The following is a 57,671-nucleotide window of genomic DNA, read 5'->3' as shown; positions in this document are numbered from 1 at the left end:
CGTCGATGGAGCGGAGGGCGTCCACCGGAGCGACCTCGCCGGTGATCAGCATCCCGACGGCCCCGAGGAGCATGATCTGCCAGATGGCGATACGAAGCCCTGCGGTCTGCCGGAAGGCGATGAGAAGGACGACCGCCAGGAGGATGAGGAGCGAGATGTGCGTGAAGGGAGGTGGCCCCCGGTCCTATTTCTCTGTTCCGGAAAAATCGGGTCAGGGGTTGAGGGTCCAGATCGCCCAGGTGAGGTATGTGGCGAAACTCACCCAGACCAGATAGGGGACCAGAAGATATGCGGCCGGCCGAGAGACCCGGTATGCAAGGATGATCGTCGCAACGATGGCAAGCCAGAGGACGAGGATCTCGATCAGGCCGAGGAGCGGGGACTGAAGCCCGAAGAAGAGCGCCGACCAGAGGAGGTTGAGCACGAGTTGCAGCCCGAAGACTGCAAGCGCCGCCCTGACCGGCGGTCTGTCCGTCCCCTCCCGCCACAGGAGAAACAGAGAGACACCCATCAGCACAAAGAGCGCGGTCCAGACCGGGGCAAAGACCCACGAAGGAGGGGTGAGCGGGGGTTTGACGAGCCCCGCATACCAGCCCGGGATATTCGGGGCGGTGAAGAGCGACCCGATGATGCCGGCCATATTGGTGAGGATGATCGCCGCAACCAGCCGCACGGCGTTCTGATATCTGCTCGAGTCCATAGGGGGAAATAAACCTGGAAGCATATAACCTCTTGTCTCAGAAGGGGAGACCCGGAAGAGAGAAGATCCCGAGCATCCTGATGCCGATATAGCCGGTGAGCAGCACGAACGCCGCCCTGAGGGCTGCCGGCGGCAGGCGGTGGGCCGTAGCAACGCCGAAGCGAGCGGCCGGGATAGAGACCGCAACAATCACCGCAGCCTGCACAAGGCCCACATAGCCGACAGTGCCGGGAGGCAGTCCCGAAACCCCGATGCCGGCGATCATATACGAGAGGGTTCCCGCGGTGGCGGCGAAGATCATCACCACCGTCGAGGTGGCAACGGCGCGGAGCATCCCGAAGCGCAGGACCGCCGTAAGGATCGGGATCAGGATGACACCGCCGCCGATGCCGGCCATCCCGGAGACGACGCCGACCGGAAGGCCCCAGAGCAGGTACCGGCTGCCTTCAATCTCAGGGACATCCTCTCCTGCGTCCGTCTGCGGGAGAAGGACGCGGAGGCCTGCAGCGAGCACGACAAGACCGAAGAAGATCTTGACCATTTCCGCGGGGAGATAGACGGCGAGAACGGCACCGGCGACGCCACCGGCCGCAGCCGAGATCCCGAGGAGATAGCCGGCCCGCCAGACGAGAGAGCCGCGCTGGCGATGGGCAAGAGCGCCGGAGAGCGCCGTCGGGATGATCGCAACAAGGCTTGTCCCGAGGGCGAGGCGCAGGGCGATCTCTTCGGGCAGGCCCATTGCCACAAAGAGCCACAGCAGGATCGGGACCATAATAAATCCGCCGCCGACGCCAAGAAGGCCGGAGAGTAACCCCACAAGCAGCCCGGTGAAGATCAGCGTGAGAAGAAGGGCAGTCCAGATCATAGAATCACAGGATCATCTGATCCTTTCATACGATAGAGGTTTTCTGATGGGTATGTCTGAGAACCGCACCGGAAGAGAGGATCGTGCGCGGAGATCAAAAAAGATGTCCGATGTCTGGAAACGCCTTCAGAGCGTGAACACCGCGTTAAGCCCCGGAGAAAAAATCAGCCAGACCGGAGATCTTCAGCCATCAGGATAGAGGATTCACCGATATTTCAGGGACAAAAAGAAGTTTCACAGAAATTAATCAGGAATTGAAAGAATACATGGAATTGTCGCCCCCGAAAAGATCCATTATCCTAAATTGGCTATTATAGCCGCCACTATATTTAAAGATTTCTTTGTCACTCCAACGACCACACCGGACCAGGAAACAGAATAACCAGTTCCATCGGAGAAAAAATGGATTCAACTGCATGGGATGTCCCGGAAACCGTGGAAAGGGCTAAAAAGAATCAGTAAGATTTTAGGATTCAGAACCCATATACCCCACAGAATATACAATACATTTATATATTAAATCTGTAATAGAGAGCATTGCCCCTGAGGGGAGATGAATTGTGAACATGGGGGGACACAATTCAACAGCTATGACGGGGCACTTAACAGGTACGAAGAGAAGTACAGGCCACCGTTCCTGCCATGCCATCCCATGAACGGGACGGAGCGCGTATGGTTGAACACTCGCGCCCCTACGGCTTGGCGAACGGTCAAACATGCTGGTTGCCGGAGTTCATCACAGCGCCGCCCGTCACGGCGACGCACGATCTCAGCAGGAAGAGGATCTTTTCAGGCACCCTCTGCCCTGCTGGCAGGAAAAGGATACGGTCCGTTCTGGGGGGGCATGGACCGCAACCCATTCCTGCCTCTGCCCAACCTCACCTGACTTCATTTTTTGATGCCAGCTGCCTTTCAGCCCGTGCAATCAACACGTTCTTTCCATCTTCAGGCCAGATTCATCTGCTCTGTGAGCGCCCGCTCAGGTCCTGACAGTCACCTTCATTTCTTCTGCGACCTCAACCTCAACACCTCGTCCTTTCCCTCAACCTTTAACACAAAAGTACCGTGGCAGGGCTTGGTGTACGGGAAGATCACAGAGTCCCCATCGACGCCGATGGGGATGGGCGGCACCCCGATCAGTGCGAGATCGAAGATCCTGTAGCCGGGCATCACATCGTAAAACTCGCGGTAATTTTTTCGGATATAATCCCTGTACTCCCTGAAACTGCAGTTTCGCAGGAGCACCTCATACTTCAGCGCCTCTACGCACCCCATCCTGTCACCTCCGCAATCGCGGCCTTCAGCGGACCGGCCTTATGGGCGGTCCTGACCGTCACCTTCTCGCACGGGAAGTCGATCAGCGCGGAGAGACTCTCCGCATCTTTCCCGAAGACCACGGCGATCACCTTCCCGCTGGAGATGGCGCTGATCGTCCCGGCAAAACTGACGCCGCTCTCTACATGGACCAGCACGAACGAGACAGCAAAGTCCCGCTCATTTGCAGCCATCGCCTCAATGCAGCGGTCCAGATCGATCATCTCGCCCACATACCGCCTTTCGGGGTCGGCCATCGCCACAAGCGCCCGTGCAGACGGGTTTCCCGTGATAACCGGCTTTTTACCCGCCGTTTTAAGAGCGTGCGCAAGGTGGATCGCAAGACTCACCTGTGCCGGCGCCTCAGGACACCCGAGGACGATCAGCCCTTCATCTTCCTTCCCTGACATATCCCGAATCACCGCATATTTTTCCTTCACCAAAGGGAGCGATCCCCTCCACCCGTTCAGGGCAGGTATAAACCGTGAACCGATCGCCGCGCGAGAAACAGATCAGGGTGATCCCGGCTTCTTCGGCCGTTTTGATCCCCTGATCGGTCGAGGCCGCCCTGGAGATGATCACCGGGATGCCGGCACTCGCGGCCTTGGCCACCATGCCGGCCGGCTGCCGCCCGGTACAGCCGATCACACAGCGGGAGCGGTCGAGCCCTGCAAGCACGGCATGCCCGATCACCTTGTCAACGGTATTGTGTCTGCCGATATCACAGGCCTTTGCCTCAAGAAACCCATCATAGAAGAGGACAGAGCAATGCAGACCCCCGGTCTTTCTCCAGTCCTCAGACTCGATGGCAGCGGTCATCCGGTAGACATCGTCGATGGTGATCCGCGGTCCGGCCCCGAGACGCGGAACCTGCCGCAGATAGGCCGTCCCACCCGAGGTCTCAAGCACCCGTTCACCGCCGGGTTTCACCCCGGCACTGACGCGAATTTCGTTGCCTTCAGCCTCGACACTCTCTACTCTGTCTGCAAGACCCTCAGAGACGATAAACCCTGCCCCGAGTTCCCTGAGCTGCTCGGCCGATGCCACCATCGCCGTGATCTCCTCGCCGTTGACCACAAGATGGAACCTGCTCTCGATACAGACCTCGTCCACAATTTCGCGCGGCACGCCCCCCTTTACCTGAATACCTCTGTATGTATAGAGATCCATGGTGTCCCCCTCCTCATCGGCGCCACAATGGCGGCTTTGGCACATTCCGAACTCTTATATTATTTCGCATTAACAATTGTTAATCAGCACTCTCTCAATTTATGGATTGTGATACCATGAAACTCCCCTGCGAAACCGGCGTCTGGATCATTCTGCCCTGCATCCGTGCGTGCCTTGTTCAGGAACTGACGGCAAAGGGTCTCTCCCAGAAAAAAGTATCGGTGATGCTCGGGATTACACCGGCGTCAGTCTCCCAGTATACCTCAAAAAAACGGGGATGTACGATCGAACTGGGCACCGAGGTGATCACCTCCATCCAGCACCTCGCAGACGATCTCATCGCCGATAATGTCGAGCACATGGGACTACGAATGTGCGATATCTGCATGCAGGTCCGATCTCTGGGAGTTCTCAACGAGGGAGAAGACGACCCCTGCATCAGAGATCTGGTCTGCAACCTCTCCCCGCCAGAGAGCAGGCACCACGCCACCTGACGGCGATGACCCGGGGCCCTCCGGCCCTGCAAATACAGGAAATATCCCTCTTTTCCGGCAGGGTGCGAACGTAATTTATTCTTGTCCTGCAATACCTAGAGCGATGTACTCGCAGAGACTGGAGAATCTGCCACCCTACCTTTTTGCCAGAATAGACGCATTGAAAGGCCAGAAAAGGAGGGAGGGCGTCGACGTTATCGATCTCGGTGTCGGGGACCCGGACCTGCCGACACCCGACCACATCGTCGAGGCAATGATCAGGGCCGTAAAAGACCCGAAAAACCACCACTATCCGGCCTACGAGGGGATAGCCGCCTACCGCGACGCCGTGGCGGCGTGGTACGACAACCGTTTCTCGGTCCCCCTCGACCCGGCATCAGAGGTCGTCGCCCTGATGGGCTCGAAGGACGGCATCGCACATATCCCGGAGGCGTTTGTAAACCCGGGCGACTATGTCCTCGTCCCCGATCCCGGATACCCGGTCTATAAAACCTCAACGCTCTTTGCCGAAGGAAAAGTTCACCTGATGCCCCTTCTTGAGGAGAACAACTTCCTCCCGGTGCTCGAGGATATCCCGGCAGAGGTGCTCGAACGGGCGAAACTCCTCTTCTTCAACTACCCGAACAACCCGACGGCGGCGATTGCGCCCGAACGCTTCTTCGACGAGGTTGTGGAGTTTGCACGCGAGCACGACCTCGTCGTCGTGCACGACAACGCCTACTCCGAGATCACCTTCGACGGATACCGGGCTCCCTCGTTCCTCCAGGCAGACGGGGCAAAGGAGGTCGGCGTGGAGATGCACTCGCTCTCGAAGACCTACAACATGACCGGATGGCGGATCGGGATGGCCGTCGGCAATCCCGAGATCCTCTCCGGCCTTGGCCGCGTAAAGTCCAACGTGGACTCGGGCGTCTTCGACGCAGTTCAGGAGGCGGGGATCGCTGCCCTCACCGGCCCGCAGCAGTGTGTCGCCGACGCCTGCGCCATCTACCAGGAGCGGCGCGACGTCCTGGTGAAAGGGCTTTCCGAACTCGGCTACGATGTCAGGGCGCCGAAGGCAACCTTCTACGTCTGGATGCCGGTCGAAGACTGCATGACCACGGCGACGCAGTTCCTGAACGAGGCCGGGATCGTCGTGACGCCAGGCGTCGGGTTCGGCGAGAGCGGCGACGGCTACGTCAGGTTTGCGGTCACCCGATCGGTGGAGCGGATCGAAGAGGCGATCGAGCGGATCGGGAGGCTTCGCCGATGAAACTCCCATCTCACCTGAGCATCGAAAACAGCCGCCTCCACATCGGCGGCCACGACTGCACCGCCCTTGCAGAGACCTACGGCACGCCGCTGTACGTCACCGACCTCGACCGGATCGCCGGGAACTTCAGGCGGTTCCGTGCCGCCCTCACCGCGTATTACCCCGAGACACAGGTGCTCTTTGCGGCGAAAGCAAACGGGAACCTGACCGTGATCAGGACGCTTGCGGCTGAAGGGGCTGGAGCAGACGTCTTCTCCTCAGGAGAACTCGAACTCGCCCTGCGCGCCGGCATGAAGCCCGAACGCCTGCTCTTTAACGGGAGCTCGAAGAGCCCGGCAGACCTTGCCCTCGCCGTGGAAACCGGGGTGCGTGTCTCGGTCGACTCCATCGAAGAACTCAGGCAGCTCAATGCCGTAGCGGCAGAGGCAGGCAGGACGGCCGCGATCGCCTTCCGGGTGAACCCGGCCCTCGAGGTGCCGACCCATCCGAAGATCGCCACCGGCCTGAAGACGAGCAAGTTCGGCATCCCTGCAGAGGAGATCGTCGCCGCCTACGCCGAGGCCCTTGCCGCCGAGCATATCGAACCGGTCGGCATCCACTGCCACATCGGCTCGCAGATCCTGGAAGTCGATCCCTTTGCCCGCGCCGCCGGGGTGATGGTCAGAGTAGCCCGCGAGATCACCGACATCGGCGTCAACCTCGAGTTCATCGATATTGGCGGCGGCCTCGGGATCCCGTACCACCACGACACCGATCCGGCCCCGACGCCCGAGGAGTATGCGACCGCCGTCATGCCGGTCTTCCTGCAGGGGATCAGGGAGTGCGGGATCGATCCGGCACTCTGGGTGGAGCCCGGCCGCTGGCTTGTCGGGGACTCGTCTGTCCTGCTCGTCGGCGTGAACTCGGTGAAGCGCGCCCACCGAACCTTTGTCAACGTCGACGCCGGCTTCAACCTCCTGGTGAGACCGGCGATGTACGACTCCTACCATGAGGTGGTCGTCGCAGACCGGGCCGATGCAGCCGCCGACGGTACCTACACGGTGGCCGGCCCGATCTGCGAGACCGGCGACCTGCTGGCGCAGGACCGGGAACTCCCGGCCCCGCATGCAGGCGACACCATCGCTGTCCTCGATGCCGGGGCGTACGGTTTTGCGATGTCCTCGCAGTACAACAGCCGCCCGCGCTGTGCCGAAGTGGCGGTGAGCGGCGGGAAACATGCCATTATGCGCCGCGCTGAGCGCCTCGACGACGTCACCGCCACGATGGAGACGCCGGACTGGACCGCGTGATCTGCCGTGCAGTTTCACTATGCCCTCGTCGACGATCTCATCAGCCGCGATGAGTTCGAGCGGCGCGTCCAGGAACGGATAGACGGATCCGGGGGGCTGCTCGACGAAGATGCCGCCGCCCTCCTGGTCGTCGGCGACTGCGGGAGGCAGCACCTCCAGGTCAGGGATCTCGGGCCCGGCCCGACACTGCTCTCGTTTTTCGGCAGGGTGCTCTCAGTCGGCGAACCGACCACCTTTGCTCGACAGGACGGCGAGGAGGGGCGGCGGGCCTCCCTTCTCCTCGGCGATGCCACCGGAAGGGTCGAAGTCGTGCTCTGGGACGATCAGGCCGAAGCCGTGGCCGAGATCGAGGTCGGCGAGGTGCTCGAAGTGATCGGGAGGCGCTCGCAGCGTGGAGGCCCGAGCCTCTCGGCCCTTGCCCTGCGCAAATCCAGGGTGAGCATCGAGTGCCCGATGGAGACGGAGCGGCGATGCGCCGATCCGGTTGGCACCGGCGATCTGACAGTACGGATCCTTGCCATCGATGAGCCGAAGGGCTTCACCCGCAGGGACGGGAGCGAAGGAATGCGGACCTCCGCCCTTGTCGGCGACGCCACCGGGACAGCGCGGCTCGTCTGCTGGGAGCCCGCACTGCTCCAGGGATATTGTGCAGGGGCAAGCGTGCGGATCGGCGGCGCCCGCACCACCTCGCGCGGCAGGGGCGTCGAGTTCTCCCTGGACGAGAAGGGGACGGTGGCGCCGGCGGATGAGGCGGTGGAGGTCAGGTTCGCCGCAGCCGCCGGGGTGAAGGCTGGAGATACCGTATCGCTCAGAGGCAGAATCGTCGATCCCGGACGGCCACGGGGTTTTACGACACGGGACGGCGGGCGGTCATGGGTCAGAAACCTCGACATGGCCGACGATTCAGGGACAATCAGACTTGTGCTGTGGGGGGAGCACGCCCTCGCCGCGCTTGCGGCAGACGAAGAGATCACCGTGTACCATGCCCTGGCAAAGGAGGGGCGTTCGGGGGCGATCGAGGTTTCGGTCGGGGCGGGAAGCCATCTTGTCCTCCCACAGCCTGACTGCAGCGACATATCCTTCGAAGGGACAATTGTCCCCTCCGCCCTCGGTCCGACGATCGACAACGGCACCGAGGCTTTTATCCTCGCCCGCGATCTCCTCCCGGGATCCGAAGTGCGGTTAGAAGGGAGGCGTTCAGGCACGCAGATCACTCCCTACACCATTGAAACCGTTGAGATCAGCAGGGAGTTCCTTGAGTGGAGGCTGGAGGCGCTCCTCCAGCGCCTTGAACACGCTGAAAACAGTTTCTAAACGCAGCAGGGGAGAGGAACGCGCGGAATTACACTTTCACCCCGCGCACGGAAAGAATGGATATGTCCATGGCGAAAATGCTATCTGTGCCCGGTGCCCACAATCGCGTGTCGCATTTCTGGGCCCCGCACCTCTTTCCACCGGGGTGTGACCACAGATTCATGGAGTGAGGTAAAAATATGCCATCAGGTTCACTAGATCTCGAAGATCTCCCAGGCGTTGGGCCGACCACTGCCGAAAAACTCAGGGAAGCCGGATATGCCACCGTCGAGAGCATCGCCACGGCCTCTCCAGCCGATCTTGCCGAAGCAGCCGAGATCGGAGAATCAAGTGCCAAGAAGATCATCAAGGCGGCACGGGAGATCGCCGACATTGGCGGGTTCAAAACGGGCATTGCCGTTCTTGAGGACAGAAAAGAAGTAAAAAAACTCCATACTCTCGTTCCAGAGTTCGACGCACTTCTGGGAGGCGGCATAGAGACGAAATCCATCACTGAGGTCTACGGCGAGTTCGGTTCGGGTAAAAGCCAGATCTCGCACCAGATGGCGGTCAACTGCCAGATCCCCGAAGAATTCGGCGGTCTCAACGGGTCGTGTATCTATATTGACACCGAAAACACCTTCCGCCCCGAACGTATCGAACAGATGGTGGAAGGGCTCGACATCCCCGGCTACGAGGCCCCGCCGTTCACCGAATTCCTGGAAAGGATCCATGTGGCGAAAGGCTACACCTCAGACCACCAGATGCTCCTCCTCGAAAGCGCCCGTGACCTTGCAACAGAAATGAAGGAGAGCGAACACCCGGTCAGACTGATCATCGTCGACTCGCTCACCGCCCACTTCAGGGCCGAATATGCGGGTCGGGGCACGCTCTCGGTGCGCCAGCAAAAGTTGAACCGGCACATGTACGACCTGGCAAAGATCGCAGAAGAGTTCAATGCCGTGGCCCTCGTCACAAACCAGGTCCAGTCAAACCCCGGCGTCTTCTTCGGCGACCCGACAAAGCCTATCGGCGGCAATATCGTCGGGCATGCGGCGAAGTTCAGGCTGTACCTCCGCAAGAGCAAGGGCGGACGCCGGATCGCAAAACTCGTCGACAGTCCGAACCTGCCCGACGGCGAGGCAGCGTTCGTGGTTGAGATGAGCGGGCTCAAGCCCTGAGGGAGATGGTCAGGTGCTCAAGGCGATCGTAACAGATCTGGACGGGACATTGACCGACGAGAGGCGGCGGATCTCCACCGCCGCCATCGAGGCGATACGGGACCTCGTGGACGCCGGCGTCCCCGTCGTGATCGCCAGCGGCAACACCGTCTGCTCCCTCGACATCCTCTGCAAGATGATCGGTACCGACGGCACCGTTATCTGTGAGAACGGCGGAGTTTACCGATTCAGGTTTGACGGTCAGATCCAGATCACCGGCCGCCAGCCGATCTGCTGGGACGCCTATCACCGGATCGAGGAGCATTTTGCCGCGAAGGGGGAGCGCCTCACCCTCTACTCCCCTGAGAACCGCTTCGCCGATGTGGCCTTTGCACGGAGCGTCGACCCCGCCGAAACGGCAGAGGTGATCGCGGATATGCCGGTCAGGGTCATCGATACCGGGTTCGCCATCCATCTGCAATATGAGGGAGTCTCGAAAGGGACGGCCCTTTCCGATCTCGCTGCGCTGATGGGCATCTCGACCGACGAGATGCTTGCCGTCGGCGACTCAGGAAACGACACCGAGATGATCAGGCGCGCCGGGATCGGGGCGGCGGTGGGCAATGCCACAGAAGAGATGCGCGATGCGGCAGACTATGTATCGAAAAATAAGTATGGGAACGGATTTGTTGAAATTATCCAGAAATATCGGCCTTATTTTTTTGAGCGGTAACGATCGACCACGATATAGTCGCGCGCATCCTTGACCGCTTCGAAGGGGATCAGCATCTGGTCGCCGTCCATCCGATAACCTGACGTGTCAAAAGAGGCCTCCGGTTTGACAAGGAGGTCGATCACCTCTCCTGTGTCGAGGTCGACCATCAGGTTCTTGATCTGGCCGATAATCATCCCGTCATTGCTCATCACCCGCTTGCGCGCAAGGCTCCGCGAGAAGATCTTACTCATAGTCACTCAGTGCGCTTCCTCGATATATAAAATTGTTGAAAAGAAGGAGAATTTGGTATCCCGCCAATTTAAAGCGGGTGTTCACTTAAGGATCTCATTTGCCATCTTGATATCGACGGCCTTCACGGTCTTGCGCCCGGCATGACGCGTGAGTTTAATCGCTTCTTTTGCCATCGCGGTCCCATACGCTTCCATAAGAACAGCAAGAGCCTCGCTTCCGTCGGCGCTCACCCTCTCAGCGCCGGCATTTTTAATAATCCTGCCAACAGGTGCAATCGGTAGTTCGCCCATTTTCAATCACCTCTCCTGTCAATCATGACCCATACCGGGACAGAGGATTGAAAGAACACATTTGTAGATAGAGATACCCCTATTTATATTTGTGGGTGCCCAGATCAGCGTACGGCCGGTTATGGTACCCCTTATAGCGCGGGGAAGACACCAATGATGTCGGACTGCGTAATGATTCCGACAGGTTTGCCGTCATCGACAACGATCAGCCGTCCGATCTCCCTCTCCTTAAAACGCCGGATAACCTCGTAGAGATGAGTTTCGGCGTCTGCTTCGATTACATCCGAGGTCATCGCCTCGCTGACCGGGGTGGTGGACGGAAACCCTTTTGCATAGGCTTTCGCAAGATCCGTGAGGGTGACGATGCCAAGGAGCCTCTCCCCGTCCATGACGGGTGCTCCATGGATACGGCTTCTGGCAAAGAGGTGGGTTGCCTCCTTGAGGGTGGTACCCGGCAGGAGGGAGATGAGAGGGGCGCTCATATAATGCCTGATCGATTTCTTGGGGAGCGAGATCATCTCGCTGATCGAGATGAGAAGAGAACTCTTCACCTCGTCCTTGCCGAATACTTCGCCCCTGAGGAGAAGTTTGTTCACCGGCGTGGGTCCGATGGTGACCTCATCCCCGATCTCAAAGATCTTCACGCTCCCGATGATCCTGATCAGGGCATGGCAGATATCGGGATGGCAGAGCGTGGTGAAATCGATCTCTGAAACATTTGCCCCTTCAACCTCCTCATCATTCCGGGAGATCGTCACATGAGAGCCCTGATCGTAATCGGCGACATGCAATTCCCGGTAAGCCTTCTCCGAGGGGTTGTAACCGCCTTTCGGACCGGGAACACCGTCGACGAGTTCGAGGGCCTTAAGCGACTGCATCTGATTCCGGACCGTCCCCGGATTGCGTTTGAGCACATCCGCGATCTCCTCACCCTTGATCGCGCGGGAGTGCCGGTGATAGAGGGTGATGAGAGTGATGAGTATCTCTTTCTGGATGAGGGACAAATCCATAGTAGAGAATCTTATGAACCTCTATAAATATCAGGGTTGTGGGTGCTGTGGAGTTTGAGCGGATTCCAACCGTACCAACGGCAGATGAAGTGCTGGACAGAAGTTTCCGGCGGGCCGCAGCGAAGATGCGGCTGAAGGCCAACAAAAACAGAGCAAACGAGGATTTCGTCAAAGCGGTCTCAAGCGCCGTGCACGATCGCCTTGTCCACGTCATCCAGTCCTTTCCGATCTTCGAAGACCAGACACCCTTTTATCGGGACACCGTCGAGGCCCTCTTCGGGATCGAACGGCTGAAAATGGCCCTGGGCAACGTAGGCTGGGCGGCAATGCACACCAAGAGAATGGGTTTTGAGCACGGCGGAAAGAGGATCCGGTGGGCCGAGGACACCGCTGCCATGCGGAAGAAAGCCGTGGCAAGGATCGCCTCGATCGTCCACCAGGTCGACAAAGATCTCCGGTTCCTCAACGACGTGCGCAACGTGCTGCGAAAACTCCCCGAGGTCAAGGACGACGAGTTCACGGTGGTGATCGCGGGCTACCCGAACGTCGGCAAGTCATCGTTCATCAAGCTTGTCTCCTCTGCCGAGCCTGAAGTGGCATGCTATCCCTTCACCACGAAGGGGGTGATCCTCGGCCACCGTTACATGGGGCGCAAGAGAATCCAGTTCCTGGACACGCCCGGACTTCTGGACCGGCCTGAAGAGGAGCGAAACGCCATCGAAGAGCAGGCGATCTCGGCCGTCGTCAATTCGGCCCATCTGATCCTTTTTATCCTGGACCCGAGCGAGTACTGCGGGTATCCGATCGAGGACCAGTACCGTCTCCTCGAAACGGTCAGGGCGATGGTGAGCGTCCCGGTGATCGTCGTCTCGAACAAGGCTGACATCAAAGGCGGGGACGGTCTTTCGATGTCGACGGCGACCGGCGAAGGGGTGGATGAGGTCCTCGCCCTGATCCTCTCACAGTATCGCGAGCCAGCCCCAGCTCCCGCTAAGGACGCAGCCGGCGAGGAAGCCGAGGATGGCGCCGCCGTTGAGAGGTGGGAGACCGGCCTGTGGTCTTCCGGAGAGGACGAAATGGATGAGGAGGACCATCCCGAGGATTGAGCCGGCCATCGCACCGAGTGCCGGTACCGAGAGGAGCCAGACCTTTGCCCCGGGCAGAAAGACCTGCGCCGAGACGACGAGGATGGAGGGCATGATCAGATCTCCCATGCCCATGATGAAGGCTCCCCGTTCCTCTTTCTCTTTTGAAATCTCCACGCCTTCGGTTCTGAACGAGTAATCCCTCCGTTTCGGGATCACAAAGAGGATCGGCGTTTTGAGGTCCATGATCCCCTCGGCAAGGGCGATCATATGCCCGGTCTTGTAGACCGAGATGGCATCATAGACGGCGAGCATCACCAGGAGGAGGATCACCGGCAGGACCGAGAGGGAGATACCAAAGATCGAGGCGACCCCGCCTGCGATCAGGAGGCCAAGACCGTCGATGACGTACCACTCGGGGTACAGGAAGAGAAGAGCGGTCGCAAGGACGGCGACGGCGAAAGCTGCGACCCCAACGGTGAGCGAAAAGCCAAAGAGCAGGGTGGAAAGCGTCCAGAAGACATAGTAGAAGGTGAACAGGATGGACAGGGCGATCAGCCCCAGGATCACCTTCTTCCCCCCCAGTTTAATCAGGGCGAGCATGATGAGGGTGAAGACGAGGAGCATGCCGATGAAGATGAAGGGGTTCGCGACCGAGGTGGGGTCTTCGAAGGCGGCGACGCCGGCCTCCTGCATGGGGAGGGCGAGGAGGATTGCGATCACCTCAACGACGAGGAGCATCGCAGGCATCGCCAGGACGGGTGTGTTATTCCTGATATCCATTTCAAACCTCTTCTGATATCGTTAGATTAATTAATGGTTCCTTATCATCTAAAAGCATGGAGATCCGTGAAGTCCTTGTGGACGTAGTTCTCACCATTATTCTTGTCGTCTCTACCCTCACCCTGGTCTGGCGGGTATGGCAGGATCTTACCATGGCAGTGGCGACAACCCTGATGATGCTCTCCCTTGGCGGGCTGTTTCTCTCGCTCAATTACAAGATCCAGCAGCTCGACGCAAGCGTCGTTGCACGGGAGCGCACCATGCGGGTGAATCTGGAGGAAATTTCCAGGACAATGGCACAGAAATATGACAATACGGTCCAGCACATCGATGCGACGGTGAACGATATCACCCGCAGGATGTACCGGTAAACCTCTTTTTGATCGTCTATGGGTGTCGCACTCAGGGAGATCCTCGGCGAATACCGGGAGGAGGTGGAGCTTGAAGAGCTGCGCGGCACCGTTGCGGTGGACGCCTTCAACGCCCTGTACCAGTTCCTCACGATCATCAGGCAGCCTGACGGCACGCCGCTGATGGACGGCGAGGGCCGGGTCACCTCGCACCTCTCAGGGATCTTTTTCCGGAACCTGAACTTTCTCGAAAAGGGGATCCGTCCGGCGTATATCTTCGACGGCGCCCCACCGGACTTAAAGACAGAGACGGTCGCCAGGCGCCGGGGGGTGAGAGAGGCCGCCGGGGAGCGGTGGAAGGAGGCGGTCGAACGGGGCGATATCGAGGAGGCGTATAAACAGGCGCGCACCTCGGCCCGGATTGACGATGCGATGATCGCATCGTCGAAGCGCCTGCTCGACCTGATGGGGATCCCCTGGATGGTGGCGCCGAGCGAGGGGGAGGCGCAGGCGGCGTTCATGGCACGGCAGGGCGATGTCGGTGCCGCTGCCTCGCAGGACTACGACGCCCTGCTCTTTGGAGCGCCCCGCCTGCTCAGAAACCTCACAGTCTCGGGGAAGCGGAAGGTGCGGGGGCGCTCGGTGACGGTGCGGCCCGAGCGGATCGACCTTGCCGCGGTACTCGCCGGGCTCGGGCTCTCCCTGGAGGAACTTGTCGAGGTCGGCATCCTGATCGGGACCGACTTCAACACCGGGATCAGGGGAGTCGGGGCGAAGACGGCCCTGAAGATCGTCAGGGGCGGGAAGTTCCAGGAGACGATTCGAGAGAGGGCGCCCGATTTCGACCCTGAGCCGGTGCGAGCGTTTTTCTTAAACCCGCCAGTGACCGGGGACTACTGCCTTGACTGGCGGGAGCCGGACAGGGACGGGGTCGTCGCCATGCTCTGTGGTGAGTACGCTTTCTCCGAAGCGCGGGTGGACGCCGGCCTCCAGAAGATCGGAATGAAAACCGGGCAGAAGACGCTTGGAGACTGGTTCTGAACGGAGGCACGGACCCCTTCTTCCGATCATCCTGCCAACCAGGAGAGAGGCAGAACAGTGCACACCCTCTCCAGGTTATTTTCTTGAGACTTTTAGGCTTTGTTGAGAACCTCATACCGAGTTTGACGTATCTCCTGTAATCGCAGGGAGAGAGCGTGGATCCCCCGCCTTCCCCATACTGTCTGCCGGGGGTTTCACCCCATTGGAGCGGATGGGCCCCGGGAAGAGCGAACAGGACGTCCGGGGGGCCATATCCCCGCCTATCCTGGGCGGGGGTCCGGGGGCAGCAGTCCCCGGGTTCAAGAACCCCAGAATAGGATTTCAACCAGAAAGCCGATTTTTAGATAAAACAAGGCTCTTCGCTCCTTTGTGTGGGTAGCCATGACACCTTCATCTGACCCTGCTCAGGCGACCCGGAGAATCATGCACGAAAGAGCGTGATTTTTAGAGGCGGGGAGTATCTCAGGACGAACATCTCGACGGGTTGATCGGCGTGCCGGTTTCTGGGGGCCCGCTGCCCCATAGACCTGCAATTAGGGGGAGAGATGGGAGTGGCCATTCAGGCTCCTGTGCTGCCTTCCCAGTTCAATCGTGTGCGGGGGGGTCCGTGGGTGCAACCCCCGGCCAAGAATGCGGAGAAGGCACGTGATCGACATGCCGGTGCCGGGAGGCCAGTTGCCCTGCCAACCTGCGACAGGGAGAGAAAAGGGCCACGCACGTTGGGATATCGGGGGTTCCTTCCCGGGCCAATCCGCTCCAATGAGGTGCAACCCCCGGCGGGCAACGTTGGGAAGGTAGTTGGATCAGCACACCCGCACCCGGGGGCAGAATATGTCGTCCGGGGCGGATCCTGATAAGGGTACGCCAGAGAATGACCCGGGAGACCATGAGGAAACAACCCGCGCGAAAGATCGATGAGCCTAAAAAAAGTTCGGGATCAGATCCGCCGCCAGATATACGCGATCCTCTGGAGGGCGGTATAGTGGCCGAACACCCCGAAGAAAACGAGGATCCAGCCGAGGTACGGGAGGCCGAAGATCGGCGCCGCCACGATCAGGTCGAGGAGGCCGGCCAGCAGGATGAGAACCAGACGGTCGGCCCTGCCGAGCACGCCTCCGTAGTAGCGACCGACACCGAGGGCCTGTGCCTGCGTCCCCATATAGGAGGACATCAGCACCCCGGTAAGGGCGAAGACCCCGATCTCCCAGGAAGCGGCGCCGCCCGCAAAGATCCCGGTGATCATGACGATATCGGCATAGCGGTCAGAGACATGGTCGATGAAATCGCCGCGGAGGCTTGCGACTTTCAGTTCCCGCGCCAGAGCGCCGTCGATAGCGTCAAACACGGCGTTTATCGCCACGAACAGCACAGCAAGCCCGATCTGCCCCTCGTAGAAGGCGACCCCGGCGGCGAAAGCGGCGACCAGCGCCCCGACCGAGTAGACGTTCGGGGTAATCCTGAGCCTGACCGAGAGGCGGATCGCCGGGTCAAGCAGACCGCCCACATACGGGCGGAAGCGGTCGAGGGTCACAGCCCCTCCATCAGGTATGCCGACCAGTCGAAAGAACCCGAGGACGGCGGGACCGTCCCCCTGATAAAGCCCTCGACCAGGTCCGCAGTCTCTGCAGGAGAGATATCGGTCGTATCGATCTCCAGCACCGTCTCCTGCGGGTGGACCTCCAGCGTCTCGACAAGGATGACGTCGAGGGCCTCGGCATCGGCATTCTCCCGGACCTTCGCCCGGGCATACCCCCGCGCCTGCAGGCGAACTTCCAGGACGTCAGGCCTGCAGCGCAGCACCACGGCGCGGTCCGAAGGGAGGAGATGGGCGAGGTGACCCTCGACGATGCCGTCCACCGGTGCAAAGGAGCGCACCCACGCCTCCTCGTCGACGACACGGGTGTCCCTATCAGGATCGTCACCCAGGACGAAGGGGCCGACTGTTTCGGCCGCACGCACTACCGTCCAGCCCCGGCGCTCGAGTTCCTCAGCCACCGTGCTCTTTCCCGTCCCCGGCGTCCCGGTCACCACCGTCATCATAGTCTGTTGATCTCTTCGAGGAAAATTTCGTTTTCCTGATCTGAACCGATGCTCACCCTGATATAGTGGTCGGCCAGCCCGGAAAAACTTCTGCACGACCGGACGATCACACCTTTTTCAGCGAGCCGAGCCGTCGCTTCGTCCCCGGTCATCGGCGCCACGTCGATGAGGACGAAGTTCGCGTCCGAAGGGGCGACGGAACGATCGATCCCGGCGAAGAAACGCTCCCGCCACAGCCGCACATGGGCAACGGTCCGATCGATGTGCCCGCCCTCGGCCAGCGCTGCCCCGGCCGCCGCAAGGGCGACCGTGTTCACGGAAAAAGGCGTCGCCGCCCGGTTCAGGTACGGCAGCAGGGCGTCGGGAACAAAGGCGTAGCCGAACCTGAGACCGGCCAGGGAGTAGGCCTTCGACATCGTGCGCCCCTCGATCAGGGTGTCGTACTCGTCCATCAGGGGACGGTAGTCGATCCCCGAGAACTCGACATAGGCGTTGTCGAGGAAGAGCAGGCAGTCGATCCCATCCAGGATCTCCCTGACCGCCTCCACAGGAAGGGCGTTGCCGGTCGGATTGTTCGGCGAGCAGAGAAAGGCGATCTTCGCCCCACGGCAGGAATCCACAAAGGAGCCGGTATCGACGGAGAAGTCCGCCTCCCGCGGCGCGGTGACGACCACGCCGCCCTGCGCCTCCGCTGCAAGACCGTAGAACGAAAACGTCGGCGTGGAGACGACGACGCGGTCTCCCGGATCGACGACCGTCCTGACGACAGTCTCAATCACCCCGTCCATCCCGTTCCCGATGATGAAGGAGTAGTCCCCATGGTGCCGCCGCAGGGCATCGATCAGGGCGGCCGGCCGCGCCTCCGGGTAGCGGTTTCCCTCCCGGAGAGCACAAAGACCGGCCTCGACAACCGACGACAGGGGTGGGAAGGGGTTCTCGTTGCTTGCAAGGCGGGCAACGCGGGAGAGACCGCTCAACCGGGCGATCTCTTCCGGGCTCTTTGCAAAGACATAGCCGCCCTCACCGGTATAGGCCTGCCTAACGAAGCGCTTCATTGATGACCCCGACGGCGGTGTCGATCTCCTCATCGGTGATCACAAGGGGTGGCACCAGGCGGAGATTGCCGTCCGCGGCGCAGTTCACCAGAACGCCGTGCTCGGCGCAGTACGCCGCCGCCTCCGCGCACCTTTCACCGACGGTGACGCCGATCATCAGGCCGCAGACCCGCGGGTTATGGGCGGCAAGTCCGGCCCTGAACCGTTCGGCCTTCGCAGGTATGGACGGCAGGATCTCCTCGATCACCCTGACGGTCGCCCGGCCCGCGGCGCAGGCGAGGGGGCCGCCGGCAAAGGTGCTGCCGTGCTCGCTCTTCTTGAACTCAAGCCCCTCGCGGGCGACGAGTGCACCCATGGGGAAACCTGATGCAATCCCCTTTGCCATCGTGATAATATCAGGGGCAACGCTGGTGTGCTGGTAGGCAAACCACCGTCCGGTCCTGCCCATCCCGGTCTGGACCTCATCAGCGATCATCAGTGCGCCTTTCTGATCGCAGATCTCCCTGAGTTCCTCAAAGAAACCCCCGGGTGCGGGCAAAACACCGGCCTCGCCCTGGATCGCCTCCACGAAGACGCCGGCGGTGTCGTCGTCCACTGCCCGCTTCAGCGCCTCCACGTCCCCATAGTCCACAAAAGTGCATTTCGGCTCAAGGGGCTCGAAGGGCTCGCGTATGGCGGGTTTATGGGTGACGGCAAGGGAAGCGAGCGTCCGGCCGTGGAAGCCATGGGTAAACGCCACGAATTTTTTCTTTCCGGTTGCGAGGCGGGCGAGTTTGATCGCGCCCTCGTTCGCCTCGGCGCCGGAGTTCGAGAAGAACGTCTTCCCTCCGGCAAGGCCCGATATCTCGACGATCTTCTCGGCAAACTCGGCCTGGTGGGGGACATAGTAGAGGTTCGAGCAGTGGATCAGGTCGTGCGCCTGGTCGCAGATTGCCTTCACCACGGCCGGGTGGCAGTGGCCGGTGCTGCAGACGGCAATGCCGGCCACACAGTCGATATATTCCCTGCCTTCGGCGTCCCAGACGCGTGCGCCCATCCCGCGCACGATCTTCATGGTGCGGCTGAACGCGGGCATATAATAGCGGGCGTCCAGTGCGCGGTAGTCCTGTGTTAATTCCATCCTGTCATCATCTCGGAATACAATCATTTACTCATATTCAATCGTTGCGGGGGGCTTGGGCGTAACGTCATAGACGACCCGCGAGACCTCTGCGATCTCGGAGGTGATCCGTCCGGCGATCTCACCAAGGACCGTAAACGGCAGTTCGAGGGGATCAGCGGTCATGCCGTCCCTGGAGTTCACCGCCCTGACGGCAACGACCCAGCCGAAACAGCGGATGTCGCCCTTGACGCCGGTGCCCCGCCCGAGAAGGGCGGCAAAGCACTGCCAGGGACGGTAGGCCTCGACAAGTTCCTCCTCGACGATCGCATTCGCCTCGCGCACGACGGCGATCGCCTCGGGCGTCACCTCGCCAAGCACTCTGACCGCAAGCCCCGGACCCGGGAAGGGCATCCGGTGCTGGATCTCCAGCGGCAGCCCGACGCCCCCGGCGACCTCGCGCACCTCGTCTTTGTACAGGTCGCGGAGCGGCTCGATTACCTTCTGGAACATCATGTCGATGGGCATCCCGCCAACATTGTGGTGGCTCTTGATCCCGCCCTCGCTCTCGATCCGGTCAGGATAGATCGTCCCCTGGAGAAGGAACTTCGCCCCGGTCGCCTTCGCCTCCCGCTCGAATATCCTGACGAAACGCTCTCCAATCGCTTTCCGTTTCTCCTCCGGGTCGACGATGCCCTTCAGCGCCGCAAAAAATTCTTCGGCTGCGTTGACCCGTTTTACCCCGATGTCACAGAAGAGTTCGCAGATCCGCTCACTCTCTCCTTTCCGCATCAGCCCGGTGTCGACGTAAATAGGAATGAGATTCTTCCCGATCGCACGGGCCGCAAGCATGGCACAGACCGACGAGTCGACACCGCCCGAAAGGGCGACAACGACCTTCTCGTCGCCTGCCTCGCGCCGGATCTCCTCGATTGCACTCTCGATGAACGCTTCAACTTTTACCATACTGATCACCTCTGGTTCCGCCGGTTCTTGTTCTCCCTGCATGCATTTACAAAGCCGAGATAGGGCGGAGACGGCCGCGTCGGCCGCGACCTGAACTCGGGATGGAACTGGGTCGCAAAGAAGAACGGATGTCCGGATATTTCCAGAATCTCCATCCTGTTACCGTTCTTCCCGGAGAATACGAGACCTGCAGTTTCGAGCTTGCCGATATAATCCGGGTTCACCTCATACCGGTGGCGGTGCCGCTCTGTAATCTCGCCGCTGCCGTACAGGTTCATGGCCATCGTCTCCGGGGCCACCTCGATCGGATAGCCGCCAAGGCGCATCGTGCCGCCGAGGTTGATCACCTCCTCCTGTTCGGGCAGGATGGCGATCACATGCGTTCCCGGTCCGAATTCCTCAGATATTGCGTCCAGGCAACCAAGAACGTCACGGGCGTACTCGACCACCGCCATCTGGAACCCGAGGCAGATCCCGAGGAAGGGGACCTGGTGCTCCCGGGCGTACTGGATCGCCCGGATCTTGCCGGGAATGCCCCTTATCCCGAAGCCGCCCGGGATCAGGACGCCGTCGACCTCGCTGAGATCTTCGGCGTTATAGGTCTCCGCGTCCAGCCACCTGATCTGCACCTCGGTGGAGAGGGCGCGGCCCGCGTGTTTCAGCGCCTCTTTGATGGAGAGATAGACGTCTTCGACCCCGTACTTTGTGACCAGCCCGATCGTCACCCGGCTCGTGTACTCCGCCGTCACTGTCCGGTACCACTCGGTATCCACACCGCGCTTTTCAAGCCCGAGCAGATCGAGAATGACGTTTGCCGCCCCTTCCTTCTCAAGCTCCATCGGCACCTGATAGATGTCCGGGGCATCTGCAGCACTGATCACCGCATTGAGCGGCACGTCGCAGAACTCGGAGATCTTCTTGCGCGAGTGCACCGGCAGGACGCGGTCGCTCCTGCAGACGATCATGTCCGGCCGCAGACCGAGTTCGCGCAGGGCCTTCACCGAGTGCTGGGTCGGCTTCGTCTTGAGGTCGCCCATCGTATCGGCCGGCACCAGGGTCACATGGACAAGCGCGGTGTCGTGCTGGGGGAACTCACCCCGCATCTGCCGCACCGCCTCAAGGAAGGGCATGCTCTCGATGTCGCCGACCGTCCCGCCGACCTCCACGAGGCAGACCTCGGCCTTATGGCCGTTGTTCTCGAACGCCTCCGCAGTCCTCGTGATGCAGCTCTTGATCTCGTCGGTGATATGCGGGATAATCTGGACGGTACTCCCGAGGAAATCGCCCCGCCGCTCTTTTTCTATGACGCTGCGATAGATCTTCCCTGTGGTGATGTTATGAGACCGGGTGAGTTCGATATCGAGAAATCGCTCGTAGTTGCCAAGATCGAGGTCGACCTCGCCGCCGTCGTTGAGGACGAAGACCTCGCCGTGCTGTGCAGGATTCATCGTGCCGGCATCAATGTTGAGATAGGGATCGATCTTGATCGCCGTGACCTGATAACCACGGTTTTTGAGGATCCTTCCCATCGAAGCCGCCGTAATCCCCTTGCCAAGGCCGCTCATTACGCCGCCAGTAACAAATATATACTTCAAAACAATTCCCCGCGGATCATCGTCTGCTGAAATATATCTCACCGGTGGATTATAGTTGTTCGGGAGGGGGTTGGCAGATTGGATAGGGCATCTGTCCAGAACCAGCCATTTCAGGGCATTTACCTGAGCAGGGACCGGCCTCTCCTATCTGCCGGGCTGCAGAACAGCAAAGGACGCTGTTGTCCTGGCCAGCACCCGTCCGTCGTCGCGGGTAACTTCCCCCTCTGCAAAAGCGACAGACCTGCCTTTGCGGATCACGCGGCCGGACGCACAGATCATCCCGTCCTGAACGCCCGAGAGGAACGACGTCGCCTCAGAGATGGTGGCGATACGCTCCCCCTCTCCCAGCACGGTAATGAGAGCAAGGGCCATTGCTTCGTCCACAAGCGCCGTATAGACGCCGCCCTGCAGCCAGCCGTCGCCGTTCAGCATATCGGGCCTCACCTGCATCGACAGAACGGCCGCCCCATCGCCGAAGGAGATCGGCTCAATCCCCATCATGACAAAAAATGGGTTTGCTTTCTGCCCCTTTGCAGATAGTTCCTCCAGATATCCCATACTCAGGTATTTTATCCGGCTCCGGCATAATTGTTGCTTTCTGCAGGAGAAACGCCTTTATGGTCCTGCGTTGTGGAATCTTTCATGGACAACGAGGAAAAAGAGATGCTAAAAGATCTCATCTGGCTCAACGCCGTGATCACAACCGAACTGATCCAGATCACCGAGAACGGTAGTGTTTCAGATCTTCTGTAATTCGTCTGAGCCCTGTCTCCTTGTTTGATCATTCCCCCTCCATCGTCAAATATCTTCTGCCGGTCACCCACTCCTCATTGATGTCCATCAGGATGGATCCTGCCAGCCTGAGGAGTGACTCTTCATTGGGAAAGGCCCCTACAACTTTGGTTCTCCGTTTCAGTTCCTTGTTGACTCTTTCCATCATGTTCGTCGTTCGGATCCGCTTTGCGTGCTCTTTCGGGAACGCCGTGTAACTCATAAGTCCCGGGATGAATCTCTCGATCGTATTGGCCGCTTTCCGATATCCTCGTTCGTTCAGATCGTCTGCAAGCTCCTGCAGTCTCTCCTCGTCCCCATATGCCTCCTTCAAGGACTCAGCAACTTCTTTCTGATGTTTCCGTGGAATATTCTTTAAAACCGCCCGGGTGCAATGGACCGAGCACATCTGCCACGATGCGCCGAGGAAGGTGGCTTCCGCCGCCTTCTGGATCCCGGCATGACCATCTGAGACAACCATCTTGACACCCACCAATCCTCGTTCTTTGAGGTCTTCGAACAATCCCGACCAGAACATCTCATTCTCGCAATCAGTGATTCTGGCTCCCAGGATTTCGCGGTAGCCATCCATTCGAACACCGGCGATCACCAGAAGAGCTTTGGTGATGTAGCGTGGTCCCTCTCTGACTTTGTAGTACGAAGCATCCACAAAGAGATAGGGAATCTCCTGTTCAATAGGCCTCTGAAGGAATGCATGGACCTGTTCATCGAGGTCCTTTGCTATCCTGGATACTGAAGCAGGAGAGAGTTGTTCGATGCCAAAATGAGCAACAATCTCCTGGATCCGGCGGGTTGAGACTCCCTGAAGGTAGGATTCAAAGATAGCATTCTCAAGAGCCTTCTCAACCCGGGAATAGCGTCCAAATACCTGTGTTTCGAAGGGAAATTCTCGGAACTGCGGTTTCTGGAGGATCGTTTCTCCATATCGGGTTTTCAGAGATCGCTTCTTGTAGCCGTTTCGGTGAGCCTTCCGCGCATCGGTTCGTTCATACTGCTCGGCTCCCGCCTGGTGGAGGGCTTCGAGCAGCATCACCTGGTTGAGGAACCAGGTGATGAGGGTCTTCATGCCATTCTCATTATCGGAAAGATAATCTTCGATTAACGCTAAGGGATCCATGGCCCTGTTTCTCCTTTCTGCAAATCTAGGTTGGATTCAGGGCCAAATTATTTTTACAGAAGATTCGTTACACTGTCCCGAGAACACTTCACAGATCCTCAGGCAGCAGCCCCCTCCCGCCGCCTGTCTTGCCGACCACCAGAGCCTCAGGGAGACCGCACTCGGTATCGCGGAGAAATACAGGCCGGACACCGCACTCGGCCCCCACCTTCATGATCACCGGTGAAGATACTGTTATCCGGCGCGGTCACCCACCTACTGCTATGAAGATCGTATGTGCAATCGCGCCGGACAAATTTCGGGATGAAGAGGTGCTGATCCCTCTGCGCCTCTTTGCAGATGCCGGCATTGAGACGGTGATCGCATCGACCCGCGCGGGTACCTGCGAAGGGATGCTCGGGGCCTCGGTGGAGGCGTCAGTGCCCTTTATGGCGATATCTCCAGACGATTACGACGGCATCGTCATCGCCGGCGGAATCGGTTCTCAGGACCATCTCTGGGGGAACAGCGATCTGGTCACTCTTGTGCGGTCCTTCGCCTCTGCCGGAAAAGTTGTCGCGGCGATCTGCCTATCTCCGGTCGTTCTTGCACGGGCCGGCATTCTTTCAGGGAGAAAGGCAACAGTATTTTGCAGTCCGGGCTCCACGATTGAGATGAAGCGGGGCGGGGCGACACAGGTGGACAATGATGTGGTGACTGACGGCAGGATCGTGACGGCAAACGGGCCGTCTGCATCAGAAAACTTTGCAAAAGCGATTATAGATCTTCTCTCCATTTGATCTTTTTTTTTGCCTTCAGGGGCGCCATACCTTCCCACGCACGCACAGGGGAGGGAAAAATACCCTTTACTGATATCATGGCAGGCGATATTTTTTTAACGAAATGTATCTCTGATGCAATTCTTGATTATTCCATAACAAATATATGTCTTGTTGATTATGAAATTAAACGGGACGTGGGAGCGGATATGCCTTGGAGAGTTCAAAACTGAACATTCGCAATCAGGAGATCGCACACCTGCACCAGGCCATTGACCCGGCCAGCGACGGTGTGCTGCTGATCGATCACGAGGGCGTGGTTATCTATGTCAACGAGGTGTTCAGGGAGGATTACGGCCTTTCACCCGAAGCGTTCATCGGAAGAGATGCCATCGAAGTGATCGAGTCTGAAATAGCTCCACTCTTCCAGAACCCCGAAGGCTTCATAACAAAAATTGAGGCCATTTATCGAAAGGGGCGCGACGCGGGAGGACTGGAGTGGGCGATGCGGGGAGAGAAGATCAGGTGGATCGCCTACTCCAGCGAGATCGTCAGGCACGGCCCCCTGAAGGGCTCCAGAATCGACCTTTTCAGGAACCTTTCCCGGACAAAGGAAGTTGAAGCTGCACTCCATATCTCCAGACAACTCAACGAAGCGCTCACCGCCACCCATGGCCTTCCCGGATGCAGGACCACTCCCAATCTGGCGATCGTCTCAGCGGACGAGCCGTTTCAACGATTGTTCGGGGTCAGAACAGGATCAAGCACCATTGCTGACCTCATATCCCCATCCATCGTCGGAGATCTCGGACAGCGCCTGGCCACCCTCACACCGTCAATGCCGGAAACCAGAATCCAGGAGGAGCGGGGAGAGTGGAGAGTATACGGTCTTTTTGACGATGAGGGTATCCTCTCCGAGCTTGAATGGTCCTGGCATGCCCCGGGCGGCAGAAGTATAGAAACGGGCGTTCAGAACCCGACACAGAACGAAGAGTCGTTGATACTCAGAGAAGATAAAAACGGCATGATCGTGTCTTTCGACGGGACATACCAGCATATGACCGGCATCGTTCCCGAAGAACTGCAGGGTACGGCGATCCTTTCCGTCGTCTCTCCCGCCGAGAGGGAGGCGGTATCCCGGGCTCGTCAGGCCATCACCTCAGGCCAGTTTCTTTCGGTGGAGTGCGCATGCCACCTCTCGCTGTCGGCATCCAGAGGAGAGACGCTCCCATTTGTCGTGCAGATCTCCCCTGTGAAAGACAGAGAAGAACGCCCTGACGGATTTCTGTGGATCGCCCGCCCTACAGGCGACAGGGTCAGCACGCGCTCCGGGAACACGCCCTCTGTGGGGAGGGCACGTTCTGCCCGGGGCGAGATCCGGTGCCTCAAAGCGCTGCTGCAACTCTTGCAGGACGAAGAAACATCAGAAAAAGTGCTCCTATCAGGTGCGGCGGCGACGATCTGCAGCGATGTGCCGTGGATCCAGGGAGTCAGCATCCAGGTAGAGGAGGGCTTTACCGTCTCTGCAGGGGCGGAAGAAGGGGAAAAGGCAGTCTTCCTGCTCGGACGCAGGGCGCCTGCAGGCGAAATGGTCTTTCACATCACCAGAGACGCGGGCGAAACCGCAGCCCAGGCCGATGTCCTTAAAGCGATCGTTGAAGCGGTATCAGGATACCTCAGCAGAAATATTGCAAATAAAGCAGCAAAATCTCAGGAACAATCCTATCTGACCGTTTTTGAGACCACTGGCACGGCTTCCTTCATGCTTGAACGCTCCCTCAGGGTGGTCACGGCAAACCAGGAGTTTCATCGGTTTTTCAACCTGAAGCCCGAAGATATCCAGAAGGGGATCGAATGGACGGCCCTTGTCCCTGAAGAAGAACGCTCACGGATCAGAAAATACCACGAACTCAGGCGTGCCGATCCGGGCAGTGTCCCTTCGACCTACGAGTGCAGGGTGATCGCCGGGGACGGCATGTCACGAGACGTGGTGGTCAACGTCTCCCTGATCCCGGGAACCGAGCGGTCGGTGATCTCTCTGCTCGACATAACGGCGAAGAAAGAGACCGAGTTCGAACTTCGGGAGAGCGAGCAGCGCTACCGGTTGATTGCGGAGAATGCAACCGACATCATATTCACGTTGGGTCCTGACCTCACCTTCACCTACGTCAGTCCCTCCTTTGAGCGGCTTATCGGGAGACCGGCCGCAGGAGTGATCAATCACCCGATCACAGAATTTTTGAGCCCTCAATCTTCGTCCGTCTTCTCAGATGCCGTACAGGGGATCCTCGCACCAATCAGCCCCGATGAGTCGGCGGCATCACAGGTGCTGGAGGTGGAGGCGATCCGGGCCGACGGAGAGGGGATCTGGATGGAAGTACAGATCAACGCCCTCAAAGAGGAGAACGGATCTGAGGTCGGCCTGATGGGCGTGATGCGCGAGATCAGCGAGAGAAAAAACGCTGAAGAACGGGAGATCAGGTACGTCAGCGAACTTTCTTTTCTCTCCAGTGCGGCGATGAGTTTTGTCGAGCTCCCGCCCGAAGAGGAGATCTATCGGTTTATCAGCGAACATCTCTGCGAGATCCTGGATGAGACACTCGTATTTGTGGCAGATTATGATGAGGTGGACGACGCCCTCTATCTGAGGGCGATTTCAGGTGTCGATGAGGATGAAAACCCGCGCCTGTACTCTCTTTCACGGAGCATCAAAGGGATGAGACTCGCTCTCCCTGAAGAGGTAAAGGTCGAGTTAAAAGGAGGGATGCTGATCCCGTTGAGTGAAGGAACGGTATCCAGCACCCTCGGCAGCCCTGCATGGTCGCTTGCCCGGACGTTTGTCCGAGGGGGCCAGGGTCACTATGCAGCGATCGGAATTGCACGGGGTGAGACGCTCTTCGGGTGTGTGATCCTTTTCCAGAAAAACGAGATCCAGATAGAGAAGATATCGACGATCGAGACCTTTGCCCACCTCTCATCAGTCGTACTCCAGCGGCGGCAGCTTGAAACCGAATTAGAGTCCGAGCGCTCCCATCTCAAGCACATCCTCTCCTCAAGCCCGGTCGTGATCTACGCCTCTGAGGTCCCACCAAACGGAGAGGGCGGCATGGGCCCGATCACGTTTGTCACCGAAAACATCACGGCGCTGCTCGGCTACGAGCCGCAGGAGGTGATCTATGATTCGTCGTTCTGGACGGGCCGAATACACCCCTCAGACCGGCAGCGTATCCTGGAAGAGGAGGTTTCAACGCTCCCGGATGAGGGGCGCCTGACGCTGGAATACCGGATCAGACACAAAGACGGGAAATATCGGTGGCTCCACTCAGAAGTGAAACTTCTCCGGGACGAGGACGGGAACCCCTCTGAGGTGATCGGCTCTGCGATCGACATCTCTGAGAGGAAGCGGATCGAAGAGGCGCTCAGGGTGATGGACAGCGCGATCACCTCGTCCATCAATGCGATCATCATCATCGATCTTGAAGGCGACCTCGTCTTTGCCAATAATTCGGCTCTGAGGCTCTGGGAATATGACGACATCAAAAGGGTGATAGGAAAACCGCTCGATCGCTTCTGGCTGCCAAAGAAGAAGATCGCCAGGATCCTGGAGAAGATCGATCAGGACGGCGGATGGATGGGAGAACTCGTCGGCAAAAAGAAAGGAGGAAAAAAATTCAATGCAAGCGTTGCAGCGAGCATGGTCTCCGACGAAGAGAACGATCCCCTCTGTATCATGCTCTCCTTCGTTGACATCACCGAGAAAGTCGAGATCGAGGAGGAGCTGGCGCGCTACCGCGGTCATCTTGAAGAACTTGTGATTGAACGCACAGAGAAACTGACCGAGTCAAACGAAAGGCTCAGGGCCGAAGTGACCGAACGAAAACGTGCGGAAGAGGAAATCCGGGCGCTCAGCACCTTCAGGGAGCGTGTCATCGAGAACACCACCATGCTGCTCACCGTCACCGATCTGGACGGGAACGTGACAGTGTGGAACCGTGCCGCCGAGGAGATCAGCGGTTATGTCAGGGACGATGTGGTGGGCGGCGACAGAGTCTGGAGTCTCCTTGTGCCCGAAGATGAGAACGGCCAGCATATGATCTCGACGATACTGACAGAACTCAAAAAAGAGGGGCAGGTTGAGAGTTTCGAGGCGAGGATCCGCGCAAGAAACGGCGACGAGAAGATCCTCCAGTGGGGGGCACGGATCCTGGAGGACGCCGCTGGCCAGCCCATCGGCGCGGTTCACATCGCACAGGACGTCACCATACGGCGGCGGATGGAGAGGGCGATCAGAGAGAGCGAGGCACGCTACCGCGCCGTCGTCGAGGATCAGACCGAATGGATCTGCCGCTTCGGGCCAGACCTGCAGATGACCTTCAGGAACGCAGCGTTCTCCCGTTCGTTCGGCCTCAAAACATCCCCGGGATCCTTCAGAGATATTCTGCCTGCCGGTTTTGACGACCTGCTCGCTTCTCTTGAGAGTGGTTCATTGCAAAGCGGGCAGATAGTCAGGATTGAGGGGAAGGTCAGACGCGACAGCCAGAAAGAGCGCTGGCACCAGTGGAGTGTCCGCGCCATCCCCGCATCTGACGGGTCGATCGCCGAGTACCAGGCGATCGGGAGAGACATAACCGAGGTGAAGATTGCTGAGGAAGAGTTTGTCAGAACAGAAAAACTTCTCTCTCTCTCAGATCTTGCCGGCGGGATCGCCCACGACTTCAACAACGCCTTAACCTCGATCATGGGCAACCTGAATCTGGCCAAGATGAAGGTCGCGCCTGATGATTTCATATACCACCGTCTGAGCGATGCCGAGACTGCCACGGCGCGCGCCGGGGAGATCACAAAGCAGCTCTTCAGTTTCTCAGACCGCTCCACGCCTGAAAAAGAGACGATCGACATGGCCGACCTCATCCATGAAGCGGCCTCCTACTCTCTGCGCGGCTCGAAGAGCAGGTGCAGACTCGATCTCGAAGCCGCGGCGATGCCGGTGTACGTCGACGCCGCCCAGATACTCCAGGTGCTCCAGGCCCTGATCGTCAACGCCGAACAGGCGATGCCCGGAGGGGGGCTGGTGACGGTCGCCGCCGCGCCTTTCGAGGTAGCAGGGGACGACCCCATTCCCCTGCCAGCAGGCGCCTATGTAAGGGTCACCGTGCATGACCATGGCACCGGCATCCAGCCCGAGTACCTGGGGCGGATCTTCGATCCCTACTTCACCACCAAGGAGCACGGCACCGGCCTCGGTCTCGCCGTGGCCCTGCCGATTATCAAGAACCATGGGGGCTGGCTTGACGTCGCCTCCACACCCGGGGAGGGTACGAACTTCCTCCTTTATCTGCCAGCATCGGCAAACGGTATAGATGTGAAGGCCAAGCCAGAAACGGTTCCTTCGACCGGGATGGGATCGATTCTCCTGATGGATGACGAGGCAGGAATCCTTGACACCACGAGCGACATCCTCAGATATCTCGGCTATACCGTCACGACAGCAAAGGACGGCGAAGAGGCCGTGAAGCGCTTTGAAGAGGCGCTGGAGGCAGGAAAGCACTTTGACGGCGTGATCCTGGATCTCACGGTTCCAGGCAAAATGGGTGGTCTCGAGACGCTGGAACGCCTCAAAGAACGGGATCCAGCGATAAAGGTCGTGGTGTCGAGCGGTTACCTGAACGATCCGATCATCAGAAAACCTGAGAAATATGGGTTTGCCGCAAGCATCTGCAAGCCCTATATGGTCCATGAACTGGGCAGAGTGCTCCAGGAAGTACTCTCCATCTGAACTTTTTTCATCATCCTTATTGCGCCGGGGAGTACATGTGTCCTTGCGCGAATGACAGACGAACCATCAGATGATCCCCGGAAGGAGGCGTTTGCCCTCTATGAAGAGGGGCGGTACCAGGAGTCGATCAGGGTGTGCACCAGGACGCCAGGGGACGCCTCTCTTGCCATCCTCGTCGCCAAAAACCTTGTCTCGCTCGGCGAATACGAAGAAGCAGAGGCACAGGTGCGAGATCTCCTGGTGAAAATGCCTGAGTCTTCCTATCTTCACAGCTTTCTCGGCGGGGTGCTCGCCGCCAGGGGTGCAGACGGCGCAATTGCAGAGTATGCAGAGGCAATCCAGCTCGATCCAGGAAACGAAGAGGCGCTTCGCGCCTACTCGGCCTATTTCACCGGCTCCGGCGATCACCGCTCGGCCATCCCCCTGCTCTCGGCGCTTGCCCGCCTCTCGGGAAAGCGCGAGGATGCCATAGCGCTGGTGCGCAGTCTGATCGAGGCGGGAGAGGGAGAAGAGGCGCTTCTCGCATATGAGGAACTTCTCGGGGGCACAGGGGCCGACGTGGATTATATCGACGCCCTGATGGTGGCCGGCCGCCACCGGGAAGCCGCGGCAGCGTCGATCAACGCCTTCAGGGAGAGAAGGGATCCGACGTTTCTGCGCCAGTACCTTGCCGCCGTGGCGGCATTCGACAGGAAGGGCGCATTGAAACTCTTCCCCCACTTCTTAAAAGACTGCCCGGACGACGACCTCGCCTTCGACCACGTCCTCCTCTTAAAGTCGGAGGGACACTGCAGGGAAGCGCTGGAAAGGTGCGAGGCGCTCATCGCCCGGAACCCCCACCCGATCTACCAGCTTGTGGCCTGCGAACTCATCGCCGCCACCGGAAGCACCGACCTCGCCCGGCAGGGCTACGAAGGGCTGATCGGAGAGGAGATGCACCGTATGGACGATCCGGAAAGCCTGGGCATGGTGATCGAAGCATATGAGGGATTTTTAAGAAAGACATTAAACCCTACGACCGTCCCCCCGTGTTACCTGGCCACGGTCTCGTCTGACGCAAACGTGGTCAGCCTCATCAGGACAGGACTGTTCTATGCCTCTTTCGGGCAGACGACCGAGGCTGCGGAGTGGCTGTACCGCGCATACCGGCTTGACTTCCTCAACGGCGGCATCGAATACGCCCGGTTCCTCGCCGGGCAGGGGGAGATGCGTGAGTACGAGAAGGTGCTCATGCACATCCTCTCCAATATTAAACGGGACGCAGACCTGGTGAGGGTGGCCGAAGCGGTCATCGACGCCGGCACCGACTGGAAGGGTATGCGCCGGTTGATCGATGCCCTCATCGACCGCTTCTCCGCCGCCGTCAGGTCGCTTGGACCGGGCGGGATCGAGGTCTTTGCACGCATATATCTCCGCGCGGCAGAAGAGGCGTTTTCAGTCGGGGAGTATGCCAGATGCAAGGAGTGCTCACTCCGCGGCCTTGATATGGCGCGGAAGAACCCGGAAATATTCTTCGACCTGATCAGGCGCTGCAAGGAGGCGACCGTCGCCGAGAGGCCGGCCCTCCCTCTCCGAAACACGAAACCTTCCGGGCCTTTGGAGGAGACAGCGCCCGATCTCGGACTGGACGAGCGGGAAGAGGCACTCGTCGCCTTTTTACGGCAGCACCGCGAGAGCAATGAGGAGGAACTCCGCAAGGTGCTCGGCACGCGCCGGGTGAGCGGAGCGATTAACCGCCTGATCAGAAAAGCCTCCGACGCCGGTGTCACGCTCATCGAGAAGAGAGGGATGGGAGAGCACGGCGAGGTCTATATCTACTGCGGGAAGTGAAGCGATGGACGGAAACAAAGCAGAAAGCATCGGGATCATCAACGCCCTCAGAAGGGGAACCGTTCCGGCGTCCGGGCTTGAACGGCTTGCTGTCGGTCTTGCGGTGGAAGAGCGGGTGATCGGTGGGCAGCTCGACTATACAGCCTCCGGCGGGGCCGACGTAAAGTTCGTCCGCGGGGAATACGGGAGCGGAAAGACATTTCTGGTGGCGCGCGCCCTCGAAATCGCCCGGAGTAAGGGGTTTGCGACAGCCCATGTGATGATCTCCGGGGACACGCCGCTCCACAAACTCAGCGCCCTGTACTTCCGCATCCTCTCCTCCCTGCGGACGGCCGAGCACGAACACGCCCTCAAGGAGATCGTGGACAACTGGATCTTCTCCATCGAGGAGCGGATCATCGAGGTAGAGGGCGCTGCCGAGGAGGACGAGGCCCTCGAAGCAGGAACGGTGGCGCGGATCGAGGCAGCGCTCGCCGACATATCGACGGTGAACCCGGCCCTTGCTGCCGCATTGCGCGTCTATTATACGGCGAACAACGCCGGGGACTTTCCCCTCGCCCAGGCGGCGCTCGGCTGGCTTTCGGGCGAACCCCATATCGGCCGGGACTTCAGGCGGGCGGCCGGTGTGAAGGGGGAGGTGGACGACATATCGGCTTTTGTCTTCCTGCAGGGGATCGTGCGGATCGTCAGGGCGGCCGGATACGCCGGGATTGCCGTCGCCGTCGACGAGGTCGAGACCGTGCAGGCCCTGCCTTCGAACCTCCGCGAGAAGGGGTATAACAACCTCCGCCAGATCGTCGACGCCGTCGACCGCGGGGAGATGCCCCACTGTTACTTCCTCTTCACCGGCACGCCGGCCTTCTTCGAGGGCTCGAAGGGGATCAGGTCGCTCCCGCCGCTGTACGACCGCCTGCGGGTGGTCGGCACCGACGGCGTCGCAAACCCACTGCAGGCGCAGATCGTTCTGCGGCCATTCGACATGGACAAACTGGAGGAAGCGGCCCTGAACGTCTCCGGCATCTACGCCGACGCCGCATCCCCGGTGGACCGGAGCCGGATTTCCCACCGGTTTATCAGGTCGATGATCGACCGGATCACCTCGCGCTTCGGCGGGCGCGTCGATGTGATCCCGAGGATCTTCCTCCGGGAGTTCGTGGACATCCTGGACAAGTGCGAACTCTACCCGGACTATGACCCGTCTTCGGCCTATGCCTTCGACGCCGGGAAGGTGAAGGGAGAACTGCGGGAAGAGGAAGAGGTATTCCTCGAGGTCGAGTTGTAAAGGGAGGGCGTTTATAGCCCGCGGCTCCCATCTCTTCTGATGACCGACGCCAGGAATAAACAGGTCTATCTTTCAGAGATCGCCGACGGGGACCGCGTCGACGATCTCTTCCTCGTCCTGAGGCGAGAAGTAAAGCGGAAGAAAGATGGAAACCCCTATATTTTCGCCATCCTCGCCGACCGCTCCGGGACGGCGCCCTGCACTATCTGGGGAACGGCAACCTGCGGCGAAACGCTGCTTGAAGCCTGCGCAGCCCTCGAAGTGGGCAGGGTGTTTCGCATATCAGGAAAGGTCTCTGCCTTTAATAGTTCCCTGCAGATCAGCGTGAATGAGGGCGTCGAGTACCTGGGGCAGCCGGTCCCGGAATCAACGATCGAACCGGCAGATTTTGTCAGGATGAATACTGACATTGACGCCCTGAAACGCGGGGTCCTGGACCTGATCGCAACGATCGCCGATCCCGCCCTGAAAGACGTGGTGCTGGAAGCGATCTCGGGTGCAGACGGTTTTTTCGAGAAACCTGCAGCGAAAGGGCGGCATCATGAATACCCGGGCGGGCTTGCCGAGCACACTCTTGAGACGGCGAGGATTGCAGCGGCCGGGTGCGACGCCATCGATCTCGGATCCAACCGGGACCTGATCATCGCCGGCGCGCTCCTCCACGACATCGGCAAGGCGTTCTCCTTCGAACGATCAGGCCTGTGCTTTGTTGCGCGGCCCGAGTACGACCTGGTCGGGCATATCAGCCTCGGCGTCACCTACCTGGAGCGGTTCAGATCCCGCCTCCCACCCGCCCTCTTCTCGCACCTCACGCACATCGTCCAGTCGCACCACGGCCCCCACGGCGAGGTGGCCTGCCAGACACCAGAGGCATGGACCGTCCACATCGCCGACTATGCAAGCGCCACGCTGCGCGAGGTGGCGGACGATCAGGCCGCGCTCGAGCCCGGGTCAGGGACGCGGACCGGCAGAAAGTCCGGCGGGCCGGTGTGGCGGTTCTGAGCGGCGTTCGTCCCCTGTGCGTGCGGACAGGAGATGCAGCCAGGGTACGGCTCTCTCCTGATTTCACCCTTAGGATCATTCTCTGACGTGCCTTTTCCCTGATCGCTCACGTTGGAACGTACTGCCTCCGGTTGTACCCCCTGACCTTCCGCACACGATTGGACCAGGAAAGCAGCACAATAGCCAGAAGGGGCTACACCCAGCACCCCAAATCGCAATGGGCAGGGGGTCAGTGGGGCGGCCGGCCCCCGCTCAGGCGCACCGATCCACGGTCATCTCCGGATCCCCGCGCCGGGGGTTGCACCCCCGGACCCCTGCACACGATTTGGGGCAGGAAGGCAACACGGGATCTACAAGGGGCTATACCCGGCACGCCGATCAACCGTTCGTTCACGCGAAGCCGCGAAGAAAAGAAGCCCTGGGGGTGAAGAGCAAAAAAAGTATTCAGTCTTTTTTCCGCCTGCGGATCCTGACCGACTCCCCATGGGCATGGAGCCCCTCGGCGGTGGCAAGCGTCTCGACGACCCCGCCAAGCCATTCAAGGCCTTCCCTGTCGATCATCTGGACCGAGGAGGTCTTGCAGAAGTGGTGGACGTCAAGACCTGAGAAGACCCGGGCGAAGCCTGCCGTGGGAAGGACGTGGTTGGTCCCCGAGGCATAGTCGCCGAATGCGACGGCGGTATACGGCCCGACGAAGATCGAACCGGCGTTGTGGACGGCGTTGAGGGCCGAGAGCGGGTCGGCAACCTGGATGGAGAGATGCTCCGGGGCGACATCGTCCATGGCAGTGATCGCCTCGTCGAGATCGGCGGTGACGACATACCCCGAGTTCCCGAGGGCCGCCTCAATGATCGAGCGGCGCGGGGCGTTCTTCATCTGGCCTTTGATCTCGGTGCCGACCTTTGCGGGCAGCGCCGGGTCGGTGGTGATGAGAATGCATCCGGCATGGGGATCGTGCTCGGCCTGGGCAAGGATATCCGCGGCGACGAAGGCCGGGTCAGCCGTTCCGTCGGCCAGGATGCCGATCTCCGAGGGGCCGGCCGGGAAGTCGATCTCGGCATGCTCACGCAGCATCATCTTCGCGGCGGTGACATAGACGTTGCCGGGTCCGACGATCTTCTGGACCTGATCGATACTCTCGGTCCCGAGGGCCATCGCAGCGATCGCCTGGGCGCCGCCGACGCGGTAGCACTCGTCCACGCCGGCGATGTCAAGGGCGACAAGGGTGAGGGGGTGGACCGGCGGCGGGGTGCAGACGCAGATCTCAGGGACACCGGCCACCTGTGCCGGAACCGTGGTCATCAGGGCCGTCGAGGGGTAGGCCGCCCGTCCGCCCGGGACATAGGCGCCGATCCGGTCGAGCGGGGTGGTCTTGACGCCGACGATGACGCCGGGCTCCACCTCCTCAAGCCAGAGCGAACGGTTGCGCTGGAGCTCGTGGAACCTCCTGATATGCGCCTCGGCTTCGGCGAGGCTCTCGATCAGGGAGTCTTCCACCTCCTCGTACGCCCCCTCGAACTCTTCCGGGGTGATGGCGAGGTCTTCGAGATCGATCCGGTCGAACTCTTTCGTGAACCGGTAGAGCGCTTCGTCGCCGTCTTTCCGCACACCCTCGACGATCGCAGCGACGGCCGCGCTCACGCCTGCAAGGTCTGAGCGCCGCCGCTCCTGCCATTCCTCAATATCCAGCGCCTTCCACATGGTGCAGATAGGTTGGTGGCGGCACCATTAAGACTTGCCATGGCAGGAGTTAACCAATATAAATTAACCAAAACACACGATCAACACAATTATCTATTTTAACGAATCAGGTAGCGATACATGAAAACGATTAAAATGGTCATGATCGCTGCGCTGCTCGTCTGCGCAGCGGTATTCCTGTGCGGGTGCACCACCACGCCCGGCGAAACGACACCAGCCACAACGCCTGCAACGACCGCCCCCGCCGCGATCAGCGGCGTTGTCACCATCTTCAACGCCGGCAGTCTCACGGCGCCCTTCGAAGACCTCGAAAAGCAGTTCGAAGCGAAATATCCAGGTACCGACGTCCAGCTGGTAGCCGGCGGTTCGACAAAGATCGTCAAGGACATCACCGAACTCGACAAGAGCGCCGATGTCCTTGCTTCGGCAGACTACACGCTCATCCCTGACCTGATGATGCCGGACGCCGCCGACTGGTACGTCACCTTCGCCAAGAACCAGATGGTCCTCTGCTACACCGACGAGAGCAAATACGCCGATGAGATCACCGCCGAGAACTGGTATGAGATCCTCGGAAAGTCCGATGTGGCATGGGCCTTCTCCGACCCGAACCTCGACCCCTGCGGCTACCGCTCACCCATGGTGATCCAGCTCGCCGAGGCGCACTACGGCGACGACCAGATCTTCGAGAAGGTCGTCATGGCAAACTCGAACATCACCGTGACCGAAGAAAACGGCGTCTTCACGATCCACGCCAAATCGCCGGAGCCGAAGGGCACCCTGCAGATCAGGCCGAAGTCGGTCGAACTCGTGCAGATGCTCGAAAGCGGCGGTATAGACTACGCATGGGAGTACCGCTCGGTCGCCGCCCAGAACAACCTGAAGTTCATCGAACTCCCTGAGGCGATCGACCTCTCGTCGGTGAAGTATGCTGACGATTATGCGACGGTTCAGATCGACACCGAAGGCGGCATGATGACCGGCAAGCCCATCGTTTACGGCGCAACCGTCCCGAAGAATGCCGGGAACCCCGAGGCAGGTCTGGCGTTTGTCAAACTGCTCATCGGTGCTGAGGGGCAGGCAGTCATGGACGGACAGGGTCAGCCCCCGATCGTCCCGGCCGGCGGCTACGGGAGGGTTCCGGCCGCACTGAAAAGCCTCACTGCATCCTCCTGATCTCCTCTTTTTTGACAGATCATGGCCCAGACTTCCATACTCCGCGACCGCTGCCTTGTCTCCTTCTCGCTCCTCGGCGGTGTCATCCTCGGCTTCACCGTCCTTGCCCTGCTGAACATGACGGCGAAGGAGCTCGCCGATATCCCCCACCTCCTCCGCGTCGCCGCCGACGCAAAGGTGATCGACTCGATCGTCCTCACGATGGCGGCCGGCGCGAATGCGATCGCGATCCTGATGGTCTTCGGGATCCCGCTCGCATATGTGCTCGCCCGAACCGATTTCAGGGGTAAGGGGATCGTGGAGAGTATCGTGGACATTCCCCTGATGCTCCCGCACACCGTGGCCGGCATCCTGGTCTATATCCTCTTCATGAAACGGGGGCTGATAGGCGCTCCCTTCTACAGCATCGGTTTTTCCTTCGAGGACGCCTATCCCGGCATCGTCATCGCCATGCTCTTTGTGGCGTCCCCGTATTTCATCAACTCGACGCGGGAAGGGTTCGAGAAGGTCCCCGTCCACCTGGAGAACGTGGCGAGGACGCTTGGAGCAAGCCGATTTTCCGCCTTCCGCCATATCGTCCTCCCGCTCTCGGCGCGGGACATATACAACGGGGCAATCCTTGCGTGGGGGAGGGCAATCGGCGAGTTCGCCGCCATTATCATGATCGCCTACTACCCGATGGTGATCTCGACCCTGATCTACTACCGGTTCACGACCGGGGGGATCAAAGAGAGCAGCACCGTTGCTTTTGTGATGATCCTCGCCTGTTTCGCCGTGTTCATGACGCTGCGCTATCTTTCGCGCTTCATCGGGAGGCACGATGATCGAGTTTAGGCGCGTCTCCCTCACCCTCGGAAACTTCGCCCTGCAGGAAGTCTCCCTCACGGTCAGGAAGGGCGACTACTACTTCATCATCGGACCGTCAGGGGCCGGAAAGACCGTGCTCCTGGAGGCGATCGCCGGACTCCACCTTCCCGACGACGGAGAAATTCTCATCGACGGTGAGGACGCCTCCCGTGTCCCCCCGGAGAAACGGCGGATCGCCCTTGTGTACCAGGACTACTCCCTCTTCCCGCATATGACCGTGGAGGAGAATATCGGGTTTGGCCTCAGGATGCAGAAACGACCGAAAGAAGAGATCAGGAGACGGGTGAGCGACCTGCTCGGGACATTCGGGATCGAGCATCTCAGAAATCGTTTTCCGGGCACGATGAGCGGCGGCGAACAGCAGCGGACGGCGATCGCCCGCGCCCTTGCCTCCGACCCTGAGATCCTTCTCCTCGACGAACCCTTCGCTGCACTCGACCCGGTCACGCGGGAACACCTGATCACCGATCTCCAGCGGATCCACCGTGAGAGGGGCCTCACCATCGTCCAGGTGACCCATGCGAGGGAGGAGATCCTGCGCATGGCGACGAGGTGCGCCGTGATCATCGAGGGCAGAATGGTCCAGGAAGGGCAGGCCGATCAGGTCTTCCAGACCCCGGAGAGCACGGTGGTCGCACGCTTCGTTGGTATGGAGAACATCCTCAACGGCGTCGTCGCCACCAGTGCAGACGGACTCGCCTCGATCGACGTGGGGAAGCAGAGGATCATCGCCGTCTCGGATGCCGCTCCGGGCACTGCCGCAGCCGTCGTCTTCAGGGCCGCCGATGTGACGCTCTACCTCAGGGACAGGGAGGAGAGCACCGCCAGAAACCGGTTCGAGGCCGTGATCACCACCATCGTCCCGCTCGGCGGCCCTCTCACCGAGGTGTATCTGGACGCAGGCTTCCCCCTTGTGGCGCTTGTCACCAGACGATCGGCTGAAGACCTCGATCTCACACCGGGCATGAGCGTTGAAGCATCGATCAAGGCAAGCGCGGTCCGGGTTATTCAGGAGAGATCCTGACCGCCATCCCCTTATCCTCTCCACACTACCTTCATGCATGGATCAGGAGAACCCATTTTCAGGACATACCGGGGTCTGGCGCCTTGCGGGCATCGCCCGCGGCCGCGTGCAGGGCGTCGGCTATCGCGGCTATCTGGCCGGCAGGGCGGCCGCCCGCGGTCTTGCGGGTTACGTGCAGAACCTCCCTGACGGGACGGTGGAGTTCGTCGCCGAGGGAGAGGCAGGGAACCTTGCAGCCTTTCTGGAGGAGGCATGGGCGCGCCACGAACCGGTGATCGGCGTCGGCGAGATCGCCGTCTCGGTCACCGAACCGACCGGGGAGTTCAGCCGTTTCGAGGCGCGGTTCGGCGATCGGCAGGAAGAGTTTTTCAGGCGAAGCGGGCTTGCCCTCGACCTGCTGAAGGAGATCATGAAAACGGAGGGGGAGATGCTCGCCGAGCAGAGGAAGACGAACGCACTCCTCAAAGCGCTTCTCAGGACAGGCGGGACTGAATAATAACCACTTTTAGACGGCAGGGGTCTTCCCCCGGATCATCAGGGTGACCTGATCTTCACCGCAAGGATGCAGAGCAGAAGGACCGCTGTCGCTGCGTTCGCAATCATGATCGCAGGATCGGCCCGCGCAACGCCGTAAGCGAGCCAGAGCATGAGGCCGGCGAGGAAGCAGACGAGCATCGCATAGGAGAAGTCATGCGCCGACCGGGTCCGCAGGGTCTTTGCCACCTTTGGAATGAAGGAGAGCGTCGTGAGCGAACCGGCCGCAAGGCCGAGGAGGTGGAGTGCGTCCATGGAATCAGATACTTCCGGTATGACGGGCACCCAGATAGACCTGTGGCTTCTGCCCTGCCCGGCTGGACAAATATAAGGAGGGTGGGTCTGTCAACTCTTCAAAGACACCCTGCGTCTCCCGGACCGTCCCCGCGCCCCATCTCATTGACGTCCCCCTGATAGAAGGGGACAAAACCATCACACGATGGCAGGAGCCGCAAGGTGGATGCTGTTAGCACCGCGTTCAACGCATGCAACAGGGATCAGGTACCCCCCCTCAGCCTGAGATCCCTGACGATCGAAATGACCACCTCCTCACCCCTGAGGGTGAAGAGATGGGCGTTGATCTCCACCGGGATCCTCGTGCCGTCTTTCGTCAGGTGCGCCCACTCGAAGAACACATGTTTTTCCTCAAGGAGCCGGCGCATGATCTCCGCCAGGTCACCCGGATATGCCGGGTCGTTGATCTGGAGCGGGGTGAGGGTGAGGAGTTCCTCCCTCGTGTACCCAAGACGGGCGCAGGTGGTGTCGTTCACCTCAATGATCCGGCCGGGCAGCCCGTCTTCGATCAGGTGGAGGAAGATTGCGTCGTCAAGGTTGTTGAAGAGTATCCGGTACTTCTCCTCGCTCTCCCGCAGATCCTCCTGTGCCCGGATCCGCTGGATCGTATTCCCGACAGAGGCGGCGACCGTTTCCAGCGCTTTTCTGCTCCCGGGATCGATCCTATCACGGATATGCGAACCCACCAGAAAACAGGCGATCACCTGCCCTCCCCCCAGCACCGGGACCACCGCATAGGAGCGCAGGGCCCAGGTGCCTGCCCCAATCCCGCCATCTTCTTTTTTCAGGTTTTCTGCATAATATGGCGTGCCAGAACGGATCCGTTCGCCTATAGGCGAAGAGGGGGAGATATGTGAGAATGAACGGGTGAATCGCTGCGATATCCCGGTTGCATGGACGAGATCGAAAACACCGGTTTCCGGATCGGCGACGTACGCACCGCCGGCGTCCATGCCAGAGAGCATGAGCGCCGTATCAACACAGGGCGGCATCGCCTCGAAAAGGGTCTGCGCTGCGGAAAGGGTCCATGCAAGGTCGCGCTGTGCGACCATCTGCTCTTCAGCCCGTTTCCATTCGGTGATGTCCTGGAGAATCAGAATGCTGCCCGGCGAACTATCCATAAAAACGGTGGGAACAACCCTCACCCTGAAAAATCTCCGGTCTTCACCATGCACCGAGAGGGCGCTCTCGAAAAAGTCTTCATTCCCATCAGCCGCCCTCCTGATCACCTCCCCCAGGCGACCCTCGTCGTCCAGAGACGAGAGCAGAACGGCAATATGGGCGCCAGAGAGATCGGTATCGCGGCATCCGGCAATCTCCCGGAGTTTTAGGTTTGTATCAATGATCCGCCCCTCTTTATCGAGGGCCGCAACCCCGTCCGAGAAAAAATCCAGGATCGCCGTCACCGGGATCCGCCGGGAGAGGAAAAACACCTTCGCCTGACCGTACGGCTCCATCTCGACCTGGCCGGATGCACGCATCACATCGAGGTAGCGGGCCACCGTGATCCGGTTCATCCCGATCGCCTCCGCGATCTGGGTGACCGACATGCCGTGGGGATTTTTCTTGAGGAGTCCTCTGATTGCCACCAGTTCCCTCCTCTCTTCTCCCATGGGAAAGGATTTCACCTGTTTACTCTTGAATGTTGGCACCGGCCCACCTCACCTGGGCAGGGGCCAGTGATAATCCCCAGCGATAATCACTGAAAGATATATTTATATAAAATTAAACAAACCCTACATCCGGAGATGGATCTGATGGAACCGCTGATCACCGGAGACCGGATGAAACCCGGCACTGACACACGCACCACCCTGCAGAAATCGGAAAGCGCCACACCCCTCTGCATACTTGACGCCCTGCCCGTCCCTGTGATGACGGTGTCAGGCACCGGCAGCATCTGCTATATGAACCCGCTGGCAGCGTCGCTCTTCGGTGTTGACCCCAACGATGCCATCGGAGAGATGATTGAGGACGCACTCCCTACCGGCATCGCCCTCAGCCTGAAAAAACTGGTCGGGAGAACCGCAGACTTCTCGGTCATCTCAGGCGGGACGATACGCCATGCGTACAGAGACTACAGCGTTCATACAGCCCCGATGAAATGCGGCGACGGATCGCCGGCAACCGTGATCGTCCTTCACCCTATGGCCGGGCATGAGCGCCTCCCCGACCTTGCACCAAAAACATGCCCGGACGGTTCAGGCCACTGGGTGCCGATATTCGTGCCGGCAGGCCATTAGACCCCTATCTCCTTCCTGCCCCATTACAAAGGACATAGGCAGGATCTCGATCGCAGCCAGCAGATTCTCTTTTTTTCGGTCCTTTAGGATGCTTCATGCAAATGTCGATGCATCCCCCCGAGGAGGGCCCGCGCGGATCGGCCGCCTTCTCCCCCATAGATCGCCGGGGGACCGACGCCCCCCCGAAGGCCGGCCCAAGATTGATCCTGAAAAGAGCGAACAAAGTATAGCGCTTCTCTCGTGTGTGAGTAGCCGTGAGACCTTCACCCGACACGTTTCAGGCGACACGGGATGATCGCATGCGAAACAGGCCGCGGTTGGCCTCGGAAACCTTGTCAGGACGGCGGCGTTGACGTGGGCAGACGGGGAGTGGAACAACCTACGTGAACGGGAAAATACCAGAGAAAAAAGGGTTATTTGTTGAAGATATTGTAGATCTGGTCGCTGCCGGTAGCGGAAAGGCGAGACCTCTCTTCGTTCTCTTCAACCAGTGCGAGCACCGGCAGGGTCATGTCGACACCCGGCACAAAGCCGAACATCTCCTGGAGGTCGACCTGCAGGGCGTGCATGAACAGGGCGTTGGGGATGTCCATCGCACAGAGTTCCTGGCACTGGCCGCAGTTGATACAGGAGTCAGAGATGTGGGCGAACCTGATCAGGTGGAACATGAAGTTCGGCGGAACCTCACCGGGCTTGACCAGGTAGGGTTTCTTCGTGGAGCATTCCTCACAGTAGCAGATCGGACAGTTGTCAATGCACTGGTAGCACTTGATGCACCGGGAGGTCTCTTCCACGATCTTCTTCAGCCGCTCCTTGCCCTCGCCGAGGCCTGCAAAGTCCTTTGCACGCCACTTGTCGCCGAGCTTGAGCATGGCACCCTCCACCTTGCCGCGGATCTCGATACCCTTCGGGTTCGGCGCCTCGGTGGCGAGTTTGCCGGCCTTCGTGGCGGCGTCGAGGAGCGCTGCACCCTTCTCGGAGCAGACTTCGACAAAAGTCGCCTTTCCAGCCTTGTCACCGATGACGCCCCAGTTTCCGCAGGCGAGGTCGGCCTGACGCGGGACCTTCATCTTGCACCGGCGGCAGTTGGACCTGCGGCCGTAGCCTTCCTCTTCGAGGACGTCGATGGAGATGCCCTTGTGCTGACCATCGGCGGTCATGATGATGAACTGGCCCTTGTCGATCTCTTCCTTGACAACGGTGTCGGGGTCGGTCTCGAACTTGTCCGCGATCATCTTCCTGGCAGTCACCGGGGAGACCGATCCGCCACAGTTCAGACCGATCATGATGACGTTGTCGAGGTTGATCTGCTTGCGCTTGGCCAGTTCGTACATGCCCATCGCGTCGCAGCCCTTGACGGTGACGGCGATCTTCATGTCCTTTGCACCGTTGAGGTACTTCTTGAAGAGCTTGGAGAGGAGGAGCGTCCCGCAGTGGAGCGAGCCCGCAGCCCCTGCGATCTCCGCCGGATCGGTGATGAGGGTCGGAACAGCATCGTAGATATCCTGTCCCTTCTTCACGGCGAGGACGGCGTCGACCATCTTGCTCTCAAGGGCGTACTTCAGGAGCGAGGAGACCGCACCGCCGCACTCGCCCTTTGCGAGGAGGTCTGCATCAGTAGACCACGCGTAACACATATCGCCTTTTGCTGACATTTTCAGGCCTCCTGGATCTTCTCAACCTTCACAGAACACGCCTTGAACTCAGGGATCTTGGCGATCGGGTCGAGTACATTGTTGGTGAGCACGTTTGCCGCGCACTCCGCAAAGTGGAACGGCATGAACATGACGCCCTTCATAATGTCCTTGGTGACCCTGGCCGGGACGTTGATGGTGCCGCGGCGGGAGGTCGCCTTGACCATCTCACCATCGACGATGTTGAGGTCCTTCGCATCCTCGGGGTTGATCTCGATCCATCCAGTCTGGACCTCCTCGTTGAGGTGCTTCGAACGGCGGGTCATCGAGCCGGTGTGCCAGTGCCAGATGCACCTGCCGGTGGTGAGGATGAACGGGTATTCCGCGTCCGGGACTTCTGCTGGCGGCTTCCACTCGATCGCGTGGAAGACACCAAGGCCGTCCGGGTGTGAGAACTTGCCGATATGCAGGATCGGGGTGCCGGGGTGCTCGGTCGTGGGGCAGGGCCAGTGGAGCGCTTCGGGCCTGTTCAGCCGCGCGTAGTTCATGCCATGATAGGACGGCGTGACCTCGGCGATCTCGTTGAAGACGTCCTCAGAGGTCTTCCAGGAGAACTGCTCGGGGTAGCCCATCTTCGCCGAGAGCTCGGCGATGATCTTCCAGTCGAGTTTTGCCTGGCCGGGCGGCGCCTGGGCAGTACGCCACATCTGGACACGCCTCTCGGTCGAGGTCTGGGTGCCATCCTTCTCTGCGTAGCAGGTGGCAGGCAGCACGACGTCGGCGAGCTGAGCGGTCTCGGTCAGGAAGATGTCCTGCACGACAAGGAACTCAAGGGCCTTGAGGGCGTGCTCGACGTGGGTGAGGTCCGGGTCGGAGAGCATCGGGTTCTCGCCCATGATGTACATCGCCTTGAGTTCACCGGGCTTGTCGGTGAGGACGTCCATCATGACGGTGACCTCGTAGCCGTTCTTCGGCTCGCAGATGCCGTCAGGGAAGCCCCATGCGTCTGAGAACTTCTTGTGGGCTGCCGGGTCGGTGACCTTCTGGTAGCCGGTGAAGACGACCGGGAGCGCACCCATGTCGCAGGCGCCCTGCACGTTGTTCTGGCCACGCAGAGCGTTCACACCGGCGCCGGCCTTGCCAAGGTTGCCGGTGAGCAGCTGGATGTTGGCGACGGACTTGACGTTGTCCACACCGGTGGTGTGCTGGGTGATGCCCATCGAGTAGAGGATGGCGGAAGCCTCGGACTTGGCGAACCACTCGGTTGCCTGCTGCAGCTGCTCGACCGGGATGCCGGAGATCTTCGAGACGTTCTCGAAGTCGTACTCGGGCTTCATCACGACTTCTTTCAGCTTCTCGTAGTCCTTCGTCCGCTTCTCGATGAACTCCTTGTCCTCCCATCCATTCTTGATGATGTACTGCATCATGCCGTTGAGGATGGCGACGTCGGAGCCAGAGCGGAACTGCATGTAGAGGTCGGCCTGCTTGGCGGTGGCGGTGTAACGCGGGTCGGCGTAGATGATCTTCGCGCCGTTCATCTTCGCCTGGACGATCTTGCGGCCGATGAGCGGGTGCTGCTCAAAGGTGTTGGACCCGAGAACAAAGAGGCACTTCGAGTCGGCAATGTCCAGGATCGAGTTGGTCATCGCACCTGAGCCGAAGGCGGCCGCAAGCCCTGCAACGGTCGAAGCGTGGCAGAGACGGGCGCAGTGGTCGATGTGGCGGGTCTTGAGGACGCCGCGGGCGAACTTCATCAGGGCGTAGTTGTCCTCGTTGGATGTACGGGCCGATGAGAGGACCGCCATCTCGTCAGGCTTGTACGACTTGAGCTTCTGGGCGATGAGGTCATAGGCCTCGTCCCAGGTCGCCTCGACAAACTTTCCGTCCTTCTTGATCAGGGGCGTGGTGAGCCGGTCTTCACGGTTCACAAACTCCCAGGCATAGGTACCCTTCGGACATACCTTACCCTCGTTGACAGGCGAGCGGTGGTACGGCTGGACGCCGCAGACCTTCCCGTCCTTGACAACGAGGTTAAATGTACATCCGGTGCCGCAGTACGGGCACGTCGTCTGAACGTACTTCATATTTTCCATGGAAAAACCTCGGACATACAATCGTCCTCGTTTGTATTATATAAGGTTACTGTATTGGGAGAGGATTTTTGATGAATATCGGTGGAAAGAATGATTCAAGAGCACCATTTTATCATGCACCCTCATTTAACCTCGGGCAGATGTGGTTTACCCCGCCCGGTTGATAGGTTAAAAAATGCGGGGAGCGCAGAAGAGTATATGCAGGTGATCGTACCTCCCATGCTCGCCGACCTCATCGCCGGTGCCATTATAGCCCTGGATGGAGTTGAATTCACCAGATTGCGCCGCTGTCCGACGTGCAGCCGGGAGGTGCGGGGGCATGATATGAAGCGGCGGAAGTTCGCCGTGATCAAAGGGCCCGAAGGGGAAAAAGAGATTGCAGTGTGGGTGAAGCGGTTCCATTGTACCGGGTGCGGCACCCTCTGTACTGCAGACGCACCCTTCTATCCAGAGACGCGGGTCGGGGCCCCCATCGTCGACCTCTGCCTCGTCCTCACCGAGGACTATCCGTTCAACCATGCGGCACGCCTCCTCCAGGCGATGCGGATCGTCATCGACCGCGGGTCAGTGCGGAACTACGCCTCGCGGAGGGCCGGGCCTGTACCGTCGACCACCCTCTACGGCCTGCGTCTCCCCAACTCGATCCTCTCACTCCTCACCCTTTCCATCGGCAGAGGCGAGCCTGGCCCCATCGAAGGGACAAAAATTCTCGCTGCCTGCGGTTTCCCATCCGCAGACAGGGCACCGCTTCACCCTCTTCGGTCCGAAGAAGGGAACCAGCGGTATGAAGAGAAAGAAAAAGAAGAAGGGAAAGCCGAGGAGAAAGCCGACCGCCGTCAGGACGAGTGATCCTGCCAGCAGGACGAGGCTCAGCGTGAGCCGTTTCGTTGCGCCACCTCGAGCGCCGCATACGCGGGAAGGGCGTCGGCCATCCCGCCAAGATCCCGGTTCAGGTCGATTCCTTTCAGCGTTTCGGCAAAAACACCCGAACCGATCCCGGCACAGACGACATGCCCGCTCCCTGACCGCCCCATGCACTCCCAGACAGCCCTGAGGATCATGCCCTGCTGGGCCGCCCAGAACTGGAGGGCGATACCCCGGGCCGCCGCCTCCCCGATCTCCTCGAGATCTGAACAGACAACGCGGGCAAGCCGCCGGAGTGCGGCCTCGACGCTCACCTGACCGCCGTCCGGTGTCGCAGAGGTGTATTCCTCCGGCCGGATCGTGCCGAGGACGAGATGGGCGTCGCCGCTGCAGGCGAAATACTCGGTCGAGACCGGGGTGAAGATCCCGTTGATCTCCACGGCCCGGAGGATCGTCGCCGCGTTCGTCCGCAGCATCCCGGTATAGACAAGGTACCCCCGCTGGAGACGGAGGAGGTCGGTGAGCCCGAGGAGGTCGTCAAAACGGCAGAGCGGGACGATATCGGCAGTGGTGCTGCCGACATCGAGAAGCACGGCTTCAGGGTAGCGCTCCCTGAGGTAGTCTGCTGAGGCGAGCCAGTTTGCCGCGGCCAGTTCGGGAACGGCACGGTCGTGAAACTTTCCGTCGGTCCCGTAAAATAGAGCATCCGGGAAATATTCCTTCACCGCGTCGACGATGAAACCGATACCCTCAGCCTTGCTGGAGAAACTGTCGGCAAGCTCCCCACTCATGACGACGGCGGCGTTTTCTCCTCGCCCGGCATAGGCAGAGAGGAGATCTCCGAGCGGTGCCTCCTTCCAGAGCGGGCAGTAATGGATATGGGCGCCCGATCCATCGACGACCTTAAAGTTGGCGCCGCCGACATCGATCCCGATCATCGCCGCTCCACCCTCCCGTCCTTGTCGAACCTGACCGTACCGGAGAGATGGACTAAGGGCGGCGCCTTTCCATAGGAGGCATCCACAAGGACGCTGGCGATCTCCTCCTCCATGCAGGCGGCGATCCCGACCATGCTCGTTGTCGGCCTGGGGTTGACGTCGACCACATAGGCCCGATCGGCAAGGACAATATCGACGCCCACATACCCCTGGCAGCCAAGAACGGTCGCTGCCCGCACCGCGGTCTCCACAATCTCTTCGAGGCGCGGGTGGTCCACCGGCGTCTCACCGCCATGATAGACAAACGCTCCGTCTTCAACCGTGACGGCCTGCCGGTTCACCGCAAGCACCAGGAACGGCGCACCAGAATAGTATAGGCAGGCCTCCCCAACAATCCGGCTCCCGACAAGGCTGACCGAGAGGTGCTCGCCTTCGATGTACTCCTGTCCGATTTCGCCCTCACCCGCTGCATCCTCGCCCAGACGGACACCATGCGCACCGCAGCCCGACACCGGCTTGATCACCTTCAGTCCGGCGGTCTTCTCGGCCGGGACCGGGACACCGTGCGACGCCAGGATCGCAGAGGTGCGCCGTTTGTTCGCACACAGGGCAACGTTCATCGAGCCGCACCCGATGTTGTGCGTGCAGTCCTCGACGGCTTTGGTCAGCGGGGCGAGGAGATGATCGGGTGCGATCACCAGTCCAACGTCGCACGACGGGGCGAGGGCGCGGATCTCAGCCCCGAGGTCACCGCCTGCGGGGGTGACGACCTCATATCCGCAACGCCTGAAACTCCCGGAGAGCGTCTCCAGCATGGCCCGCCCTTCGATCGCAAGGTCAGGATCATGGAAGACCGTATATTCTGCAAGAAATGCCCGCATTCTCTAATGGGTTGGCGGCAGCATCTTTTGTAGGTATTGGTCCCAAACGACTATCTGCCAGAGCGGCACAACCATTCTCCATTACGATGGGACCTAAGATTCTCCTCACCAACGACGACGGCGTCTACTCGAACGGGCTCTGGGCGGCATACGAAGCGCTTTCAGAGATAGCCGAGGTGACTATCGTCGCCCCGGCGACACAGCAGAGTGCTGTGGGCCGATCGATCTCCATCTTCGAACCAATCAGGGCGACGAAGATATTGCTGAACGGCGTGACCGCGTACTCGGTCGGGGGAAAACCGACGGACGCCGTGATCATCGGCCTCTTCGCACTCGATATACGGCCTGACCTGGTGGTCAGCGGGATCAACATCGGCGAGAACCTCTCGTACGAATCGATCATGACCTCGGGGACGGTCGGGGCGGCGATGGAGGCGTCCAACCAGGGGACGCCTTCGGTCGCCTTCTCCCTCCAGGTCTGGGACCAGGGGGACAAGTTCGACGACCCCCGCCACTGCGGGAGCAGCTTCGACGATGCTAAGAAGGTCGTGCGGGACGTCTGCGAAAAGATCCTCACCCGTGGATACCCGGGAAAAGCAGACGTGATCAACGTGAACATCCCCTCGCACCTGCAGGGGGGCTACGAGGTGACGCACCTCGCGCGCAAACTCTTCCACACCGGGGTCGAGCGGCGTCTCGACCCGAGGGGACGGCCGTACTTCTGGATCAACGGACCCCTTGTGGAGGATGCGGAGGAGGGGACCGACGTCCATGCGATCAGAAAGGGCAACGTCTCGATCACCCCGATCACCCTCGACTGCACGGCGACGCCTGCAAACGACGAGCTCCGCCGCCTCTTCGGGTGAAGCGGCACCCCTTATCTTCCCTGCCACCCATACCTTTTCTGTGACATCCAAGCAGGCAAACCTTGAAGTGAAACGGATTGTCGGGATCGCCGCCGCCGGAGAGGTGGAGGACGGCATGGTGGTCGGTCTCGGCACCGGTTCGACGGCGAACTATGCGATCATCAGGATCGGCGAGCGGATACGAGAAGAGGAGATTGCGGTTGTCGGTGTGCCGACTTCCTACCAGTCCGCGATCAGGGCGCGCGCGGCCGGCATCAGGGTGGCCGACCTTGCCGACTACCCCGAACTGGACCTGACCATCGACGGCGCCGACCAGGTAGACGCCGCCTTCAACGTGATCAAAGGGGGAGGGGCGGCGCATACGCGCGAGAAGTGCGTCGCCGACGCCTCAACGCGGATCCTGATCGTCGTGGACGGGACCAAGGTCACTGATCGCCTGCACATGCCGGTGCCGGTGGAGGTCGTGCCCTATGCGGCGACCGGCGTGGCGCGGCACATCGGCAGGCTTGGGGGCGAGGCCGTGCTGAGGGAGGGCATAAAAAAGGACGGCCCCGTGATCACCGACAACGGAAATTTCATTCTCGACTGCGCATTCGGCACGATCGAAGACCCTGCGGGCCTTGAGACCAGCCTGAACACGATTCCCGGCGCCCTGACCTCGGGGCTGTTCACAGAATATGCGGAAAAAATGACGGTGATGGTCGGGGAGGACGGGGGTTACAGGATTCTTACGAGATAAGACCGCGTGCCTTCTCGATGAGAGCGAGCTGAGTATCTACCTCTTTTTTCTTGTTTTTCTCAATAATATCGATGATATCGTTGATCGGTTTTGCAAGAGTGTAGATCTTCACCGGACGCCCTTTGCTCTCCGCCTTGCTCTCCCTGGAGTTGATCCACCGTTTCTCTTTGAGAAAGCGCATGGCAATGCTCACTTCGGGCTGGCGGAGATCAGTCCCGCGCTCGATCTCCCGGGAGGTCGCTTCGTCAGTATTGGCAAGGTAAACAAGAACTTTCGACACATTGCGCTTGATACCGATGTCCATGAGGAGAGTGGCGAACTCTTCTTCTTTCTGAGTAAAGTACAGGACTTCTTCTGCTTTCATTATGTTCACCCGGTTCACGTATTATGTTAATATTTGTAATATATGAATATTTTTAAAAGGTATATTTCAGAATATATAGATTTTGATATAAATGTGAGATCCAGACACCCTGATTTTACATTCCCATCGAAAATGGCAGGCAGCAGAGATGCCCACACACCAGAGGGGAGTGCCTCTATTCTAATATATTGAATTTATAATTAAAAAAGGTATACCTCAGAGGAGCCCGAGATTCGAGAGATCGGCGATGATCTTCCTGACAGCAAGTTTTGCGTCCTCAGGACGCTTGCCTCCCGTAATGATCAGTTTACCGGAGCCGAACAGAAGGACAACGACCTTCGGCTCTTCGAGCCGGTAAACGAGACCCGGGAACTGCTCGGGCTCGTACTCGATCCGATCGAGATTAAAGCCGATGGCAATCTTATTGAGGTTGATGGGCTTTCCAAGGTCAGCAGAGGTGACAATATTCTGGATGGTGTAGGTGAGCTCTGCATCGATATCGATATCAAGATCGCGGAGCTTTCCCCCAAGGATCTCAAGGCCCTTGCTGAGACTTTCCACGCTCTTCGCCCCTGTCAGGACGACTTTGCCCGAACCAAAGACAAGAGCGGCAATCTTTGGATCCTGCATCCTGATGACAACACCGGGGAAGCGTTTCTTGTTGTAGTCGGCGCCCTGTATCCTGGATGAGATTGCCGGAAGGTCGAGAGAATCAGTTACTTTGGCGGAAGCAACAATATTTTCTATTTTTAGAGATTCCTCCGGGTTACCGTGCATGTTTATAAATGACGTAAAAAAGATATATAAAGAGTTGGGTGATCAGTCCTCAAGCGTGGAGGTATCGCCCGGGTCCATTCCAAGTTCTTTTGCCCTGAGCACCCGCCGCACAATCTTGCCGCTCCGTGTCTTCGGCAGTGAGTCGACAAATTCGATCTCGCCCGGCATGGCAATCGGGCCGACAGTCATGCGCACATGGTAGCGGAGGTCAGACTTCAGCCGGTCGCTCCCGGCATACCCATCCTTGAGTATGGCAAACGCCTTGATCTGGTTCCCCTTCACCGGATCGGGGACACCTATCACCGCCGCCTCAGCGACGGCTTCGTGGGAGACGAGAGCCGATTCAACCTCGGCTGTACCGATGTTGTGGCCGGCCACGATGATCAGGTCGTCGGCCCGGCCGATCACCATGATGTTCCCGTCATGCCCCTTCACCGCCAGGTCGGTCGCCGTGTACAGGCTGTCAAGGGTGGTCCAGTACTTCCGGTAGCGCTCGTCGTCGTTGTAGACGGTGCGCAGCATTGAGGGCCAGGGGCGTTTGATGGCCAGAAAACCGCCATTACCTGCCTCCACCGATCTGCCGTCCATATCGACGACGTCGGCGACGACGCCGGGGATCGGTTTGCCGGCAAAGCCCGGGCGCATCGGTTCGCCGACCATCGTGGTGATCATGTGCATCCCGGTCTCGGTCTGCCACCAGGTGTCGACGATCGGGCACCGGTCTTTGCCGATGTGGTGGTAGAACCACTCGAAGGCCTCGGGGTTGAGGGGTTCGCCGACAGAAGCGAGGACCCTGAGCGAACTGAGGTCGTATCGGTCAGACCACTGCTCGCCGACCCGCATGAACATCCTGATCGCGGTTGGTGCCGTGTAGAAGATCGAGACGCCGTAGTCGCGGATCAACTTCCACCAGATGCCGTGGTCAGGGAAGTCGGGGGTGGTCTCGGTGAAAAATACCGTTGCACCGTTGAGCAGGGGGCCGTAAACCACATAGGAGTGGCCGGTGATCCAGCCGGGATCGGCGGTGCACCAGTAGACGTCGTCTTCCTTGACATCGAGGACATATTTCGTCGTATACTGGGTGCCGACGGCATAGCCGCCGCAGGCATGGATGATCCCTTTGGGAGAGCCGGTGGTGCCGCTCGTGTACAGGAGAAAGAGCGGGTCCTCCGCATCCATTGACTCAGGTTCACAGTAATTCGACTCCCGCTCGAGCAGTTCGTAGAAATCCAGTTCGATCTCGGAGTGGAGTTCGACCATCGGCGTGCCCCGGCGGTGGACGATGATTGCCTCGACGCTCGGAGCGTTGACGACGGCCTCCTCGACGATGGGCTTGAGCTGGATCTCCTTTCCCCGCCGCATCGAGACGTCGGAGGTGATCACCACCTTCGATCCTGAATCCCGGATACGCTGATTGAGGGCGTTGACACCGAAACCGCCGAAGACAACCGAGTGAACAGCGCCGATGCGGGCGCAGGCGAGCATGGCGATCACCTGCTCGGGCACGACCGGCATGTAGATGCAGACGCGATCCCCCTTTTTCACACCCATCCGCTTCAGGGCGTTTGCAAATGCAGAGACGTTGCGGAGGAGCTGGCTGTAGGTGTAGGCCTTTTCTTCTCCCTGCTCCCCTCTCCAGAAGAGGGCCACCTTGTTTGCCCGGCCTTTCTGTACATGGCGGTCAAGACAGTTGTGCGTGATATTAAGTTTTCCGTTGAGGAACCACCGGGCGTAGGGAAAATCCCACTCCATCACCCGGTCGAAGGGCTCGAACCATTCGATCTCGGCCGCACGCTCCCTCCAGAAGCCGTCGGGATCGGCGATAAACCGCTGGTAAGCCTCTTCATAGTCTCCGATCCACGACTGTTCCCTGTACGAGGGGTCGGGCCGGTAATACTTCGGGGCATCCAGAGGCACGGAGAAATCCTGTTCTGTCATGGTCGCCTCCAATTTTACACGATCAATAGTGAGAATTTATTAAATATTTTGTGGTCACGCAAAAAACGCGTTATTTTTAAAATAAAGACAATTATCACTGTAATTTTCGTCATACTTCAGAATAATACATGATCGTCCATGTTAAATCGCGCAGACTATGATTATCGTGCCTTTTTTAAAAAAGAGGATTTTAATCCTCTTTTATCAGACACCATCCCTGAAAAAGCAGCGGGGCAAGGGAGAAAGGTTCGGCGATTGCCGACATCAAGTTCAACAAATTCAAAAAACACTTAAAGAATGACTTTGAGACTATGATCATAATCCTATAATCTTTCACATCTCCGCATGTACAAGAATTATCGGACCTGGCACCGCCTATTCCTGATAACCCCGCATTGTGCATCCATAACTATCAGGAAAATCGCTGCGGTTCAACGATGTTACCAGTATCTGTGAGGAAATTCCATGGCAAAAAGAATGTTGAGTGAGGCTGAGGGGTATGAACTCTTTCAGAAGTACGGCGTTCCAACCCCCGCATTCCAGATTGTCACGGGTGCTGATGAAGCCGCAGAGGCGGCATCAGAGATCGGCTATCCTGTCGTGATGAAGATCATCTCCCCCCAGATCGTGCATAAAAGCGATGCGGGCGGAGTGATAGTAGGCATTTCTGGCGCGGAAGAAGCAAAAAAAGCGTTTAACGGGATCGTCGCGTCGGCAAAGGAGTACAACCCGGACGCGGATATCCACGGCGTCATCGTCGAGGAGATGGCAAAACCCGGTCTCGAACTCATCCTGGGCGGAAAGACAGATCCGGCCTTTGGCAAGGTGATCACCTTCGGCATGGGCGGAACCCTGGTCGAGCTGATGAAGGACGTCACCCTGCGTATCCTCCCGGTCCATGAATCAGAGATCAGGACAATGGTAAAGGAGATCAACGCCTACCCCCTGATCAGCGGCTACCGCGGCATGAAGCCCAGGGACGAGGAGAGCCTGATCGCGATCATCACCGGCGTCGCCCGGTTCTTCGAGGAGAACCCGAATGTGATGGAGTTCGACATCAACCCACTCAGGCTGTACGAGAGCGGTGCCTGTGCGGTGGACGCCAGGATCATCGTGGACGACGACTATCGCCCGGTCGGCAGGAAACAACGGAAACTGGTTCCGCCCGAATACTTTACCCCCAGATCGGTTGCCGTCATTGGTGCCTCCTCCGACCAGAAAAAGATGGGGTATGCCGTCCTGCACAACCTCCTCCACTTCCCCGGCCAGATCTATCCGGTGAACAACAAGCGCACTGAGGTGCAGGGGCTCAAGTCGTACCCGACCGTCACCGCCATTCCAAACCCGGTCGATCTTGCCGTGATCACCGTGCCGGCCGTTCATGTGCCAAAGGTGATGCAGGAGTGCGGCGAGAAGGGGATCCCGCTGGTCGTGGTCATCACGGCAGGCTTCAAGGAGACCGGGCCTGAAGGGAAGGTGCTCGAAGACCGGATGCTCGAGATCGCCCGGAGTTACAATATCAGGATCGTCGGCCCCAACTGCCTCGGCCTGATCGTCCCGCCCCGCGGCCTCGACACCACCTATGTCCACCAGTCCCCGAACCCCGGCAACATCGCCTTTATCTCCCAGAGCGGAGCGATCATCAACACCGTCGTGGACTGGAGCCTCACTCAGGACATCGGTTTTTCGGCGGTCTTCTCCGTCGGCAACCAGTCAGATCTCGACTTCCTGGACTACCTCCGGTTCGTTGAGCAGGACAAGAACACCAAAGCGGTGATCCTGTATGTCGAGCAGCTCACCGATGGCCGGGAGTTCATGGAGGTCGTCTCCGAGGTCGCCAGGAAAAAACCGGTCGTTGCAATCAAGTCGGGCTCCTCCCAGAAAGGCCAGCAGGCGGCGTCCTCCCATACGGGCTCGCTTTCCGGCTCATACGAGGTGTATATGGAGGCCTTCCGCCGGTCAGGCGTGATCCCGGTGCGTGCCCTCAGGGGTGCATTCGAGGCCGCCGAACTCCTGGCGGCGCCGAGCGGTTACCTGAAGGGCCGCAGGGCGATCGTGGTCACCAACGCCGGCGGGTTTGCCGTGCTCTCCTCAGATTACGCCGACATGTATGGCATCCAGCTCATCGACCTTCCGGCCGAGATCATGGACGAACTCAACGAGTTCCTCCCTGACTACTGGAGCCACGGCAACCCGCTCGACCTCCTGGGCGACGCCTCGGAGAAGCGTTTCGAGCAGGTCTTCGAGGTGCTCGCACGCCACTCCGACCTCTGGGACATTGCCTTTGTCGTCGGATTCCCGAATCTGGTGCTCACCTCGGAAGGGCTTGCAAAACAGGTGATCAAGTTCACCGAGAAGACCCCCAACCCGGTGATCGGCACCTTCCTGGGCGGCGAATCGATGGACGCCGGGATCAAGCTCCTCAAGGAGCACCACATCCCGAACTTCGACGAACTCGAACAGACCTTCAAGGTGGTCGGGCGCGTCGTCTGGCAGCGCTGCCGGGCGAAGTCGATCGGGCTGCCCTGAAAAGATCCCGCACACACATTTTTTCTGGTTCTTTGTGCCCCATCCACCCGGACACGCTCAGCCTGATCCCGCCCTACCAGTATACGGCGTACATGATTTTTTCCGGGTCTTCGCGGTTTTATGCGAGTAACTTCCGGCACCGGCAGGTATCTCCTCACGCGATGAAAGAGGGGGCCAGATTCTATCCTTGCACCTTCACGTCTTTACCTTCGCGCCTTGGAGCGTGAGACAGTCCGGAAAAGCCCAGAGAACATCCAGAAACGCTCCCCACATCTTCACAGCCTGTCGTGCATGATCATACACCCCATCCAGATCTGTCCGGGGAGCCGTTAGACGAAGGTGTCCTGACCACCCACACAGAAGAGCGAAGAACCCTTTCTCCTCCTCTCCCCTCACCAGAACGGCGCCGGGTGAAAATGTCAGGGATGTCCACACGCACATGCGAAGAACCCAAAAAACGCCGGGAGCAGGCCCCGACTCCCCCTCCCGTAAAAAAGTATCTGGCTCTTAATCGTATTCGCGCCAGGTGTGCCCGCACACGGTGCACCTGAAAAACCGTACCTCAGACTCATCGGCGCTCCGCAACTGCCTGAGCCACCAGAAGGCAAGGTTGTTCTCGCATTTGGGGCACCTGACCGTGATCGTCGGGAGCGTGTTCACCTTGTCGTCGTCATCGACAATGGTGATCTCCTTGGGCGTGATGGTCGTGGTGATCCTGAGATCCTCCTCCTTCTCGATCGCCTGAATGCAACCGCACCTGCGGCACTTCAACTGCCCTCCCGACGAGATCATCAGACTGTTGCATTGTGGACAGAACATCATCTGTTATGCGTTGGTATGCATGCAAGATTAAGCCTTGTATCACAGACAATATCAGCAGATCTTCTGGATTTATGGATTATGCCATGGTGAGAACGCTTTTTACCCGAGGCGGAAGAGTACTTATGTGATGGAAGAATTTTTCATCTTCGCAGCGCTCGCCTCATTCGTCGCCTTTCTCCTCCCGTGGCGGCACCGCGCCCTCGCCGGCACTGCGGGGTGGGCTTGCATGGCTCTCTATCTCTTCGCCGAACTGCCGCACTACTTCTCGGTCAACAATTTCTTCTACCCCACCCTCGCCCTCCTCTCCGTTCCCTTCGTCTGGGTTACGGCGAAACGCCTCCGTGCAGGTGACAGAAATGTCCTGTACCTCACCAGAGCGGCGGCGGTGGCCTCCCTCATATACATCCCCTTCGGCTACACGGTCCTCGGCGACTGGCTGATCGGTGTCGTCGTCGGGCAGATCGGGTGGTGGCTCGCCGTCCTCGGCGTGAACTACGCCATGGTCGACTGGAACATGTTTGCGAGAAACGGCTTTCGGATAGAGATCATCCTCGCCTGCACCGGCATCCAGAGCATGGCGATCATGCTCGGCGTTGCGGCCGCCGTGCCGACCGACCTGCGACAGAAGGTCCTCGCCTTCCTCCTCATCGTGCCGGTGATCTATGTCCTCAACATCTTCAGGAACGTGTACGTGATCCTCGCATACACCGGCCAGTGGTACCAGTTCCTCCCGGAGATCGCAAGCAACGGCGAATACGGCTACGAGAGTTTCTTCTGGGCCCACAACGTGCTCTGCGAACTCGGGGCTCTCGTCGCCCTCGTGGTCATCGCATATCTCCTCTTCCTGGTCATCCCAGACCTTGGAAAAATGGTCGACGCACTCTACCAGACCTACCGGGACGAGTTCAGGAGAGCGATCGCGAAAGATAGATGATCCGCTGGATCGCCGAGAGGTTTGAACAGACAGCGATGATGATCACGGCAACGCCTGCATACCCGGTCGCGGCCCCCA

54 protein-coding genes and 1 pseudogene (2 of these 55 running past the window's edge) are annotated in these 57,671 nt (G+C 59.5%); 24 read left to right on the top strand and 31 right to left on the bottom strand.

The genetic code is table 11. The features are described 5' to 3' along the window. The 6 genes from HWN36_RS09865 to fdhD all read right to left on the bottom strand — a co-directional run. On the bottom strand, positions 1-121 hold the 5' end (the start) of the coding sequence (locus tag HWN36_RS09865; protein WP_343044992.1) for an SLC13 family permease. The gene continues 1,076 nt to the left of window position 1, outside the view; only the first 121 of its 1,197 coding nucleotides appear in the window; it begins with the start codon at positions 119-121; its stop codon lies off the left edge, out of view. Between the two features lie 90 nt (positions 122-211). Beyond that, complete coding sequence (locus HWN36_RS09860; protein WP_176789177.1) at positions 212-700, bottom strand: TspO/MBR family protein; 489 nt, start codon at positions 698-700, stop codon at positions 212-214. A 37-nt stretch (positions 701-737) separates the two neighbouring features. Next, positions 738-1,565, bottom strand: a complete 828-nt coding sequence (locus HWN36_RS09855) for a sulfite exporter TauE/SafE family protein (protein WP_176789176.1) — start codon at positions 1,563-1,565, stop codon at positions 738-740. Between the two features lie 999 nt (positions 1,566-2,564). Beyond that, positions 2,565-2,840, bottom strand: coding sequence for a DUF1894 domain-containing protein (locus HWN36_RS09850; RefSeq protein ID WP_004039746.1), 276 nt, complete (start codon positions 2,838-2,840; stop codon positions 2,565-2,567). After that, the gene (locus HWN36_RS09845; protein ID WP_176789175.1) at positions 2,828-3,289 is read right to left on the bottom strand and encodes a DUF1890 domain-containing protein; all 462 of its coding nucleotides are present in this window, start codon (positions 3,287-3,289) and stop codon (positions 2,828-2,830) included. The genes HWN36_RS09850 and HWN36_RS09845 overlap by 13 nt, the downstream gene beginning before the upstream one ends. Beyond that, positions 3,270-4,049: a formate dehydrogenase accessory sulfurtransferase FdhD gene (gene fdhD / locus HWN36_RS09840; RefSeq protein ID WP_246269896.1), complete on the bottom strand. Its 780-nt coding sequence runs from the start codon at positions 4,047-4,049 to the stop codon at positions 3,270-3,272. The genes HWN36_RS09845 and fdhD overlap by 20 nt, the downstream gene beginning before the upstream one ends. Positions 4,050-4,150: 101 nt before the next feature. On the opposite strand from fdhD, the gene HWN36_RS09835 reads away from it, so the two are divergent. From HWN36_RS09835 to HWN36_RS09810, 6 genes are all read left to right on the top strand, one after another. Next, positions 4,151-4,543: a transcriptional regulator gene (locus HWN36_RS09835; protein ID WP_176789173.1), complete on the top strand. Its 393-nt coding sequence runs from the start codon at positions 4,151-4,153 to the stop codon at positions 4,541-4,543. 103 nt (positions 4,544-4,646) lie between these two features. Then, a complete protein-coding gene (locus HWN36_RS09830) occupies positions 4,647-5,795 on the top strand; it encodes an LL-diaminopimelate aminotransferase (RefSeq protein ID WP_176789172.1) in 1,149 nt (382 codons plus the stop codon). Beyond that, a complete protein-coding gene (lysA, locus tag HWN36_RS09825; RefSeq protein WP_176789171.1) occupies positions 5,792-7,084 on the top strand; it encodes a diaminopimelate decarboxylase in 1,293 nt (430 codons plus the stop codon). The genes HWN36_RS09830 and lysA overlap by 4 nt, the downstream gene beginning before the upstream one ends. 6 nt (positions 7,085-7,090) lie before the next feature. Beyond that, a complete protein-coding gene (locus HWN36_RS09820) occupies positions 7,091-8,398 on the top strand; it encodes an OB-fold nucleic acid binding domain-containing protein (protein ID WP_176789170.1) in 1,308 nt (435 codons plus the stop codon). A gap of 179 nt (positions 8,399-8,577) precedes the next feature. Continuing rightward, positions 8,578-9,558 (top strand): DNA repair and recombination protein RadA, encoded by a 981-nt coding sequence (gene radA, locus HWN36_RS09815; RefSeq protein ID WP_176789169.1) that lies wholly within the window; start codon positions 8,578-8,580, stop codon positions 9,556-9,558. Positions 9,559-9,571: 13 nt separating this feature from the next. After that, positions 9,572-10,270 (top strand): phosphoglycolate phosphatase, encoded by a 699-nt coding sequence (locus HWN36_RS09810; protein WP_176789168.1) that lies wholly within the window; start codon positions 9,572-9,574, stop codon positions 10,268-10,270. Here HWN36_RS09810 and HWN36_RS09805 read toward each other — a convergent pair. The 3 genes from HWN36_RS09805 to HWN36_RS09795 form a co-directional block, all read right to left on the bottom strand. Then, positions 10,252-10,503 carry a PRC-barrel domain-containing protein gene (locus HWN36_RS09805; protein WP_004039762.1) on the bottom strand — a complete coding sequence of 84 codons (252 nt, stop codon included), beginning with the start codon at positions 10,501-10,503 and terminating at the stop codon, positions 10,252-10,254. The genes HWN36_RS09810 and HWN36_RS09805 overlap by 19 nt on opposite strands. A gap of 81 nt (positions 10,504-10,584) precedes the next feature. Further along, positions 10,585-10,794, bottom strand: coding sequence for a histone family protein (locus HWN36_RS09800; RefSeq protein WP_004039764.1), 210 nt, complete (start codon positions 10,792-10,794; stop codon positions 10,585-10,587). A 131-nt stretch (positions 10,795-10,925) separates the two neighbouring features. Then, positions 10,926-11,804 (bottom strand): CBS domain-containing protein, encoded by an 879-nt coding sequence (locus HWN36_RS09795; RefSeq protein ID WP_176789167.1) that lies wholly within the window; start codon positions 11,802-11,804, stop codon positions 10,926-10,928. Positions 11,805-11,851: 47 nt separating this feature from the next. Here HWN36_RS09795 and HWN36_RS09790 point away from each other — a divergent pair, with 47 nt between their 5' ends. Continuing rightward, positions 11,852-12,910: a GTPase gene (locus HWN36_RS09790; RefSeq protein ID WP_176789166.1), complete on the top strand. Its 1,059-nt coding sequence runs from the start codon at positions 11,852-11,854 to the stop codon at positions 12,908-12,910. On the opposite strand, the pseudogene HWN36_RS09785 reads toward HWN36_RS09790, so the two are convergent. Next, positions 12,851-13,585: pseudogene (locus HWN36_RS09785) on the bottom strand (presenilin family intramembrane aspartyl protease PSH); the annotation flags it as partial. The gene HWN36_RS09790 and the pseudogene HWN36_RS09785 sit on opposite strands and share 60 nt — an antisense overlap. A 143-nt stretch (positions 13,586-13,728) precedes the next feature. Here HWN36_RS09785 and HWN36_RS09780 point away from each other — a divergent pair. Together HWN36_RS09780 and fen are read left to right on the top strand one after the other, a co-directional pair. Continuing rightward, a complete protein-coding gene (locus HWN36_RS09780; protein WP_176789165.1) occupies positions 13,729-14,043 on the top strand; it encodes a hypothetical protein in 315 nt (104 codons plus the stop codon). A gap of 18 nt (positions 14,044-14,061) precedes the next feature. Beyond that, entirely contained in the window at positions 14,062-15,063 is a 1,002-nt protein-coding gene (gene fen / locus HWN36_RS09775; RefSeq protein ID WP_176789164.1) for a flap endonuclease-1, read from the top strand. Between the two features lie 937 nt (positions 15,064-16,000). Here the strand turns inward: fen and HWN36_RS09770 are convergent. From HWN36_RS09770 to HWN36_RS12170, 9 genes are all read right to left on the bottom strand, one after another. Next, entirely contained in the window at positions 16,001-16,594 is a 594-nt protein-coding gene (locus tag HWN36_RS09770; RefSeq protein ID WP_176789163.1) for a CDP-alcohol phosphatidyltransferase family protein, read from the bottom strand. Continuing rightward, positions 16,591-17,103 carry an adenylate kinase family protein gene (locus tag HWN36_RS09765; protein ID WP_176789162.1) on the bottom strand — a complete coding sequence of 171 codons (513 nt, stop codon included), beginning with the start codon at positions 17,101-17,103 and terminating at the stop codon, positions 16,591-16,593. The genes HWN36_RS09770 and HWN36_RS09765 overlap by 4 nt, the downstream gene beginning before the upstream one ends. Continuing rightward, the gene (gene hisC, locus HWN36_RS09760) at positions 17,100-18,158 is read right to left on the bottom strand and encodes a histidinol-phosphate transaminase (RefSeq protein ID WP_176789161.1); all 1,059 of its coding nucleotides are present in this window, start codon (positions 18,156-18,158) and stop codon (positions 17,100-17,102) included. Before hisC ends, HWN36_RS09765 begins: the two co-directional genes overlap by 4 nt. Continuing rightward, a complete protein-coding gene (locus tag HWN36_RS09755) occupies positions 18,142-19,278 on the bottom strand; it encodes an aspartate aminotransferase family protein (protein ID WP_176789160.1) in 1,137 nt (378 codons plus the stop codon). Before HWN36_RS09755 ends, hisC begins: the two co-directional genes overlap by 17 nt. A gap of 27 nt (positions 19,279-19,305) precedes the next feature. Beyond that, positions 19,306-20,223 carry a glutamine-hydrolyzing GMP synthase gene (guaA, locus tag HWN36_RS09750; protein ID WP_004039784.1) on the bottom strand — a complete coding sequence of 306 codons (918 nt, stop codon included), beginning with the start codon at positions 20,221-20,223 and terminating at the stop codon, positions 19,306-19,308. A 5-nt stretch (positions 20,224-20,228) separates the two neighbouring features. Next, positions 20,229-21,818, bottom strand: coding sequence for a CTP synthase (locus tag HWN36_RS09745; protein ID WP_176789159.1), 1,590 nt, complete (start codon positions 21,816-21,818; stop codon positions 20,229-20,231). Positions 21,819-21,962: 144 nt separating this feature from the next. Next, the gene (locus HWN36_RS09740; RefSeq protein ID WP_176789158.1) at positions 21,963-22,376 is read right to left on the bottom strand and encodes a PaaI family thioesterase; all 414 of its coding nucleotides are present in this window, start codon (positions 22,374-22,376) and stop codon (positions 21,963-21,965) included. Between the two features lie 223 nt (positions 22,377-22,599). Further along, positions 22,600-23,727, bottom strand: coding sequence for an IS256 family transposase (locus HWN36_RS09735; RefSeq protein WP_176787296.1), 1,128 nt, complete (start codon positions 23,725-23,727; stop codon positions 22,600-22,602). A gap of 88 nt (positions 23,728-23,815) precedes the next feature. Continuing rightward, positions 23,816-23,941 (bottom strand): hypothetical protein, encoded by a 126-nt coding sequence (locus HWN36_RS12170; RefSeq protein WP_281361657.1) that lies wholly within the window; start codon positions 23,939-23,941, stop codon positions 23,816-23,818. 49 nt (positions 23,942-23,990) lie between these two features. Here HWN36_RS12170 and HWN36_RS09730 point away from each other — a divergent pair, with 49 nt between their 5' ends. The 5 genes from HWN36_RS09730 to HWN36_RS09710 all read left to right on the top strand — a co-directional run bounded on the left by HWN36_RS09730 (position 23,991) and on the right by HWN36_RS09710 (position 34,375). Then, entirely contained in the window at positions 23,991-24,506 is a 516-nt protein-coding gene (locus tag HWN36_RS09730) for a DJ-1/PfpI/YhbO family deglycase/protease (RefSeq protein WP_176789157.1), read from the top strand. Between the two features lie 193 nt (positions 24,507-24,699). Next, complete coding sequence (locus HWN36_RS09725) at positions 24,700-30,261, top strand: PAS domain S-box protein (RefSeq protein WP_176789156.1); 5,562 nt, start codon at positions 24,700-24,702, stop codon at positions 30,259-30,261. A gap of 51 nt (positions 30,262-30,312) precedes the next feature. Next, the gene (locus HWN36_RS09720) at positions 30,313-32,091 is read left to right on the top strand and encodes a tetratricopeptide repeat protein (protein WP_176789155.1); all 1,779 of its coding nucleotides are present in this window, start codon (positions 30,313-30,315) and stop codon (positions 32,089-32,091) included. Positions 32,092-32,095: 4 nt separating this feature from the next. Then, on the top strand, positions 32,096-33,373 hold the full coding sequence (brxD, locus tag HWN36_RS09715; protein ID WP_176789154.1) for a BREX system ATP-binding protein BrxD: 1,278 nt from the start codon (positions 32,096-32,098) through the stop codon (positions 33,371-33,373). A gap of 39 nt (positions 33,374-33,412) precedes the next feature. Beyond that, on the top strand, positions 33,413-34,375 hold the full coding sequence (locus HWN36_RS09710) for an HD domain-containing protein (protein WP_176789153.1): 963 nt from the start codon (positions 33,413-33,415) through the stop codon (positions 34,373-34,375). A gap of 444 nt (positions 34,376-34,819) precedes the next feature. Here HWN36_RS09710 and hisD read toward each other — a convergent pair whose 3' ends face one another. Beyond that, complete coding sequence (gene hisD, locus HWN36_RS09705; RefSeq protein WP_176789152.1) at positions 34,820-36,076, bottom strand: histidinol dehydrogenase; 1,257 nt, start codon at positions 36,074-36,076, stop codon at positions 34,820-34,822. A 120-nt stretch (positions 36,077-36,196) separates the two neighbouring features. Between hisD and wtpA the strand changes: the two genes are divergently transcribed. Genes wtpA through HWN36_RS09685 form a run of 4 tightly spaced genes read left to right on the top strand, consistent with a single transcriptional unit; the run spans position 36,197 to position 39,639 of the window. Then, positions 36,197-37,252, top strand: a complete 1,056-nt coding sequence (gene wtpA / locus HWN36_RS09700; RefSeq protein WP_176789151.1) for a tungstate ABC transporter substrate-binding protein WtpA — start codon at positions 36,197-36,199, stop codon at positions 37,250-37,252. A gap of 21 nt (positions 37,253-37,273) precedes the next feature. Then, positions 37,274-38,086, top strand: coding sequence for an ABC transporter permease (locus HWN36_RS09695; protein WP_176789150.1), 813 nt, complete (start codon positions 37,274-37,276; stop codon positions 38,084-38,086). After that, on the top strand, positions 38,073-39,143 hold the full coding sequence (locus HWN36_RS09690; protein ID WP_176789149.1) for an ABC transporter ATP-binding protein: 1,071 nt from the start codon (positions 38,073-38,075) through the stop codon (positions 39,141-39,143). Before HWN36_RS09695 ends, HWN36_RS09690 begins: the two co-directional genes overlap by 14 nt. Positions 39,144-39,180: 37 nt before the next feature. Then, on the top strand, positions 39,181-39,639 hold the full coding sequence (locus HWN36_RS09685; protein ID WP_176789148.1) for an acylphosphatase: 459 nt from the start codon (positions 39,181-39,183) through the stop codon (positions 39,637-39,639). Positions 39,640-39,677: 38 nt separating this feature from the next. On the opposite strand, the gene HWN36_RS09680 is transcribed toward HWN36_RS09685, so the two are convergent. Both HWN36_RS09680 and HWN36_RS09675 read right to left on the bottom strand, forming a co-directional pair. Then, positions 39,678-39,932 (bottom strand): SemiSWEET family sugar transporter, encoded by a 255-nt coding sequence (locus tag HWN36_RS09680; protein ID WP_176789147.1) that lies wholly within the window; start codon positions 39,930-39,932, stop codon positions 39,678-39,680. A 242-nt stretch (positions 39,933-40,174) separates the two neighbouring features. Continuing rightward, positions 40,175-41,560: a PAS domain S-box protein gene (locus HWN36_RS09675; RefSeq protein WP_176789146.1), complete on the bottom strand. Its 1,386-nt coding sequence runs from the start codon at positions 41,558-41,560 to the stop codon at positions 40,175-40,177. 159 nt (positions 41,561-41,719) lie between these two features. Between HWN36_RS09675 and HWN36_RS09670 the strand changes: the two genes are divergently transcribed. Continuing rightward, entirely contained in the window at positions 41,720-42,214 is a 495-nt protein-coding gene (locus tag HWN36_RS09670) for a PAS domain-containing protein (RefSeq protein ID WP_176789145.1), read from the top strand. A 413-nt stretch (positions 42,215-42,627) separates the two neighbouring features. Here HWN36_RS09670 and HWN36_RS09665 read toward each other — a convergent pair whose 3' ends face one another. Further along, positions 42,628-43,869: a Coenzyme F420 hydrogenase/dehydrogenase, beta subunit C-terminal domain gene (locus HWN36_RS09665; RefSeq protein WP_176789144.1), complete on the bottom strand. Its 1,242-nt coding sequence runs from the start codon at positions 43,867-43,869 to the stop codon at positions 42,628-42,630. 2 nt (positions 43,870-43,871) lie between these two features. Further along, entirely contained in the window at positions 43,872-45,941 is a 2,070-nt protein-coding gene (fdhF, locus tag HWN36_RS09660; protein WP_176789143.1) for a formate dehydrogenase subunit alpha, read from the bottom strand. 198 nt (positions 45,942-46,139) lie between these two features. On the opposite strand from fdhF, the gene HWN36_RS09655 reads away from it, so the two are divergent. Continuing rightward, a complete protein-coding gene (locus HWN36_RS09655; RefSeq protein ID WP_176789142.1) occupies positions 46,140-46,790 on the top strand; it encodes a hypothetical protein in 651 nt (216 codons plus the stop codon). A gap of 20 nt (positions 46,791-46,810) precedes the next feature. Here the strand turns inward: HWN36_RS09655 and HWN36_RS09650 are convergent, their stop codons facing one another. Both HWN36_RS09650 and HWN36_RS09645 read right to left on the bottom strand, forming a co-directional pair. Further along, positions 46,811-47,743 (bottom strand): hydantoinase/oxoprolinase family protein, encoded by a 933-nt coding sequence (locus tag HWN36_RS09650; RefSeq protein WP_176789141.1) that lies wholly within the window; start codon positions 47,741-47,743, stop codon positions 46,811-46,813. Further along, complete coding sequence (locus HWN36_RS09645; protein ID WP_176789140.1) at positions 47,740-48,624, bottom strand: ATP-grasp domain-containing protein; 885 nt, start codon at positions 48,622-48,624, stop codon at positions 47,740-47,742. The genes HWN36_RS09650 and HWN36_RS09645 overlap by 4 nt, the downstream gene beginning before the upstream one ends. A gap of 86 nt (positions 48,625-48,710) precedes the next feature. Here HWN36_RS09645 and surE point away from each other — a divergent pair, with 86 nt between their 5' ends. Beyond that, positions 48,711-49,490, top strand: coding sequence for a 5'/3'-nucleotidase SurE (gene surE / locus HWN36_RS09640; protein ID WP_176789139.1), 780 nt, complete (start codon positions 48,711-48,713; stop codon positions 49,488-49,490). 40 nt (positions 49,491-49,530) lie between these two features. Beyond that, positions 49,531-50,229 (top strand): ribose-5-phosphate isomerase RpiA, encoded by a 699-nt coding sequence (rpiA, locus tag HWN36_RS09635; RefSeq protein ID WP_176789138.1) that lies wholly within the window; start codon positions 49,531-49,533, stop codon positions 50,227-50,229. Here rpiA and HWN36_RS09630 read toward each other — a convergent pair. The 3 genes from HWN36_RS09630 to acs form a co-directional block, all read right to left on the bottom strand. Then, complete coding sequence (locus HWN36_RS09630) at positions 50,219-50,593, bottom strand: hypothetical protein (protein WP_004039828.1); 375 nt, start codon at positions 50,591-50,593, stop codon at positions 50,219-50,221. The genes rpiA and HWN36_RS09630 overlap by 11 nt on opposite strands. Positions 50,594-50,809: 216 nt before the next feature. Then, positions 50,810-51,370, bottom strand: a complete 561-nt coding sequence (locus tag HWN36_RS09625; protein WP_176789137.1) for a TATA-box-binding protein — start codon at positions 51,368-51,370, stop codon at positions 50,810-50,812. 42 nt (positions 51,371-51,412) lie between these two features. Next, positions 51,413-53,308, bottom strand: coding sequence for an acetate--CoA ligase (gene acs, locus HWN36_RS09620; protein WP_176789136.1), 1,896 nt, complete (start codon positions 53,306-53,308; stop codon positions 51,413-51,415). 465 nt (positions 53,309-53,773) lie between these two features. Here acs and HWN36_RS09615 point away from each other — a divergent pair, with 465 nt between their 5' ends. Continuing rightward, complete coding sequence (locus tag HWN36_RS09615; protein ID WP_176789135.1) at positions 53,774-55,837, top strand: acetate--CoA ligase family protein; 2,064 nt, start codon at positions 53,774-53,776, stop codon at positions 55,835-55,837. Positions 55,838-56,344: 507 nt separating this feature from the next. On the opposite strand, the gene HWN36_RS09610 is transcribed toward HWN36_RS09615, so the two are convergent. Beyond that, positions 56,345-56,659: a transcription factor S gene (locus HWN36_RS09610; protein WP_176789134.1), complete on the bottom strand. Its 315-nt coding sequence runs from the start codon at positions 56,657-56,659 to the stop codon at positions 56,345-56,347. 127 nt (positions 56,660-56,786) lie between these two features. On the opposite strand from HWN36_RS09610, the gene artA reads away from it, so the two are divergent. Then, the gene (artA, locus tag HWN36_RS09605; protein WP_176789133.1) at positions 56,787-57,593 is read left to right on the top strand and encodes an archaeosortase A; all 807 of its coding nucleotides are present in this window, start codon (positions 56,787-56,789) and stop codon (positions 57,591-57,593) included. Here the strand turns inward: artA and HWN36_RS09600 are convergent. Further along, positions 57,565-57,671, bottom strand: partial view of a CDP-alcohol phosphatidyltransferase family protein gene (locus HWN36_RS09600; RefSeq protein ID WP_176789132.1) — the final stretch only. The gene runs 526 nt beyond the window's last position; the window shows 107 of its 633 coding nt (coding positions 527-633); its start codon lies off the right edge, out of view; the stop codon is at positions 57,565-57,567. The two genes, artA and HWN36_RS09600, sit on opposite strands and share 29 nt — an antisense overlap.

It is taken from the genome of Methanofollis tationis (assembly GCF_013377755.1).
Lineage (GTDB): Archaea > Halobacteriota > Methanomicrobia > Methanomicrobiales > Methanofollaceae > Methanofollis > Methanofollis tationis.
The sequence above is the reverse complement of the archived record's forward strand: the minus strand, read 5'-3'. Positions and strand labels throughout refer to the sequence as shown.

Coding starts and splice junctions, on each gene's coding strand:
- HWN36_RS09630 (WP_004039828.1), bottom strand. CDS start 50,593: ATGAAAGCAGAAGAAGTCCTGTACTTTACTCAGAAAGAAGAAGAGTTC.
- HWN36_RS09735 (WP_176787296.1), bottom strand. CDS start 23,727: ATGGATCCCTTAGCGTTAATCGAAGATTATCTTTCCGATAATGAGAAT.
- HWN36_RS09850 (WP_004039746.1), bottom strand. CDS start 2,840: ATGGGGTGCGTAGAGGCGCTGAAGTATGAGGTGCTCCTGCGAAACTGC.
- HWN36_RS09645 (WP_176789140.1), bottom strand. CDS start 48,624: ATGCGGGCATTTCTTGCAGAATATACGGTCTTCCATGATCCTGACCTT.
- fen (WP_176789164.1), top strand. CDS start 14,062: ATGGGTGTCGCACTCAGGGAGATCCTCGGCGAATACCGGGAGGAGGTG.
- HWN36_RS09720 (WP_176789155.1), top strand. CDS start 30,313: ATGACAGACGAACCATCAGATGATCCCCGGAAGGAGGCGTTTGCCCTC.
- HWN36_RS09685 (WP_176789148.1), top strand. CDS start 39,181: ATGGATCAGGAGAACCCATTTTCAGGACATACCGGGGTCTGGCGCCTT.
- hisC (WP_176789161.1), bottom strand. CDS start 18,158: ATGAAGCGCTTCGTTAGGCAGGCCTATACCGGTGAGGGCGGCTATGTC.
- HWN36_RS09655 (WP_176789142.1), top strand. CDS start 46,140: ATGCAGGTGATCGTACCTCCCATGCTCGCCGACCTCATCGCCGGTGCC.
- HWN36_RS09835 (WP_176789173.1), top strand. CDS start 4,151: ATGGATTGTGATACCATGAAACTCCCCTGCGAAACCGGCGTCTGGATC.
- HWN36_RS09690 (WP_176789149.1), top strand. CDS start 38,073: ATGATCGAGTTTAGGCGCGTCTCCCTCACCCTCGGAAACTTCGCCCTG.
- acs (WP_176789136.1), bottom strand. CDS start 53,308: ATGACAGAACAGGATTTCTCCGTGCCTCTGGATGCCCCGAAGTATTAC.
- guaA (WP_004039784.1), bottom strand. CDS start 20,223: ATGGTAAAAGTTGAAGCGTTCATCGAGAGTGCAATCGAGGAGATCCGG.
- HWN36_RS09615 (WP_176789135.1), top strand. CDS start 53,774: ATGGCAAAAAGAATGTTGAGTGAGGCTGAGGGGTATGAACTCTTTCAG.
- hisD (WP_176789152.1), bottom strand. CDS start 36,076: ATGTGGAAGGCGCTGGATATTGAGGAATGGCAGGAGCGGCGGCGCTCA.
- HWN36_RS09855 (WP_176789176.1), bottom strand. CDS start 1,565: ATGATCTGGACTGCCCTTCTTCTCACGCTGATCTTCACCGGGCTGCTT.
- HWN36_RS09610 (WP_176789134.1), bottom strand. CDS start 56,659: ATGATGTTCTGTCCACAATGCAACAGTCTGATGATCTCGTCGGGAGGG.
- HWN36_RS09755 (WP_176789160.1), bottom strand. CDS start 19,278: ATGGAATTAACACAGGACTACCGCGCACTGGACGCCCGCTATTATATG.
- fdhD (WP_246269896.1), bottom strand. CDS start 4,049: ATGGATCTCTATACATACAGAGGTATTCAGGTAAAGGGGGGCGTGCCG.
- HWN36_RS09800 (WP_004039764.1), bottom strand. CDS start 10,794: ATGGGCGAACTACCGATTGCACCTGTTGGCAGGATTATTAAAAATGCC.
- HWN36_RS09730 (WP_176789157.1), top strand. CDS start 23,991: ATGAAGATCGTATGTGCAATCGCGCCGGACAAATTTCGGGATGAAGAG.
- HWN36_RS09845 (WP_176789175.1), bottom strand. CDS start 3,289: ATGTCAGGGAAGGAAGATGAAGGGCTGATCGTCCTCGGGTGTCCTGAG.
- surE (WP_176789139.1), top strand. CDS start 48,711: ATGGGACCTAAGATTCTCCTCACCAACGACGACGGCGTCTACTCGAAC.
- HWN36_RS09670 (WP_176789145.1), top strand. CDS start 41,720: ATGGATCTGATGGAACCGCTGATCACCGGAGACCGGATGAAACCCGGC.
- artA (WP_176789133.1), top strand. CDS start 56,787: ATGGAAGAATTTTTCATCTTCGCAGCGCTCGCCTCATTCGTCGCCTTT.
- HWN36_RS09625 (WP_176789137.1), bottom strand. CDS start 51,370: ATGCACGGTAACCCGGAGGAATCTCTAAAAATAGAAAATATTGTTGCT.
- HWN36_RS09740 (WP_176789158.1), bottom strand. CDS start 22,376: ATGGGATATCTGGAGGAACTATCTGCAAAGGGGCAGAAAGCAAACCCA.
- fdhF (WP_176789143.1), bottom strand. CDS start 45,941: ATGGAAAATATGAAGTACGTTCAGACGACGTGCCCGTACTGCGGCACC.
- HWN36_RS09830 (WP_176789172.1), top strand. CDS start 4,647: ATGTACTCGCAGAGACTGGAGAATCTGCCACCCTACCTTTTTGCCAGA.
- wtpA (WP_176789151.1), top strand. CDS start 36,197: ATGAAAACGATTAAAATGGTCATGATCGCTGCGCTGCTCGTCTGCGCA.
- HWN36_RS09795 (WP_176789167.1), bottom strand. CDS start 11,804: ATGGATTTGTCCCTCATCCAGAAAGAGATACTCATCACTCTCATCACC.
- HWN36_RS09650 (WP_176789141.1), bottom strand. CDS start 47,743: ATGATCGGGATCGATGTCGGCGGCGCCAACTTTAAGGTCGTCGATGGA.
- HWN36_RS09780 (WP_176789165.1), top strand. CDS start 13,729: ATGGAGATCCGTGAAGTCCTTGTGGACGTAGTTCTCACCATTATTCTT.
- HWN36_RS09710 (WP_176789153.1), top strand. CDS start 33,413: ATGACCGACGCCAGGAATAAACAGGTCTATCTTTCAGAGATCGCCGAC.
- HWN36_RS09765 (WP_176789162.1), bottom strand. CDS start 17,103: ATGATGACGGTGGTGACCGGGACGCCGGGGACGGGAAAGAGCACGGTG.
- HWN36_RS09680 (WP_176789147.1), bottom strand. CDS start 39,932: ATGGACGCACTCCACCTCCTCGGCCTTGCGGCCGGTTCGCTCACGACG.
- HWN36_RS09860 (WP_176789177.1), bottom strand. CDS start 700: ATGGACTCGAGCAGATATCAGAACGCCGTGCGGCTGGTTGCGGCGATC.
- radA (WP_176789169.1), top strand. CDS start 8,578: ATGCCATCAGGTTCACTAGATCTCGAAGATCTCCCAGGCGTTGGGCCG.
- HWN36_RS09695 (WP_176789150.1), top strand. CDS start 37,274: ATGGCCCAGACTTCCATACTCCGCGACCGCTGCCTTGTCTCCTTCTCG.
- HWN36_RS12170 (WP_281361657.1), bottom strand. CDS start 23,941: ATGAAGGTGGGGGCCGAGTGCGGTGTCCGGCCTGTATTTCTCCGCGAT.
- brxD (WP_176789154.1), top strand. CDS start 32,096: ATGGACGGAAACAAAGCAGAAAGCATCGGGATCATCAACGCCCTCAGA.
- HWN36_RS09805 (WP_004039762.1), bottom strand. CDS start 10,503: ATGAGTAAGATCTTCTCGCGGAGCCTTGCGCGCAAGCGGGTGATGAGC.
- HWN36_RS09665 (WP_176789144.1), bottom strand. CDS start 43,869: ATGTCAGCAAAAGGCGATATGTGTTACGCGTGGTCTACTGATGCAGAC.
- lysA (WP_176789171.1), top strand. CDS start 5,792: ATGAAACTCCCATCTCACCTGAGCATCGAAAACAGCCGCCTCCACATC.